Raw genomic sequence first — 57671 nt, forward strand, 5'->3', positions numbered from 1 at the left:
TTTTTCGGGAGTGGAGCTAAACCATTTCCTACTAGAACCCCATCGCTTTTTGTTTTCGGTAAATAAAAATAAACAATAATCGCTGACACGAGTGCTAAAATATAAACACCAAAAGCAACTCTCCAACTAATTGCCGCAAGTACTCCTGACATTAAAAATAAAGCAACACCGCCTAGGTTATTTGCCGCACTCACTTGCCCCATTGTAGCCGTCCGCTCTTCTCCATCAAAAAAATCAGATACAAGAGCCGTTGAGATGGGCATTATGAGACCTACACCAATACCAAGAATAGCTCGACAGAAGAGCAGTAATTCAATCGTTGAAACAAGTCCACCGCCAATACCACCAATTAAATAAAATACGATACCAGCAAAAAGAATACTTTTCTTTGAAAAGCGTGTTGTTAAATAACTAGATACAAAGATAAAGGGGATAATCATAACAGATGGTAACGTTAATATTAACTTTATCGTTGTTTCACTGGACTCAGGAAAAGCAAGTGCTATATCAGCTAAAGCAGGAGATATTGCTGCTCCAGCCATTACAGTAAGAAGCGAAACCGAAAGAATGGCCATTTTTAAAAGTTTCTTATTCATTTTTTCCCTTCTTTCAATCAATGAAATATGAAGTATTTTTTATCCCCTCTTTATTTCGCAACTTTGTATTTAGTATCTCACCATAAAAAGTCAGCAACTTATTTTACGAATACAGCCTCAATAAAAGTATAACTCAAGTTACTAAAACTTTCACGAAATTGGTTTTGTGCTCTTATTTTAAAGTCAAAAATCCTGGTACAATTTGGGGATAATTTATAGTTAAAATTTATTAAAGTTAATCGATTTATCCAGATACTTCAATTTACAGTGCGTCCTACAGGGATTAAGGAAAACTTAAAGCTTTACAACTGCGGCTTCCTATTACTGGAAATGAGAAGCTCTAATTTTTAGTTTAGATCCACTTCATTCCTTTTTATGGGAAATTTAAGCTCTAATTTCTGTTTTAAACTAATCCATTTCCTTTTAATCGAAATATTTATCTCTAAAATGTGTTTTAGTTTAAAATTTTTCCAGTAACTGGAGTTTAAGAGATCTAACTTCTACTTTTGCTCTTCCAATTTACATTTAATATTAATAACTACCTTTAATTGGTTTAACATTCCCATAGTTCCTATAAGAAAAACACCCCTACTTGGAATCCGAATAGGGATGTTTAAAAACTATATATTCATTTACTTACTGTTTCTGAATTACTTTTAGTGTTGATGATAGAACATTATTCTCAATTTTTTCCAAAACTCCACCCACCGATATCTCCCTCATCCTCCATATGACTTTATATTATTTACCCAATACTTTATAAATTTTTTCGATTGCCCAATCAAGATCTTCTTTATTGATCACAAGCGGCGGTGCAAAACGGATGACAGTTTCATGAGTTTCTTTACATAATAGACCTTCTTCTTTTAAAGCTTCACAATATTTTCTTGCAGGATCTGTAAGTTCAACCCCAATAAATAAACCTCTACCACGAATCTCTTTGATCATTGGATTATCGATTTGTTCTAATTTTTCTTTCAGATATTTACCAAGTTCAAATGAACGCTCAACAAGTTTTTCTTCTTCAATTACTTCTAATGCCGCAATTGAAACCGCACATGCTAATGGATTGCCACCAAATGTTGAACCGTGAGAACCTGGTTCAAATACTTCTAGTACGTCGCGGTTAGCCGCAACAACTGAGATAGGGAATACTCCACCGCCAAGAGCTTTACCTAAAATGTACATATCTGGCTTCACATTTTCCCAATCACATGCGAACAATTTACCTGAACGCCCTAATCCTGCTTGAATTTCATCTGCAATAAAGAGAACATTCTCTTGTTTACATAATTCATATGCTTCTTTCAAGAAACCTTCTTTAGGAATTCGAATTCCCGCTTCCCCTTGAATTGGCTCAAGCATAAATGCAGCTGTATTAGGTGTGATTGCAGCTTTTAATGCTTCTAAGTCACCATATGGAATTACTTTAATCCCTGGAAGCATCGGTCCAAAACCACGCTTATACTCTTCATTTGAGGATAGAGAAACAGCTGTCATTGTTCGTCCGTGGAAGTTCTCTTCACAAACGATGATTTCCGCTTGGTTATCGTTAACTCCTTTTTTATCATAAGCCCAACGACGAGCCGCTTTCACTGCTGTTTCAACAGCTTCAGCACCTGTATTCATCGGAAGAATCATATCTTTTCCAGTCATTTTTGCTATTTTTTCATAAAATGGACCCAATTGATCATTATGAAACGCACGAGATGTTAATGTAATCCGATCAGCTTGTTTCTTTAGTGCACCAATAATCTTTGGATGACAATGTCCTTGGTTTACTGCTGAATAAGCACTTAGCATATCAAGATATTTATTTCCTTCAGGGTCTTTCACCCATGCACCTTTTGCTTCTGATATTACAACTGGTAGCGGATGGTAGTTTCTCGCACCAAACTCTTCTGTTTTTTCAATGATTGTTTGTGTTTGTGTTTGTGACATAAACAACCCCTCCTTATATATACTTACTTTTCTAAGCAATTTCCGTGCCAACATTAAACGCTTTGAAAAAAAGGTTTTATTATTTTTTCGCTAAATTTATTCCTTTACTGTAGATTTTTTTCTTTTTACAAAAGTATTTTTCTTTCTTGTTCATTTTAAAAATTTTATTGCTTATTGCCCAAATTTAGTATTAGAACGATAAAAAGTTATCATTTTCATTCAATACCATATACAATTAATGTAAGAATTTTTTATTTAGGACATTGTCTTAAAGCAGAATATAGTGTAAGGATGGGCTTCAATGATTTACACAACAGCTTCTGAACATGCTCAACTATTGAAAAACTATGAAACATTAATCAATGAAATCACTGTTTGCGTCCATGTCATCGGTCGAGCAGGGAGAACGATCATTTATAATCAAAAAATGACAGGCTGTAAAACTTTCGATAGTTTAATTGAAGAAATATAGTCATGAAAGAAAGTAATTGAAGTTGCTAAACGAGCGACAAGGACACCTTCATCACAAAAAGTACTTGGAAAGCATAAGTTTTGAGAAGAACAAGCCACTAGTTAATTGATTTTAATTTATCCTTACCTGATTTAAGCACTTTCACATTTACGTTAACCACGTTTAAAGTTTCAGGTGTTAAAAATGAATTAGGACCTTGAGTATGTTTTCTGTAGAGTTCTGGATCTTTTTTATAAAGAGTATGTGCTAATTGAAATACATCTGCATTGATTTCTACTCCTTTTTCAAATGTATGGCGAATTTCTTTTTCTATAAGACGTGCGACCTCTTTCTCAACCTCAGGTATCGTTATCTCTTCAAAGACTTCGATTGGATTAGCAATAACCTCAACTTCTATGTTAAATGTAACTTGATCATTTTTAATAGTAGGAATAATCTTTGGCTTTGGATCACGAATGATAACAGATCCTCTAAGCTGTTCATTTATCTTGATAACTAATGCGCGTCTAACTGTACCCTCATTCATCCATGGGAATCCTTGAAGATCTTCTCCTAATAAATTCCCTATAAATTGACCTTCATTAAAAAATCCACCACCCACAATTTTTAGACTTTTGTTAGGTTTCTTTTCTTCTTCAAACCACTTTTCGTCTATTGTATCTAACACGGGGAAAGTCGCTGTATAACCTGGCTCATTCAGCAATGAAATAAATCGATGAAGCCGGAGTGGTTCTACTAACGAACTTTGTTGATGACTCTCCGTCGGCTCTCCTAAAAAAGAGAATATTGGACTCATATTGAGTAAAGTCGGTGTTGTTAGTAATTCAGCGGGGTCTGTTGTTGTCCCAAATACCCATATCGTGTGGCGATTTTCATCATACCTACTAAAGGAATCGTAAATTTTCTCAATACTATCTTTTTGCTGCAATATCTGTTCTGTAAATACTATTGAAGATAAATGTCCCCAAAAAATACGCCGATCGGTATGAGTAAACAATTCATGCAGCGCTTCTACAGGTGTGGTACCTTTTCCAACCCCAACAAAAGCCATTGAACCGCCATCTTGCGTCCCTTCGCCACCACCTGGCATCGCTTGGAAATTTAATATTTGTGCATACACTTCAAATTGACCATCTTTATAATCATAGCAAACGGTATGAGCAAAGTACATTAACTCCAAATTTCTGGCATCCCAGCATCCAGATAATACGACTAGTGAAATCAATAGAATGCAAAAACGTTGTCTCGTATTCATATTTACCCCTCAGACTTATCTTTATCCGTTATGTCAAGCATCGCTGGGCGCTGTGTATTCGCTTTAAAAGAAGGACGAATGATTGCTTTAATCAGTTCTCTCCACTGAATAGGAGCGAGTGGAGCGAGGTACGGCATACCGTACGAACGAAGTTGTGCTACGTATAATAAAATCGAAAATGAAGCAATGAATACACCAAACATTCCTAATGACGAAGCTAATAAAAGTACATATATTCTTAATATACTAATGGTACCCGCAAAAGATTGATTGCCAAGGCTAAACGTCGCGATTGCAGAAGTTGCAATAATGACTAACATCGCTGGATTCGTCAATCCTGCCCTTATTGCTGCATCTCCAATGATTAAACCACCAACAACCGAAATGATTTGCCCGATCGCCGCTGGAAGACGTAATCCTGCTTCACGAAATAATTCAAAAATGGTAACCATTATAATTGCTTCCACTGCTATAGGTAAGGGTACGCCTAAACGGACTTGAGCTAAACTCGACACTAATATAAAAGGAAGTTGACCTGGATGAAAGGAGACGAGCGCAACCCAAAATCCAGGTAAAACGATAGCAATGAGTAACCCAAAAATTCGTAACATCCGCTCTAGTGAATTATAAACAAAATATGACTCGTTATCTTCCGCCGCTTTTAATAATAAAGTTAAGTTGCAAGGAGCGATTAAAACAGTCGGCGCACCGTCAACTAATATGATAAAGCGCCCCCTAAGAAGGGAATCTGACGCAAAATCTGGGCGTCCAGTATAATGAAACATCGGAAAGATGCGCGTTTTCTTTGGAATTAATAACTCTTCTAATTGATTTGTGCTTATTAACCCGTCAATATTGATTTGTTGAAGTTGTTGTTTAATTTCATCTACCGCATGCTTCGGCGCAATATCATCAATATAAAACAACCCAACTTTTGTTTGACTTCGAGCGCCAATTATAAATTCCTCATATTTTAACGATTTTGATCGAACTCTTTTTCGAATTAACGCTGTATTTACGCGAATTTCTTCAATAAATCCATCTCTTGCTCCTCGTATCGATATTTCTGCAGTTGTTTCTTCAGGCGTTCGTTGAGGATGCTTTGATATATCAAACAAATAAGCAGTTTCTATGGATGGTATAAAGAAAAGTACTTGCCCATCGTAGACCGATGTAATTAATTGATCATAGTTTTTTTCAGGTTTTATAGCTTCTTTTTTCCAATTCATAACCGATTTCAAATGGTCAATATCTTTTTTGTTGGAACTACTAAAAATTTGTTCTAATTCGGGGATAATTTCTTTCGCCAACTTTTCCGTATCACAAAGTCCTTCACAATAAATCATGAAAGACCGAATAGGACCATCATTTGTATTAAAAAAAGTATCTTTACAAATAACATCGTCATTTCCTGTAAATGCCATTTTTATTTCTTGTTCATTTACTTTTTTATTGGACGTTCCATCTACATCTTTTACGGATATTTGTTCTACATATCTTTTTTTAAAATGAAGCCTAGATTTATTTCTCATATTCAATAGAACTCCTCTTTTGAATTAAACCAATGAAACCAATAACGCCAGTAAGGCATAAAACATAAATGAGAAGACCAGGTAAGAAATAGTTTGTTAATAGTTCTACAAATTGAATATCGCTTATTGGGATTAACATGATGGCTGCAATAAATAAACCAATGCCGAGTAGCCACTTTTTCTTATGATCTTGTTTCACTTGAAGTAAATCTATAATTATAAATAACGCAAGCGAGATTCGAACAAATCCTCCACTTAACCATTGAAAAATGGATAAAAAATCAACATGTTCAACAAAGCGGCCAATCGACAATAATGCCCACTGCTCAAAAGCAGGAAAACGTATTTGCCCAGATTTTTCGGGACCAAAAAGTGCAATTGCACCCATCGTTGGACCTATAGTAAGCCAAGTTAGGAGAAATCCAATAACTACGAGAGCTACATAATTAATTCGTGTTTTCACTCGATGTTGGATACATAAAATGATGAATACTTCAACTAATCCTGAACCAACGTAAACCATTCCTTGCAGAGCAGGTCCATATCCATGTTCAAACAGAGGAGTTAACAATGAATAATCTTTTTTTGCAAAATTGGCGGACATTACAATAAATCCTAACAAAATGACAATTGGGAGTAATATTCCATTTACAATCGCAATAGTCCGTATCGTTGTCGATGCCATAAATAAGCAAAGAACAAGAAAACTCAAAGCAATTACAATTTCAGGCGTTCTAGGTAAATATGTTATATTTGTCCAAAGTATCATATCTTTCAATGTAACAGCACTTATCGTTAGTAAATAAATACCAATCAAAATTAAAATAATGGAGGAAATTGGTTTCCCGTAATTTCCTTTTATCCAAACATATAAATTTTGCTGTTTCGTTTTCCGTATAATAAAATAAACGATCAAAATATAGAAAAAATATGTAACGAATGCAAACAAAATAGCAACCCATGCATCCCGTCCCGCAACCTCAATTAAAGAAGGAATAATGATTACATGGTTATGTAATCCTGTTGACATCATGAATAGTAGAATAACATGAAAAGCAGAAATCTCTTTATGCTGCATTAGGGTCTCCTTACTTACAATCTTTGGATTATTTTTCTTATGCTGTTCTTTCATAGCGTAAATTATGTGTATGAAAGACAAAAAACTCATAGCACCTGCTACTTCATCCCCTACTTAATGCTGAAAACAAACTAGCTTCTGATCGCTTTTATTTAGATGATACTAATCGAAAAAAAACCCCTTCTGTTGGAAATGAAGGGCGAGATTTAAATCAGGACACATAAAATGGAGACCACATATCTCTAAGAGGTAATAAAAAGTGGATAAAAAAGGGGAGAAATTCACAAAAAATAAATGTTGAATTCGGTGGCATGGAGTTATACGGCACTACTACTATGGAAATCCTTGGATATCAAGCTTCTGGCAACATTGAAGGTGCTGGACAACTTGATAAAGGGTTTAATTAGTTGCTTTAAATATGAATGCAACAAGCATCAGTAAAAAGTAAAACAGAAAGTGAATATGTTAAGAATCAAAAAATTCTGGTAATGATATTAATTCCTAATAAAAATGAGCTACCTTTGAAAAGTAGCTCATTTTTTATATAAAACGCTAATTAGGTAAATTATCTAACAATTTAGCCTATTTTCTCTAGGCTTCTTTCAAATGATTTTCATCAACTGCTATACTATTCTGTTCTCTAATATTGTAAAGGTGGTATTGATCCTTTTCAATTTGAAATAAATCATAAACAAGACCGTTTGAATTAATATATTGGTACACATCTTGTCGAATATCGTTTGCTAGAATATTATACGGTAGCTTTTGTGCAGCTTTTAATGAACGGATATTATCTTTGCGAATTCTCATAAATACCGTTTGAATGTCGAGCTCAAAAAAAAGCTCACTAAAAAAAGCGTCTTTTGCCAACTGATTATAACCCTTCCCAAAGTAAGGCTTACCGATCCAAGTACCAAGAAAACCTGTGCCATCTTGAACATCAAATAAATTGATGGTTCCTATTGGATTACCCCACTCATCAGTAATCGTACGTGAAATGAGTTCACCACGTTCCTCAGCCTCAATTGTTTGTTTCGTTAAAAATAAATACTCATCATATGAGTTGGCCTTCTGACGAACATATGGAAAAACAGCAGGATCGATCATCAAATCATATAACACATGACAGTCCGACAGTTCGCGTTTTCTTAGCATTTGAATCCCTCCTTAATATAGAGGGCAGTCTTGTAGTGCAGTCCACCCTCGAATTGTTTGATAAATTCGGGGTGGGAATCGAACCCACTAGAACCAGTATAAACTGGTGGCGCACCAATTGCCTTCCCATTCACTTATAATTAGTTAAATAACGCCGAATTTCTGTTTATTTCATTAATATTCCTTAATATGCTTGTGATATGATCGAAATACTTTTAAATAATAAGATTTCCTCACTCACTTTTAATATAATAATCGATTTATACCAAAAAGGGAACTCATTTTTTTATTTATTTTTTGTAAATAATTTCTCCATTAATGATCGTCAATTTTGGTAAAGCAAGATAGTGAAATGGATGTTCATTCCATAGAACTACATCTGCATCTTTACCAACTTCTAGACTTCCAACCTTGTGCTCAATCCCAAGGTTTCGTGCGGGATTGATCGTAATCCCTTCTAAAGCTTTTTGTTCCTCTAAACCTTCTCGAACAGCTAATGATGCACATATATTTAAATATTGAATCGGTGTGTATGGGTGATCTGTAGTAATCGAAACATGGATTCCATGATCCGTTAAAATCCGATACGTTTCCCACGTTTTATTTTTCAATTCAATCTTGGACCGTCTTGTCAATGTTGGACCTACCGTAACATGTAAGTTATGACTACTAAGTTCATCAGCAATGAGATGCCCCTCTGTACAATGTTCTATTCTTAAATCTAAGTTGAACTCTTCAGCCAAACGAACAGCAGACAAAATATCATCAGCACGGTGGGCGTGTATTCTAACAGGAATTTCTCGCTTTAATGCAGCTACTAGCGGTGCTACTCTTAGGTTGTTAGGTTCCTTACTAAATTTAGCCTGATTAAATGCTTCTCGTAACATCCCCATAATCCCCATTCTCGTCATTGAATCATTGTTCGTTGACCGACTATGAATACGTTTTGGATTTTCACCTAGAGCAATTTTTAACCCTGCATTTTCTTTAATCATCATTTTTTTTATACTTCTACCATGCGTTTTAATGACGGAAGTCGTCCCGCCAATCACATTAGCACTTCCAGGCATTACATGAACGGTTGTCACCCCGTATTTCACTGCATCTTTAAACCCAATATCTAGAGGATACACACCGTCTACTGCACGAATATGCGGTGTTGTAGCTTCAATTGTTTCGTTCGCATCGTTTCCTGCCCACCCAGTACCTTCATCATACAGTCCAAGATGTGTATGGGCATCTATAAAACCTGGTAAAAGATGCAACCCATGCCCCTGGATCACAGTCATTGAAGTCGTTTGCTCAATTTTTGGAGAGATGGCTGCAATTTTACCATTTTTTATCAATAGGTCTCCCTTGTTTAATTTGTTAGAAGTCACAGGATAAATGATTGCTCCTTTAATTAAAATCATCCTTACTCCCCCTTTTTACAGTATACTCATTACAAAAAATTGAAGTCACATAGAATTATATACCTGAATTATTCATACTTCCTAGTTAATACATGAATGAAGACAATACCAGATATTTTTCTGCTCTCTTGAAACTTATCAAGTTGATTTCGCTACTTAAGATGTGATTTTATATTAAATGCTTGAATATAATCAGTTTTTGGGCAGACTACTCCCTTGTTCTGACATTTAATTTTAAAAATAGGTATTAGGGTAGTTCACTCTAGCTTTAGCTTCTGAATCGCTGAAGTACTTTCCAAAAGAATTCTTGGTAGACGAAACTTGACGATAGTTTAAAGTAAAGGGACCGTCCTGACGTTACTAATTTACTAGCAACTTTAATAATTCGTGTTCGGATTGTATCAATTTGCATGTTCTTTTGTTCTTCTGGAAAACAAAGAGTACGTAGCCAATTGGTTAGATTATAGGCTAACAGGCTCAACATCATCTTTACCTCGTTTACTTGGAAAGAATGACTATTCATTTTATCAAAACTAAAACCATTCTTGGTTTCTTTAATGTAGTTCTCCATCGTTCCCCTTTTTTGATAAGAAAGAACGATATCCTTGGGAGAAAAGACATCTACTAAATTAGTGACAAAGAACGAATGGCTGAAAATTAATTCACCAGCCAAGCGGACTGATTTTATAATCACTTTTCTAGGCTTAGCCCAAGATTTGGCTTGATAAATAGTTTCTTCATAATAGCATTCTGCCTTCGTAACATCGGAAGGTAGAGATGATGGAAGGAGTTCATCCGCGATTCGTTGCAAATTTGCATTGGATTTGAGCCGAATCACGTAATAAACCGATTCTTTTTCGCACAAATCATACAAAGCAGGTACGGCAAACCCACTATCCCCGCGAATAAATGATGTAGTCTCTGGGAATTTTTCGTTGTAATGTTCAATGAGAGGTTGTATAAATTCCACAACACCATTAGAGGTATAGACATTCCCAGGTCGTAGCTTGGCTTTAAGGAAATCGCCTGTTACTCCGTCAAAGGCAACTAATGGATGGAAACCAACAGTTCCATAATGAGCATTGTAAGCTGCAGCTTCTTGATCTCCATAGGTATCTGAATGCGTTGAATCCAAGTCAAAAATGAGTGATTTAGACTCTCTAAATTGATGAACTTTGTCAATCAGTTCTTGGTTGGCTTGATTTAACTGTTCGATAGATTGGTTATCGAAACGTCTAAAGAAACGAGATAGGCTAGGCTGCGAAGCTAGCGCATCAGTACCGATGATTCGAGTAAATACAGGATCTTTCGTCAATTGATCCGCTGCATCATCTTCGGTATAACCCGCAATGATTTGATAAATCTTTTGACGAAGTAAGTTTTCATTCGAATGAACGTAGTAACGTCTGTTGTCTTTCAGGTTTAAAAACTGTGCCAATGTAGAAGAAAAACCTACCTTTTCATCGAATTCTCTAAAAAGGAATTCGCCAGTATCGGACGAGAGTTCTCCTCCGTCATTAGATAATTTAATTTGACGATTGAAATCTAGTGTTAATTGCGGTAAAGTAGCCATTATAAGAATCCTTTCTGGTGGTTATTAGTCGCATTTTAACCTTATCAGAAATGGGTTCTTTTTTCATTTTTCAAGTGAAAAACTATTTAACAAAAAAACTTATTAGATAGGCATTAATGGCCAATTAATGATTTTCTATGAATAATTCAGGATATAGGATATATTTTTTGTAGAAGTGAAAGGGAAGTTTAGAAAAAGAGAGGTTTACCTAACTCTATGAATTAACTATTTCAATACAATTTTTACCATTTATTTTATAAAATGCACTTCCTTAAATATGATTTTTGTAATTTCAAGAAAATCAAAAAGACGACCGTAAAGTTTAACAGTCGTCCTGAAGGCTTTTACATCTCGGAAAGTACAAATGACTTTCAACTAAACCAGTGGCAATGAATGTCTCGAATATCCATCTCCTTCGTAATTATACTTTTCACAAATTGTGTATTTTCTATTTCCTACAGAAGTTTTCAGCTTAGCTTTTTTAAAATATTGTGATACCTATTAACTTCAATCCCACAAAAAAACACTACTGTCCCTAGCGATCACTCGCTCAGTTGATGAGATTGACCTATCATAATAACATGATCATCTGGATCTAGTATCGTAAAAAATGAAACATCCTTATATCTCTTGATCTCTGTATAAACAGCAATTTTTTCACTTTGTACAAAGCAATACGCTTCATTGATATCCTCTGTCTCAAACATAAAGAGTACTTTATAAGTATCGCCTTTTATGTAGCGATTATTATTAAGTATTATATCCGCACCTTGTTCACTTTGGATTTCTACAATGGTTTCATTAGAGGAGAGTTTACATTGTTCAAGACCTAATAACTTCAAATGCCATTCAGCAGCCTTTTGTAAATCCCTCACATTAACAAATACAGCTGGTATACTATTATGTACTGGTGTTGCCACAACTTTTTCTAAAGGTGGAGAAGGGTCTTCTGCATTGCATACCATAAAAACATTTCCGTCTATGTCTTCGAAATTAAAAAAAGAAAGTCCTTCACGGGGCGTTTCAATCTTAAGAGTAATATTTATTCCTAGTTCTTTTAGGTTGTTATAAGCATGTGGAACACTATCTGCACAATACATGAATAACGGTGCATTTTCTTTACTCCATCCTCCGCTATTCATGTTTGCACAATGAACATCATCCAAGATCAATCCAGTATAATCTTCTAATTCCATCCAATATACAGGACCACCGTTAAAACGATCTTCCAATACCTCCAAACCAAGTAACTTACTGTACCATTCTGCCGAATACTTGAGATTACTCACATGAACAATTACACTGGTGACCTTGTTCTTTAAAATCCTTTCCATATAAATATAACTCCTCCAATTGCAGTTCTATATCTATCTATACTTCAACTTTTAATCTACTAATCCTTCTATTTTTTCTATTACTGTATCAATAATTTATTTTTTCTAACTTTCTCTTTTTTTTTTTTTTCGTTTGTCTATCTTTTCCCCATTCTTTTCTAAAAAAATAGCCAACATCCTTCCACATAAAAAGTAGAGAATGATTGGCTACATCAAATCAAAACCTCGGTATAAGGGTATATTGATTAGTCCCGTTCACTGGTACTAAATTAAATATAGTTTCTTTTCGTTCTGGAAACTTTACCGCATAAGTAATCGGTTGTGCAGCATGAGACTCTAATCCTCTAATGGTAATCACACCAGGAACTGGGACAGAATATGCCGCAACATTACTATTAAGCCGATGTACTTCCCTAATAACTTGCCCGTCAGCTAGAATTTGAATTTCATTTCCAGTGTCGCCACGATAATCCCAAATAAGCATTCTCGCTTCTCCTAGACCGTCAAAACCTGTAATTTCAAAGTCTCGTGCATCTATTTGAATTTCGGTATCAGTCTCTATTGTAAATCCCGATTCAACCGCATGGCTGACTCGATTTTGAATCACTTCTATTCCTTCCTCTTGTGACATTGTTGTTTCCGTAAAAAATAGCAGGATAATAAAGAAGATCGTTAGCCAACCAAGTCCTGTTCGGAATTTCTTCTCACCTATAAAAAGTTCACCATCTTCTTCAGTTTTTTTTGAGGTTAACTGTTCTTCTTGGTGATGATTTACAATAGAGTGATCCGTTTGTTCACTTTTCAAAAGCTTTTGCTTGTATTCTTTTTGTTTTTTCAAGCGAATCACCTCCTTTATTTAAACATTTTCACACTAATTGGATACTTTTTATACCAGTAGGACATGAACATTCGCACTAGAATTAAGCTAAAAATGGAAAGAAAAATGGCGATTCCTTTTGAAATAACTTCATTTTCAGCCCATAAATTCATAAACAATAACCCAAATGCTAGACCCATTGTGGTAATAAATAACATTGTTGATAAGGGCCAAAGAACAGGGATGAATTCATATATTTTATGAAACGATCGTACTCGTACTGACAAATATAATGTAAAACTAATGAGAAATAACGCGACAAAATAAATATTGTATTTAGGTACTCCATATTCAATCACGGATTTAATATCAAAAAATGCCATCAATGGGGCAAATAGTAAAAATAGAAAGATAAGAAAAAAGATTGGAAGAAAAAAAAGTGCTAACACTGCGCTTATTATTTGCTTTACCAATTCTTTCCCCCCTTTATCTTGACCATATCCTCAACATCAACTGTTGTTAATTCTTCCACAGAAGCATCCAGTTTTTTAGCATATCGGACGGCATGCTGGCGAATCGCTTCTTCACAAACGTTTCTCACAAGACGACCATTACCACTATCTTCTCTTCCTTCATATTCTTTAAACATTTCTAGTAACTCTTCTTCTGCAGGTTTCGATGCTTTATAGCCTTTACTATGGAACACAAGTCGACTAATTTTTAACATTTCAGTGGCTGAGTAGTCTGGGAATGTTATAATATTCGGAAAACGTGACCGTAAGCCAGGGTTAATCGCTAAAAATTGTTCCATATCCTCCTCATAACCTGCGACGATTACAACGAGTTCATCTTTATGGTCTTCCATCGCTTTTACTAGCGTATCAATCGCTTCTTTTCCAAAAGAATCCCTTGCAAGGCTATATGCTTCATCAATAAAAAGAACCCCGCCTAAAGCTCGGTCGATAACATCTTTCGTTTTTAAGGCAGTTTGCCCAACATAGCCTGCAACAAGGCCCGCACGATCGGTTTCGACTAGAGTATCTGACTTTATGACTGAGATTTCTTTTAACCTTTTAGCCACAACCCGGGCGATCGTCGTTTTTCCTATTCCTGGATTACCTTTAAAGACCATATGTAGGCTTTGATTTCCCATGTCTGGTAAACCAAGTGCTTTACGACGTTTATTCATTTCAATTTGCGCAAATAAACTTTCTACAAATTTCTTCACTTCATCTAATCCGATAATTTTTTCTAAATCTTCAAGAGCAGTTTGTTCCACTTCAATTTCTTCTAAACTAAAGTCATAAGGAATTAATAAAGTTAACTCGTCATTCGTTAATTCAATTTCATCTGAAATTCTTACTGCTTGTTTTCGAATCGCTTCCTCTAACGTATTTCGAACAAGTCGTCCATTACCAATATCTTTCCGCCCAGCAATTTGTTTCGTTTCATACCACTCTTTTAAAGGATTTGTAACACTTTCTGCTAATAAAAAGCCTCTGGATTGTGCCATCCATTCGGTCATTTGGACCATTTCCTCTGCTGAATAATCAGGAAAATCAACATTTAGTGGAAAACGAGAAGCAAGGCCAGGATTTACTTTTAAAAATTTTTCCATATCTTCCGTATATCCAGCAAGTATGACGACAAGATTACCTTTATGGATTTCAACTAAACGCACTAATTCGTTAATTGCTTCTTCACCAACGCCACCACTATTTGAATCTACAAGTGCATAAGCCTCATCAATAAAAAGTACTCCACCCAATGCAGATTCTACTACATCCTTTGTCTTCTCTGCGGTTTGTCCGACATATCCTGAAACAAGTTCTGTTCGACCAACTTCAACTAAATGGCCTTGTTTTATCACGCCAAGGTTTTTCAACATTTCTGCAACATAGCGGGCAATTGTAGTTTTCCCTGTCCCAGGATTACCTGTAAAGATCATATTTATATTTTGTTGTGTCTTTACCTTAATTCCAGCTTCTTTTCTTCTGCGATCCACAAGAATTTGCTTTTCGAGAGTTCGAAGGAATGTCTTGATATGGTCAAGTCCGATAATTTCACTTAATTTCTCTTCAAGTTGGAAAGGTTGTTCTTTTACAATTCCGAAGTCTTCTTTTATTAATAAATTTAAATCACGGTCTATCGTTTGTTCTGCTAGCCGAACCGACTGTTTTCGAATCGCTTCCTCAAGGGTATTCCGCACAAGACGACCATTACCGCTGTCATTTCGTCCAGGAACTTGTTTTTTGGCAAAAAGTGAAATTAATTCTAGCTTTGCTTGTTCTTCAATTACATAATCTCTTTGTTTAGCAAGGATGGTGCAGATTTCAAGCATTTCCTCTGGTCGATAGTCAGGAAATTCAACTTGAAAAGGGAAACGAGATGGTAGACCAGGATTTGATTTTAAAAAAGTCCCCATTTCATTTGTATAGCCAGCTAAAATGATCACTAAATTATCACGATGATCTTCCATTCCTTTCACGAGTGTATCAATTGCTTCTTGGCCAAATGGATCCTGTTTTGTTCGTGATAATGTATAAGCTTCATCAATAAATAAAACTCCGCCAATCGCTTCTTTGATTTTGGCATTCGTTTTCGGTGCAGTAGATCCTACATACTCTCCTACTAAATCTTGTCTCGCCGTTTCTACGAGTTGTCCGGTAGAAAGAATACCGATCGCCTTTAAAATTCTACCGATCAAACGCGCAACCGTTGTTTTCCCTGTCCCTGGGTTACCTGAAAAAATCATATGTAAGGTTAGAGAAACATCTTTTTGGCCCGTTTCCTTACGTAATTTTTGTACTTTTACGGTATCGATTAATTCCTTTACAAATAATTTCACTTCCTGCAACCCTGTTAAGTCATTCAACTCTTTAAGTAATAGCTCAAGAGGTTCCTCATTTTGATTCGAAAGTTGTAATACTGGGATATCGTCAGCACCAATCGTTGCTACAATTGACTTTTCTTGAATTGCTAAATCAATTTTATCGTCTTGCTTAATAATTTTAAGCGCACGTAATTCAATAAGCTTTGAAAAAATCTCATCTTCAATCCACCCTTGGAGACCAGTGACAAATGTTTTCTCATTTTGAGCAAGCCTGCATATGTATTCAATCACTTCTTGTGAATACGTGATCGAAAAATGTGCATTGTTGATCAGCCGACTATTTAAATGAGAAAAAAGGCGGTTTGTAATTTTTTCTAGAGACTTTCCTGAAAGCGGACGTGTAATGGCGATAGAATGAATTGCTGACCTTATCAACATCGGTAAAATATTTACTATATCTTCTTTATTAGATTGATCCGACTCTACCGAGAAAATGATGAAATAATCCTTCGCCTCAACTGTAAGACCCGTTTCTGTCCGGAAATACCCTTTACTAACAAGATGGGATACATAGTTGAGAATTTCTTGAGACGTTTTGTCGACACCTTTGAAACATACCGTACCTATACCGTACTCAAACGCTGCTGCACAATCCGATATAAAATTTGTATGTATTTCGCGATCACTATACGTAGATAAATCAATTTCCATTATTTTACGATATGGAATGAGACGGTGCTGATACAACTGTTCAACTAATATAGAAAGACCTAACATTTTCCCTGTGCCTTTAGGACCCGCTAGCAAAATCGATTGTTGAACAACACCCTTTTCCCCTTGAAGAAACGCTTTCTTATATGCTGCAACTAATTGCTCTATAAAAGGGTCTTGTTCGATAACTTGTTGCCTCAAAGTAAGCCTAATATTTTCAAAAACTTCATCAAGACGATCATAATTCGTATTCGTTCGTAATTGCTGTACTCCTTTTTTGGCATCGCGAGCCACATCTTTTACACTGCTAGAGCTTATTGGTGAATGTTGTTGACTAGGTCTTTGATGGATAGAAGGTGTTGATTTATGTGATGCATATGTATTTGAGTTAGTAGTACTTGTTGGAATTGAATTCATTCTTCCGTTCCGTTTTTTCTTTGTGATTAGTCCGTGTTGCTTCACGTAATCGAACAATTGAACTTCTGGTAAAATGATACGTAACCACTTTTGAAGTGAAGACATAATTACTCCTTTCAAAATTCTCATCAATAATATAAACTTGTGTCCATTATTAATAGTCTAGTTCCTTTATCGATTTATTATTTATATAGTGTAATACACTAGTGTTGCATTAAAAGAAACGAAATATTTAAAATACTATAAATCTTCAATTATTGATTGATTTGGATACAAAAAAATCCTTTACAATGGAAGTACAGGTGGTTCCTGTCCAAATCCAAAAGTAAAGGATATCAGCTATGGACAAGAATACACGATTATCTTCATTTGGTAAATGGGTTGCGCCCATAAATATAAAACTTTTTGATGAACAAGTTGAAAAGTATCAACTTGATAAGTACACAAAGAAGCTAAAAACACTCTCTTTTACTAAGCTTTTTCTTTATGCTCACTTAAATCAAATAGAAAGTCTCCATGATCTTAATACAGCACTGGCTGATGAGAAGTTACAGAAAGAACTTGGATTTAAATCAATCAGTGTCTCTCAGCTTTCTCGTAAGAATAGAGCGATAGACCCTGAGTTTTTATCAACTATCTTTCTTGAACTTGTACGTCTGATTCACCTCAAGACAGAAAAACGAAAAGCCATCCGACCGATTAAAATCATTGACTCTAGTACGATGCCACTCAATCTTACTCGTTGTCAGTGGGCCAAATTTCGAAAGACTAAAGCTGGCGTAAAACTTCACCTTAGGTTAGTTTACGTGGATCAGGAATTGGCATACCCAGAAAAAGCCATTATCACAGATGCTTCGGAACACGACCGAAACCAACTTGAAATACTCGTTGATGATAAAGACGCCATGTACGTGTTTGACCGCGGGTATGTTGATTATGAACGATTTGATCGTTATACAGATGATGGTATCTTTTTCCTATCCAGACTAAAGAAAAACGCAGTTATTCGAGAGATTGAAACGTTTAACATTCCAGAAGGTAGCCCAGTAACATCAGACAAAATGGCCTATATCGGCACAACACAAAAGCGATGTGAAAATGTGTTTCGTATTATTGAAACCGTTGATTCAAAAGGACAATTACTACGCTTGATTACCAATCGCTTCGATTTAACAGCTGAAGAAATTGGAGATCTATACCGTTCAAGGTGGGCAATTGAGCTCTTTTTCAAATGGTTAAAACAGCACGTGAAAATTAAAAACTTTTTTTGGTTATAGTGAAGAAGCAGTTCACAATCAACTGTTTTTAGGACTGATTACGTACTGCCTTAGTGTACTTATCCAACTAGAAATCAAAAGTAAGCAAACACTTTTACAGATCACTCGATGGTTGAAGAGAACTTTATGGCGGCCAGTCCATGTATGGTTCAGTTATATTAGTCCCAAAGGGATTCCGTAAGAACTTTACTAGCTGACCGTCACTTAAGAACTAAATGTATAATTTTACCAAATGGACAGTACCACTTTTCGCTTGGTGTTGTCTTTTTAGCTCATTTGCCACGAAGTGCAAAATACAGAATATTCTAACTTATAGAATGCAGTTTTATGCAACACTAGTAAGTGTAATACTAAGATGAATAATTTTCCAATTCACTTAATTCGACAATCTTCTTCAAATCCCCTGCAAATAAACACAAATATAAAAAGGCACTGATACACAGTGCACTTCTATATTCTAAACCTGGATAGAGCGCTATGAATAAAAACGGTGATTAATACAAAAAGGGCTCCAATAAAAAATTGAAAAGTTGGTATTAACGGTAGCAAACCTGCAATAAAAGAACCGAACATTACACCTAGTGAAAAACAAGCATAAAATAGGCCGAATGCTCTTCCCTTCTCATTTTCTTTGGAACACTCAATAACCGTTGCACTTGTTGATGGAAAGATGAGAGCAAAGCCAATACCATAAAGACCCATCGCTAAAAACATTTGCCATATAGTAAATGAAATTGATAACACGATAAGAGCGATTGATATTATGATTAAACCACTTTTCATAAACACTGTTTTTTCCCATTGATCAAACAGTTTATTAGTTGGAAGAATAAACAAGACGATAGCAACTAATCCAAAAACACTCATTAAGAGACCCGTGATTTCAGATTGGCCATGCAATGCTTCTACTTTTAAAGGCAATAAATAAGTTAACAATCCTAAAGTATAAAGCAACAAAAAGATAGACAAGTAAGCTTGCACTAACGGCTTTATATTCGGAAAAGTCATTGATTTTTTCATGCCGTCTACAGGTTTCGGTGTTGGGCTATTTTTTAAGCAAAAAGCAGCAAGCATACCGAAGACGATCATTAAACTCGAGACGAGATAAAATAAAGTGTCATACCCGTATCTTCCACTAACAATTGCCCCTAATGCTGGACCTGCTATCGCAGCGACACCTACACCCGCACCTGAAAAAGCCATTGTTTTCCCTTTTGCTTTCCGCTTTCCTCTTGTACCTAAATAAGTAAAAGCGGCTGGTACAATGAAGCCTCCTGCAATTCCGTGAAAAAAGCGAACGACTAACAACTGATACGGATTAGAAACGGTCGTATAAAATATAAGTACGATTCCTACCAAAAGCATTCCTAAGTATAAAATTCTTTTTGAACCTATACGATCGATCCAAATTCCTGACAATATATTTCCGATCATATTTGAAAAAGAATACGTCCCAATGATGATACCGACTAGGAGCGGGCTGCCCCGGTGCTCATCACAAATGGAGAAATGATCGGTAGTTGTGAAAATGTATCAATAAATGCAACGGCAATCACGATGTATACTAATACCATTTTAGTTTCACCTACGCAAAAGATTACTTGAAACTCAAATAAGAGAGGAAGCCTTGTTAACTTCCTCTCACCTTTCATTACTAGTTTCTCTAAATTTACTTATCTAACTCCCCAGCAGGACCAAAAAATTCAAAATGAATTTGTTCCTGTGGAACACCCAAATCTTTTAAAGACTGATTGATTACTTTCATAAATGGTACTGGACCACAGAAGTAAAACTCTGCATCTGTACTCTTCACAACAGACTTCAGCCAGTCTAAATCAATGTATCCTTCTTTTTGATAGATTGCAGCAGCACGATCTTCATCTGTTAGTTGCTCATAGGCAACGTAATAATTAACGTTGTTGCTATTAGAAACAGTAGTTGCAACTTCTTCCCCTAGAGCATGATATTTACCGTTAATCGCTGCGTGAATATACGTTACTTGTTTTTCAGGCACACGATTTATTAATGTTTTTAACATACTAATCATCGGTGTTTGTCCAACCCCTCCACTAATTAAGAAAACTGGGCGGTCATTTTCTGTGTTAAGGACAAAGTCACCAGCTGGAGCAGTGATTTCAAGGACGTCACCTTCATTGACATGGTTATGCAAATACGTTGAAACGACTCCAGCTGGAATGTCTTGACGAGCATCCTCTCGTTTCACACTAATACGATAATATCCTGTACCTGATACATCTGATAAACTATATTGTCTAATATGATTATATTCTTCCCCATCAATAACTATTTTTATTGAAATATATTGTCCAGGAAGGAAATCGGAAAGCGCACCTTCATCTTCAGGTTTTAAATAAAACGATGTAATGACATCACTTTCTTGGACTTTTTTAGCTACTGTAAACGGTCTAAACTCTTTCCATCCCCCTGCTTTTCTTTCCGCCTCTTCATACATTTCACGTTCGACTGAAATGAATACATCTGCAATCACTCCATATGCTTCAGACCATGCATTAATAATATCATCAGTAGCCGCATCCCCTAAAACGTCTTTGATCGCCAATAATAAATGTTTTCCAACGATCGGGTAATGTTCAGCTTTTACATTTAAGCTTCTGTGTTTATGTGCAATTTGTCTTACTACTGGAATAATCGCTTCTAAATTATCAATATGAGCCGCAGCTGCATATACAGAGTTCGCAAGAGCTCTAGGTTGTTTTCCTTGCTTTTGATTAGCATGGTTAAAGATATTTAACAATTCTGGATGATTTGTGAACATCATTTGATAAAAGCGCTTTGTAATCGCTTCTCCATGTTCAGCTAAAACAGGTACCGTTGATTTAATAATTTCAATTGTCTCTTGACTTAATGTTTTTGTAGTAGTCATTTAATCATCTCCCCATAATAATTAAAACATATATCTTGAATACATATTTAATTTAAACACGAGGTGAAAAATAAAGCAATATATCAAATACACCTTTTCACTAAATAGACAAAATTCAAATAAATTACTCTTTTTTAGTATTATGATAAAATATTATTAAACCAATTGCTTCCTGATCGGAGGGTGTCATATGCAGTTAACATCTTATACAGATTATTCACTTCGAGTTCTTCTCTATTTAGGGACTCAGCCCGAGAACCAGCTTTCAAGTATTAAAGAAATTTCCTCAGCTTATGGAATTTCAAATAATCATCTTAGTAAAATTGTATTTGAATTAGGGAAACTAGGTTTAATAGAGACAATAAGAGGACGAAATGGCGGAATAAAACTTGCAAAACAACCAAAATCAATTAATATTGGGGCAGTCGTTAGACAAACGGAAGACTTACAAATCGTTGAATGTTTTAACGAAGAAGGAAACCTTTGTATCATCAGTTCAGGATGTAGATTAAAACATGTGTTGAATGATGCCATGAAAGCATTCTTAAAAGTCCTTGATAGTTATACACTTGAGGATATATTAATTAACAAAGATTACTTGAGGACGCTATTACCAAAAGTTTAGTTCGGTCTGTCGTGTGCTTTCATTCTACTTTTTGCATAGCTGAATGAAGCATACTATTGATCCTTTACTTCGTTAAAGCAAGGTCGAAAAGAAATCTCCTACCTATTTAATCAAATTCGGTAGGAGATTTATATAATTATTATTTTAGTTTTTTGCTCTGTTTCGTTAAGAAGTTCTCACTTTTAACTTATTAGGATGATTATAAGCTAAACCTTTTTACACTATTTTGCAATTCTTCACCCATGGTGGCTAATGTATCAGCAACAGAAGTGATTTCTTCCATAGACGCATTTTGCTCCTCTGCTGAAGCAGCAACATTCTGAGCATAACCTGCCGCTTCTTTTGAAATGTGTTCCGTACCATCTACCATTCTTAATAAACTTTCTGAGCTTGTATTGATTTGTTGGATCGCAGCTGAAATATCTTGGAATTGATAACTAACATTTTCAACACCATCTGTAATTTCCTCAAACGCCTTTCCTGCTTGGTTTGCTAGTGTGATCCCCTCTTCTATTGCACGTCCATTTTCACCCATTGCATCTACTGTTTTACTTACTTCTTGTTGAATGTCTTTAATCAATTCATTTACTTGACTACCCGCTCTACTAGATTCTTCTGCTAGCTTTCTTACCTCATCTGCAACAACTGCAAACCCTTTACCATGTTCTCCTGCGCGAGCAGCTTCTATCGCTGCATTTAAGGCTAATAAATTCGTTTGATCAGATATACTAGTAATGATTGAAATGACATTTTCTATTTGCTCAGACTTTTGTCCTAAAGCTTGAATTACTTTTTCCATTTCTATACTTGAAGCATTAATTTGGTTCATTTGTTCCATCGATTGGAATACAACTTGTTTCCCTTTTTGAGCCGTATTCGCTGTTTCTTCTGAAGATTGATTGACCTCTTCTGCATTTTTGGAAATGGCTTCAATTCCAGTAGAAATTTGCGTTACAACATTAGACATCTCTTCGATACTTTCCATTTGTTTTTCAACACCGCTGGAAATTTCCTGTATCGCTTCTGTAATTTCTTCTGTTGCTTTACTAGTTTGCCCACTACTTGCAGATAGCTCTTCTGAAGTCGATGCTACTTGCTCAGAGCTAGAAGACACTTGACCAATGATTTCTTTTAAGTTTTTCGTCATTTTATTTACACTAGTCGCTAGTAAACCAATTTCATCTTTATTTTTAATGTTTAACTCACTAACTCTCAAGTTACCAGATGCCACTTCTTGCACCTGTTGAGATAATGCTTGGATTGGTTTTGATAAATGTCTTGAAAATAAGTATGTAATAACCGTTCCGATTAATAAAGATAACCCTAATGTAATGAGAAGAATATATAAAACTTGATTAGCACCACTGTTGTAATCTGACATATATGAACTTGGTACAATAACCCAGCCCCAATACGGGTCAATTTCAGAATATCCTATTTTCGTTTCATTTCGATCGGGATTACTTGGATGTGGGAAATCATAATAAACAAAACCTCCACCACTTTCAGCAACATTAATAAATTCTTGTACAAAATACGATCCATCACTTGCTTGAAACTCCCAAGCATTATCACCTTCAAGGGATGGATGGGTTTGAACATTTCCTTGGTTATCAATTACAAAAATATACCCATATTCTCCGAGATCTATATTGGTATTTACAGGTCTCGTTCCATCAGCCATTCTTTCCCCTAAAATAAAAGTTTTAACTGTCTCTTGTGCTTCTTCTAAAGACAAAGTTCCTTTATCCACTTCATTATTTAATGCACTAATCATATGTACGACTTGCTTTGTACTATTTTCCAACATGGTTCCACTTAATTGATTTAGACTACTTTTTGCAGAGTTAAAGCCAACAATACCAATAATTAAACTTGGAACCGCTAACAAAAGAAGAATTATAAAAAAGAGCTTTTTTTGAATTGTCAGTTGCATACCCTCAAACCACCTTTTATATTTAAATATCTTGTTAATATAGAAACACAAGTACACCAATGAATTGGCGGTTTTCACAAAATTTATCTATCAATAGACATAAGTTACGATTATATTTTCCCAGTGCCTACCCCCAATAACTGAATGGATCTAGTAGCTTAATATAAAATAAAAAAACATTCCCGTTAAAAAATGTTTCCATAAAACGGTAACTGGCTAGCATAACAAAAAATTTGTATTAGCCCCTAAAGCTTTGCGTCCCTTTGTTTCCAAAGGTTTGCCCTTAACAAATTATTCAATTTATTTGTATAGAGTTGATTAACTAGTTCTATTATCATTTAAAAATTATAAATTTTCAATGATTTTATGTAATTAGTCTCTCTTTTAATCAATGTATATCAAACTACCTTAGTTATAAAGTTACAAAGAGGCCCAAGTTTGCAAGATTACAAACTTGGGCCTCGAATAGGAAACTAGTATGTCAAATTTACGATTGGTATATTATTAGCTTCACAGTAATCAGTGTATTTCTTTAATCGAAGAAAAATATCATCTTGATCAGTCACATTATTATTGTCATCTAAATATTGAATGACCCCACCTAAGAAGAATAACGTAATCATTTCACCTTTGTCTTTATCCACTACTAACGTATGGATATCTCCTGGCGGCTCATAAACAAATGTTCCTGGTCTAGCAACCCAATCTCTTTCTAAATAATACCATTCTCCATGAAGCGGATAAGCGAGAACAGGCCCACCTGTATGTCTATGGCGTCTAATCATCGCACCACTTGACATCTTTGTTAAATGAACCCAATTACCAGTAGTTAAATCAAATCGTAGCGGTTTAAACCATACTCCTTCACTATGTGGAACCCACGGAATACTTTCAATATCAATTGCTCTGTCAGGTAATGCTACTTTTTCAGTGAAAAAATCTAACTCTAAATTTTTAACCATTTGTATCACTCCATTTGTTTTGTAATTAAGGTATACAACTATATTGCAACTTTCATGCCAACAGTAAAAACCCCATGAAACACAGTATGATCAGTAAAAATGCAACCAAATCTGTGCAACAATGCACAACATTTGCAATTTTGCACTTAATTTATATGTCACAATAGTTTATGATGATTGTAGATCAAAGGAAAGAGGGTGTTACTATGGAAAATAAAATGCAAACACAGACAACGGTTAAAGATCTCATAAGTCAAACAAAAATAACAAGATTTTTAGAAATGACAGAACAACCTTCCCTACTTTTTAAAAGCAATGGAGACTTAATCTTTGCCAATAAATTAGCTTATCAATTATTTAAAGTATCCCGCATTAATTCCATGTTTACCAATTTCAAACATTCATTTTTAAGCCAGGAATTATTTGCATTAGGAAATCAGGATCGTATCGAACGTACAAGGTTCATAGATGAAATCGAATATAATTGCAGTGCGCAAACCATACATTTTGGTCCTAAAACATTTTTTATAGAAAGTTATGAACCCCGAGTGAAAGAAGTAAGAACTAGTAAGTCCGTTTTTGAATTAGAGAGAATGATTGATTTTTTGCGAGATGGAATTTACATAACGGACGCAAAAGGGATTACGCTTCATATCAACAAAAAATATTCTGAATTAACAGGCATTAACAAACATGAAGTAATTGGTCGACATGTGTCAGAGTTAATTTATAAAGGTTTTTTCGATGACTCGATTACATTAAAAGTGTTGGAGCAAAAAAAACCTGTTACTATTTTGCAAAAAACAAAAGAGGGTAATCAAATTTGGTTAGTCACAGGAAATCCTATTCTTGATAGTAATGGTAGGATTATTCAAATTTTTAATACTGTTTATGATATGACTGAACTTAACCAATTACGTGAGTCTCTTAAAAATAAAGAAATGATGAACCAAATTCAAAAAGCAGAAATCCAAAAACTTCGAGATCAAATATCTCATATACCAGATCTGATCGGCACTAGCGAGTCGTTAAAAAAAGTGAAGAAAGTTATACATAAAGTTGCTAAAATAAATTCTTCTATTTTAATTTTAGGAGAAACAGGAAGTGGAAAAAATGTGGTTGCTAAGGCAATACACGATTTAAGCGATAGATCTGCTAACCCTTTTATAGAAGTAAATTGTGGTGCTCTACCCGAACATTTAATAGAAACAGAGTTATTCGGTTACGTTTCTGGGGCTTTTACTGGAGCTAATAAACAAGGGAAGAAAGGACTTCTTGAAGTAGCTCATCAAGGCACTCTATTCCTAGATGAAATAGGGGAAATGCCTCAACATCTACAAGTTAAACTACTTACTTTTTTACAAGATCAGAAGGTTCGTCGTGTAGGAGGGTCTGAGTATGTTCAAGTGGATGTGCGAATTATTGCCGCGACAAATAAGGACTTGGAACAATTAATAATAGAGGAAAAGTTTAGAGAAGACTTATACTATCGAATTTCAGTAGTTCCGATTAAATTGCCGCCCTTAAGGGAACACAAAGAAGACATTTATATTTTAGTTAATTCCTTTTTAGAAAAATTTAACACAAAACACAACTGTAATGTTAAACTGACCAAAGCGACTTACCTTGCTTTAGAAAAATATCATTGGCCAGGTAATGTAAGAGAGTTGAAACACTTAATGGAACAACTCGTCGTTCTTGCTGATGAGGATTTGATCTCGATTAGCGATTTACCAGATCGAATTTCTACTCCTATTTTTTTTGAAGCGGACCACGACTCGAAAACATTAGATGACATTATGAATAGATTTGAGCTCCAAATTATAAAAGAAACCTGGGAAGAATTAAGAGATGTCAAACAAGTTTCTGACCGATTAGGTATACACCGTACGACCTTAATCCGTAAGACGAACAAGCTTGGGTTAGCTTTGGATAAAAACCGTTGATTAACGATGAAAAAATTAATAGATTGTGAATTTAAGAAAAAACAGCAGCATTTTATCAAACTAATACTGCTGTTTCTTTATTGTACACAGTAACAAAAAATATCCGTTTTGTTGATTGTACTAGTAGAGTATTTGATTTATTAATCTAACTCCAAAACTTCCTACTGTTATCTTGGTATGATGGGTAAAACGATATGCGATGGATATTGATCACTATGGAAAATTTTTTGTGTCGCTTGGTTTATTCGGCTGCTATCACGACCCGCTTCTCCAGTGTTGAGATTAAGATCAAATCGCGGAAAATTGCTACTAGATATTTCCACTCTTATTTGATGTCCTTCTTTAAATAGATTACTAGTAGCTAATAAGTCTATTTCATAGCAATACACTTTATTAGGCTCTATTAGTGAAGGTGCTGACTCATTTTGATTTCTATGGCTAGCACGAATAATACCATCGGCAATATTGTATGCTTTCCCATCTGGATGAACATCTACTAGCTTTGCCGTAAAATCAGTATCACGAGCAGTGCTTGCTGCATATAGAACTACCTTTACAGGACCTGTAACTTCTAGGCTTTCTTTTAGTATTTCACTTGTGTAAACTAATACATCTTTACGAGATTCAACACTCTCTTGATTTACTGGGCCCCTTTGATAATACATTGGTAATAGATGATTACCACCAACCGTTGGAACAGGATTGTTAGGATCATATACATAACTGTCATAGAAATCTTTAGATGGTTGAGTTGTACATAACGTACCATCACCGTCTTTTGTATTCGCTTTTCCTTGACTATGAAAATAATAAGGCGTATAATTTGTTCGTTTTAGTGGCCATTCGTTTTCATTTCGCCATTTATTCTCTCCCATAATAAATAGTTTGACAGGTGCTTCTTCCATAATGTCAGTCTTGAGTCCCTTTAACCAATGATCAAACCATTTTAGTTGAAGGCTTGTTAAATCTGTTTTTAACTCTAGCAGCATGCTAGATGTACTCAAGCCAAAATGGAGCTCCCCGACTGTTGGTAAAAAACTACCATGGGCCCATGGACCGATCATTAATTTTGTCTTCTTTTTATGTTTCAAGCTTTCATAATGGTCTAAATTTCCACCTAATAAACAGTCATACCAACCAGCAATACAATAAGCCGGAACCTCTACTTGATCTTCCTTGCCTCTTACACTAATCTTTTGATGGAATTCATCATATGTGTCGTGCTCTAATATGTCTTCAACAAATTTCGCATAACCATCTCCTAGTTTGAGCCACTCACTATCTTTTATAGGTAATTGATTAAACGCCGAATCTTCTATATGATCTATCGCATTTATTAGTGTCATAAACTCTTCAATAAAGTCTTCTTTCCCTCGTTTGGCTTTCACAACCGCATTCGGCCCTATCGTTGCTAAGCTCCAGGACTGTAATAATCCCAGTTCAAGAGCACCTCCCCGATACATAAAGACATCTGTTCCCCATGTAATCGGAAAAATTGCTTTTAAATGCGGTGGGCGTGTGACAGCTGCCTGAAATTGAGTCATCCCCATATAGGACAGCCCGTACATTCCAACGTTGCCATTAGAATATGGTAACGTTGCTGCCCATTCAACTGAGTCATATCCATCATTAAATTCATTTTTATAAATATAAAATGGATCGCCCTCGGATTGAAATCTCCCACGCACATCTTGGATAATGACAACATAACCTTTATGAGCAGCTGCTACTGGGTCTAATACTAGCGTAGCAAGCGCTAGAAATTCTTTGTTATATGGAATCCTTTGTAATAATACTGGAAACTTACCTTCTCCATCAGGTCGGTACACGTCTGCATACAATGTAGTCCCATCACGCATAATGGCACCCACATTTCTTTCATGAATGATTTTGCTCATCTTTTTTCTCCTCTCTTCTATTGATTACTAATAAAAAACAAAACTGAGAACGTCAAAAATATAAAAATCACTTTCTTTCGTTTACCTTCTAAAGAGTAAAAGAAATATCCTCACTAACAATATATGTTTACGTGAGGATAATCTTGTCCTATTTCATTTTTAATTCATCTCGCATTTTACGTTTTAAAATTTTTCCCGAAGCAGTTCTGGGAAATTGTTCTACTAATTGTAAATGATGTAAACGCATATATTTTGCTGCGACTCTTTCGTTTACCCAACTTATTAATTTTGTATCTAAAACTTGCTTATTTTCTTTTAAGATAACCATAGCGATTGGGACTTCTCCCCATTTTTCATGCGGCATACCGAACACTGCACACTCTGAAACAGCTTCATGTTTAGCTATAGTCTCTTCAATGTCACGTGGATAGACATTTACACCACCAGATATGATCATATCTTTCTTTCGATCAACCAGATAGATAAACCCGTCCTCATCAGAATAGCCTAGATCTCCTGTTTTGACCCAATTACCATCCACGATTGTATTCTTAGTAACTTCTATATTATTATAGTAACCTTGCATAACCGTCGGACCTCTGGCAATAATTTCACCAACTTCTCCACATATGACAGACTCCATTTGTTCATCAACAATTTTATATTCGTTAAACATCAATGGTGGACCTACAGACCCTAGTTTTCTTAATGTATCTTGCGGTCTAATTGTGGTCATAAAACCTTCTGTTAGCCCATATTGTTCATATAATATTCCAGGCAACAACTCCATGACTTGCTTTTTTCTTTCGGTTGGTAAAGGAGCACCTAACGTTAACAGAACACGAAGTGATCTTAATTTTTCTTGATTAAACATTGGGGAATCAAGAAAAGTTATCGTTTGTGTAGGTACGAGCATTGTGTGGGTTACTAGTTCTTCTTCAATCACCTGAAGGGCTACTTCTGGTTGGTATTTTGGTAAAACAACGTATGTCCCTCCCGCACAAATCGTCGGGAACATTAAAGCTAATGATCCATTAAATACAAGGCTCCCTGCAGCCATTACCCGACTATCAAAAGTAATACCATACTCCATGCCAAATAAAAACGCATACATAATTCTAGTACGATGTGAATGCATAATTCCTTTTGGCAACCCTGTTGTACCAGAAGAATACATAATATTGTATAGATCATCTTCTTTTACATCATCATTTGGTTCAGACATAGCTGAATTTCTTTTTAGGTCATTGTAATTTTGATAACCTGAATTGGGGAGTTTTCCGACTATAAGGTACGTTTTTATTGATTCTATGTCCTTCTTTATAGGTTCTACTTCAGAAATATATTGTTCCGCTACTACGAGCACTTTAGGACTGCAATTGTTAATAATAAAAGCGTTATCTTTTCCTTTTACCATCGGATTTAGTGGCACTACTACTGCCCCAATTTTTGCAACTGCCCAAAATAGTTCGAGAATTTCTATTGAATTAGGTAATAACATCGCAACTTTATCACCTTTTTTTACCCCAATATCGACTAAACCATTAGCAACCTTGTTTACTCTATTGTTAAACTCTCGATACGTTAATCTTTCATCACCGATAATAACTGCTAATTTTTCAGGATAATGTACTGCGTTTCTCCTTAACATTAATCCTAAATTCATAAAATCAATTTTGATCTCTTCCATGTGAACCTCCATTCCTCCGTAGTAAACTACGGAAATACTAAAAATCTATTTTATGGAGTAACCACCATCGATTACAAAGGTTTGTCCTGTTACATAATTGGAATGTTCAGATGCTAAATATAACGAAATGCTTGATAAATCGCTAGGTTCGCCTAATCTTTTTAATGGAATTCCTTTGATCGATTTTTCCACCCATGTTGTATTTTGGAAATCTTCGGCATTAATATCCGTTGGAATTAACCCTGGAGCAATCGCATTTACATAAATTTGATGTCTACTCCATTCTAACGCTAAACCTTTCGTTAAATGAATAACAGCTGCTTTACTTGACATATACGGTGCTACTACTTGTAATGGTTTAATTCCACCAGTGGAAGAAATGTTAATGATTTTCCCCTTTTTCTGTTTCATCATCATCTTTGCTGCTCGTTGACAACAAAAAAACAAACCTTTTAAATTAATATCAAGAATATAATCCCATTCATTCTCAGTCACATCTACTGCAGGCTTAGTTACATTAACACCTGCTCCATTAATTAACACATCTACCTTGCCAAATTCATTTTCTACTATATTAAATAGCTGTTCGATATCTTCTAACTTCGATACATCAGCTGACACGGGTAAATACCTGCCACCAAATTGTCTTAATTGTTGCACTACCTCTTCAGCTTTTTCTATGTTTCTACCAACGATTACGACATCTGCACCACTTTGAGCAAAATCATGTGCAAGCTGAGCACCAATCCCTTTACTTCCACCCGTAATAACAACGGTCTGTCCACTAAAATCACAAATAGTCATTTTAAAACTCTCCCCATCAATTATATTTGATAAATAAACATTTTTACCTCTTACTCGAATACCACTAATTTCAATTCAGCGTTAAGGTGTTAATCAAACGTGATGACAATACGAGTTGGATTCTCAATCTTATGATGCAAATAATGAAGTGCAGTGTTCACCTCATCAATTGAAAATGTATGGGTTATGGAGTCTTCCAGATTCATTCTTCCGTTGGCTGCTAAATCTGCCAATTGTTCGACAGTTCGTTTTGTTAAGCCAAATGATCCATGGAGTGAAAGCTGTTTGCGGACAAATTTTTCTGTAGACATTAATTGAATAGGTTCCGGTCCTATTCCAGATACAACGATTCGTCCGCCAATACTAGCAGATGCAACGGCCTGTTTCACCGTTTCTTGTAATCCTATAAATTCTGCTGCTACATCTACTCCTAAACCATCAGTCCGCTTTTTGATCACTTCAACGGGAGATTCATATTTAGAGTTAATCGTTACGTCAGCACCTAATTGTTTAGCTCTTTCTAATTGTTCATCTTTAATATCTACCACAAATATCTGTTTGGCCCCAGCCATTCTTGCAATTTGAACTGCATGTAATCCAAGCCCTCCTGCACCATAAATGGCTACAGATTCACCAGTACGTAACTGGGCACGGTCAATTAACGCATGAAAAGGGGTTGCGACGGCATCTGTAATAATTGCACCGACAGTAAATGGAAGATTACTAGGTAGCTTTATTAAGTTCTTTGCTGGAATGGCCATATATTCAGCAAGTGCTCCGTCCAGGTGAACCCCGAGCACTTGGAGGTTATAACAAATCTCACTATGACCCTTGATGCAATTTGAACAAGAACCACAATAAATGATCGGAAAAATAGAGACTCTTGTACCCGTTTCCCAACCTTGAACATTACTGCCAACTTGAGCAATCACACCACAGGGTTCATGACCTAATATTATCGGTTGGAAATCAGTCTTCGTAACGCCTTCATTTACGATATGAATATCAGAACCACATAAACCTACAGCTTTCATTCTAACCAACACTTCATCTTCCTTAATTTCCGGTACAGGTACCTCTTCCACTTGTAACGGTTCATTAACTGCCATAAAACGAGCCGCTTTCATTTTTACTGGAATTTCCATAGAACCACCCTTTCATAACTCAAAATTTTTTCAGAAAACAAATGAGCGTTCCCTATAAAGTGAAACTTCCATCAGTGAGAGTTTTCCTTTTCCCCCACTCATGGTCGATGGTCAGTTGAGGCCCAAACGTCTGTGTTCATTTAGTTGTTACTGGCAGTTTATCCCCCACTTATCCTTCTTTGATTCCTCGAAGTAATGAAGTGGGGAGCATTACTTCCAGTTGTTGCGGGATAAAATCATAGAAAGAATTTATGAAGTATTAAAAAATAGAATTAAAAATTAGAGAAAAAAGAGGGAATTGATCCCTCTATGTTCTATATGTCATTCCCTATTTCAGCAAGATAGGTTGTAATATTCTTTTGCAAGATCACCCCGCCTATTCACTAACTTGCATGCTTTTTCGAAGTAAAAAGCGCTGAATCTTTCCACTTTGCGTCTTAGGAAGACTTTCCACAAATTCTACTTCTCTAGGATATTGGTGTTTTGATAATTTTGCCTTTACAAATGCACTTAGCTCTTGGCCTAATTGCTCTGATGATGTATATGATGGATGTAACACAACATATGCCACAACTATTTCCCCTTTTGCAGCATCTGGTTTTCCTACAACTGCAGCTTCAGCTACTGCTGGATGTTCAATAAGGCAACTTTCTACTTCAAATGGTCCAATTCTGTATCCTGCACTCGAAATAATATCATCCGATCGACCTTGGAACCAAAAATATCCATCTTCATCTTCCAATGCTAAATCACCTGACCAAAACCAGCCTTCTTTAATTTTTTCTGCTGTTTTCTTCGGATCTTGCCAATACCCTAAGAAAAAGTATGGGAATGCAGTTGTATCTATTACAATTTCGCCAACTTCCCCTTTTTCCACTGGTTTACCTTCTTCATTTACTAGTGCTATATTATATCCTGGTGTTGGTAATCCCATTGAACCTGGTTTTACTTCCATATCAGTAACATTAAAGTTATTTACAATCATTCCTGTTTCAGTCGCTCCATAATGATCATAAATTTCTTTTCCAAAATTATCCTTAAAGAAACGTACGACTTCTGCATTTAAAGGTTCACCTGCACTACTAAACTTTTTCACTTTTAATGAATGATTCTTCACTAATTCAGGACCTGCGGCCATCATCATTCGATAAGCCGTTGGTGCGTATGCAAAATTTGTAATCTCGTAATTTTCTAAAAGTTGATAAGTTTTCTCAACGTTAAAAGGCCCTTTATAAACCAATATCTTTGTCCCAAAACTTAATGGAACAAATGTACAGTTTACAAGTCCATAAGCCCAACCTAGATCAGCTCCTCCAAAAAATGTATCTTCTTTTTCTACACCAATTGCGAAACCAACGTATGGGTAAGAACTAATAAGAAGCTTATGAGCCCACAGAGCTCCTTTTGGCATACCCGTTGAACCAGACGTATATTGGATAACACATGGATCCATTACTTTTGTCGGCTCCGTGACATGTTCAGCTGAAAACGTTTGCAAATAATCCCAAAATGTTAACCCGTTACTTATTAATTCATCGGTTAAGATCACTTGACTTTGAACTTCTAGTCCTTCGATTTTGGCAGCTTGTTCTTTATTAGTCACTAACACTTTACAACCAGCATTATGTAATCGATACGTAATTGCTTCAGGACCAAAAGCTGTAAACAATGGAACATAAACTGCACCGACCTTCCAAGCCGCAAGTACAGAAATAATTAACTCCATATCTTTTCCCAACAACCCTGCAACACGATCTCCTTTTTCTACGCCAAATGAACGTAGAACATTTGCCATACGATTGGATTGTTCTTTTAATCGTTTATATGTCCACGTGTCTTTATTACCTGCTTCATCTTCCCAATGTATAGCAATCCGATTTTCATCATCAGCCCAACGATCACAACATTCATGAGCTAAATTAAATTTTTCGTTCATGTCCCAGTCAAATGTCTTAACTACCTTTTCCCATGAAAAGTTTTCTTTAAGTTCTTGGTATTTCATCTTTACCCACCCCTAGAATAAAATATAATAATAAATTCTGAAACATATTTCTTGTTATTAATAGAGTGACTACTATTACATCTTTTATCATTTGTTCCTTATTATTTAGTATTGCAAATTCCATACCAAGTTTTTTTCTGTTATTCTATCAACATTTCTAAATACTTTTCCTATTTTGCTAGTAGAAAATTGTTATGAAATAGGTCATAATCAAATAAAAAGTTGTATATATTTCAAACACATTTATTCAATGTTTACAGTTTAAAACGACCATACACACTCTTTCCTTACCATACTTACTATAGAAGATTAGGCATTATCAATATATTCCTTGATAATGCCTAATCACTTTTAAACTTTCTATGCTAGTATGAAACGTGTAGTATGCTCTCTAAGTGTTATGTGTGTTTACTAATAGTTAATTTCTTTGGTTTCAGGATCATAATAAATTGCTCCAGTTACAGGAACGAGTTCACCATCTTGGGCCTGAATGATATATAGTGTTGTAATTCCATAACGATGCTCTGGAGTGTACGTTACTTCTGCATTAAGTGAACCATCCCATTTATCAAATGATTCCATTTGTGCAATAAAGTTTTCCCATGTTAAATTGTCGCCAGCACGTCTAAACGTTTCGACTAGCACTTGTCCATGAGCCCAAGATTGTTGTGTTAAGGCACCAATTGCTGCCTCTCCAAAATCTTTTGTAATATATTCATAATATTCCTCAATCTCCGGTAATCCTTCTAACGATGCATATTTCGATGTACTGATTGTTCCTTCCCAAATATCTTTTCCAGCAATATTAAATTGGTTTTCATCTCCCCCACCAGTATTAGTTACTATATACGGGATATCAGAAGCGCCAATTTTATTCATTTCTATTCGTAAAGAAGCTGCTGGCATAGGCGTAGATACCATAAAAATTACATCGGCATCAGAGTTAGCTAAATGTTGGGCTTGGGAACTAAAGTCATTGTCCGAAGCCAAAAACGTTACTTCTCGAACAATTTCAGCATCATAGTTTTCAATTTCTTCTCTTATCGTTCCAGTACCTTGTAGTCCAAAATCATCATTTTGATAAGCAATTGCAATTTTCTTAGCACCTAACTCATTAACCGCATAGTCTAATAGAATTTTCGCTTCAATAACATAGTTAAATGTATCTCCAAAAAAGTTCTTAATCGGTGGATTTACAAATTTGTCAGCACCTGTCTGAATTCCTGTTACAGGAATTCCTGTACTAACTAATAGTTCTTGCACTGCACCTACATTTGCTGTACCTAGTGGTAAGGAAACCGCAAATACTTTGTCCTGTTCAACTAAACGTTGTGTAGCTTGAACCGTTTTAGCTGGCTGATACTGGTCATCATATGCTATTAATTTAAACGTTCTTCCATTAACTCCACCATTATCATTTATATAGTTAAAATAAGCTTGCAAACCTTGACGAATTTTATCATATTCCGCTACAGGACCTGTCTGCGGCCCAGTAAGACCAATTAAAATCTCATCATCAGTAATTCCTTGTGCATAAGCGGCTTCATCTGTTTCCTCTTGATTTTGGTTTTCGTTTTGACCTTCATTACTAGGTGCAGGGGAACTCGATGGTTCTTGACAAGCTCCTAATAAAAGCATAAAGAATAAAACAAAACAAAAAACGCCTAATTTCTTCAAAGTATTTACCCTCCTTATTTACGATCCACTAACCATTTAAAACTCGATAAACTCTATTGAATAATTTTACTAACCCTACTCCCCCTCACCTAACACATTTTATTTTGTAAGCGTTTTCTAAACTCTCAAAAAAAAAGTAAGTTACTAGTCTTATCAGCTTACCAACTGTCATTCTAATAACTTACTTTACCAAAATTATGCAAAAACTGTGCCAAAGTTCGATTGTCTGTACACGTAATACGTTATTATTTATATGTAGAGCCCTTTACAAAAAAACTCGTTTATTTTAAACAAAAAGTGGCCCCTAAAAGTGTCTGAATTACTAACACCTAGAATATTAACATTGCCTTTTTATCCTACATTTTCTTATTTTTTTACTAAACCTAACATCTCTATCTCTAACACTAGCTGTTGATCTTGATTAAATGTTTTTAACAATGTCGTTACCAAACCCCGATCTGTGTACTTAGGATGCTCCTTTTTCTCCACAAACTTCACCTCTACTGTGAGACGATCTTCAGGATACACTGGATTTGCAAACTTTACATAATTCATACCTGCTCCACCGATAATATCATCGCCAATGATATTCATATCGACCCATAATTTCCAAGTAATACTCAACGTATGTAGCCCAGAGGCAATGATTCCACCAAACATACTTTGATTTGCTTTTTCTTCGTCAACATGCATGTATTGTGGATCATATTCATGAGCAAATTTAAAAATATCTTCTTTCGTCACTTCATAGGTATTCGTTTGATAAGATATACCAGTCGTTATTTCATCAAATTTCATTATCAATCATTCCTTTTTCATTTAATTTTAATTGGGAATAACTAAATAACTCAACTTTCGCACACTGATATAGGCAGGTAGACTTTGATGTAATTAGGTAAGGCCGCAATCCAGTGTTGTAGTTGACTTTTGATTAACTTTTGTATTTTTTTGTTACTTTCTTTCAAGACATCTTGAAGAAGCTCGAGTAGCTGCCCCAGTGCGACAGCCCAATCGAGGTCACTGATTTCATCGCAAAGATCATAAAATAGACCACCTAATGTCCGTTGGTCTGTACTGCAACGGTTTTGCCAAGAGAGTACAATGTATCTAGTAAAGACGATTGTGGTATGACAAATCAAGGAGTCATACGAACGACCTTGAAACTCCTTTTGTAGCTTTAATAATGACTTTGTTGTTTTAAAAAAGACTTCGATGTCCCAGCGAATACCGTAAATACGAATGATTTCTTGTTCACTTAGTGTACAATCTGTACTTAGAATAGCTAACCATTCGCTCTTTTTATTACGGTTACGGACAAATACAATCTTAACTGGAATGCCATTAGCTTGTGTCGTTTGAATCGACCGAAGAATCCCTTTCTTCCCTTGGATAGGCTTGGCTAATTGATACAGTTCCTTTAGGCTTACTCGTTTATCATTCATGATATATCGTTGCTTCAAGTTTTTCACCATGCCAATCACATCAAGACCTTGATCTTTGATCTCTTTAATAAGCGGTTGATGTGTAAACCACGTATCCATCAGCACATAAGAGGCTTCGATTCCAGTGTTCAATGCACGTTGTATCATTGTAGGAATTTGGTCAGGTGCAGATTGTAAAGCTTCTAGGCGTCGCTTGTAACCCGAACTGCGCTTGTCAATTTTATCTGATATTCCATTGATGACACTGTTTTTAGAGCTCAATAAAGAAAAGTCTACAGGCATAAACGTTGTACCATCAGACCATCCAAGAGTAAGCATACGAAACCCTTTGTAAAAGCGTATTTTTTGAGAAGCATGATCAAAGCATCGCGCTAGGAGTTCAACCGATTTACTTCGATTTTTGTCATAGGAAGAATCGTCTACAATCAATACTTTAACACGCTCATGATTCGTAAGTTTACTTACTTTTTCAATTGAGTGTGCGCTTAATAAAAGTAGAAATCTTCTCCATGAATAAGTAGAACGGTTTAAGAAACGGTAGATCGCATCTTTAGCTAGAATATCTGTAGATTTCTTGCTTTCGAGTGTACGAAACCAGTTTTTGTTTTCAATGATCAAACAGAAAATGAGCTGAAATAAATAAGCACAGGTAAAGCCAAACGACTTAGTAATTCCAGCTTTTCTAAGATGTTTCAATACTTTTAGTTCTATAAATGTAGATTTTATTTCATTTGGTAGTTGCTTAGGTTGGTCATTATTCGCTATCATATAGAGGACACCTCTTCTGTATGGTATTTGATTCTAGGCAAATCAACTATACCAAAAGAATGGGTGTTTTTTCATGCAATTTTTTCGTGTCAATGAAAGCATTTCAATGACCTCAGCAACTACTGCTGGTTGAACTTATTGAACTTTTATTGGTGCGAAAGTTGAGTAAATAAGCTTAAAAAAAAAATTAACTGAATAAACATATTCAGTTAATTTTGTAGGATATACTTTTTACCGCAATCCTTTTTCCCGATAACAATTATCCACCCAAGTAGAGTTTACGAACCTCATCATTTGTTTTTAACTCTTTCGATTCACCTTCTAAGGCTACACGACCGTTTTCCAAAATGTAGGAATAATCTGATATTTCCATAGCCATATGGGCATTTTGTTCAACAAGTAGAATTGCTGTTCCTTCCTTATTAATTTCTTTAATTATTTTAAATATCTCTCTAACTAAAATCGGCGCAATTCCTAAAGAAGGCTCATCAAGTAGTAACACTTTTGGCTTTCCCATTAAGGATCTTCCTATGGCCAACATTTGTTGCTCACCACCACTTAATGTACCAGCCTTTTGCTGAACACGTTCTTTCAGCCTTGGAAAATAGCTGAATACTTTTTCCATATCCGATTTTATATTCTTATCCTTGCGTTGAAAAGCGCCAATCTTTAAATTTTCTTCTACAGTCAACAATGGAAAAACTCTTCTGTTTTCGGGGCATTGAATTACTCCCTGCTTTACCATTTCACTAGCTGATTTTTTAATCATCGATTGACCTTGAAGTTCAAAATTACCTTCCTTGGGTTGGACTAAACGTGAGATCACATTAAGAGTTGTAGATTTTCCAGCACCATTACCACCAAGCAAAGAAATTATTTTTCCTTCTGGTACTTCTAACGAAACTCCACGTAATGCATGAACATAACCATAAAATGCATGAACGTTAGTTAGCTGCAACATCTTCTTCCACCTCCCCAAGATAAGCTTCAATTACGACTGGGTCATTTTGTACTTCTGCTGGGGTACCTTCAGATATTTTCTTTCCGAAGTTCATGACTGTTACGGCATCAGATACTTTCATAACTAATGACATATCATGTTCAATTAATAATACAGTGTAATTCATCTCGTTTTTTAAGCGCAAAATGAGTTCACTAATTCGCTCTGTTTCTACAGGGTTCATACCTGCTACAGGTTCATCCAGTAAAATTAATTTCGGATTTGCGATCATAGCTCGGCCAATGTCAACCATTTTTTGATAACCAAATGATAAATTAGAAACTTTTTCATGGGCTAGATGACTAATATTCAACAATTTCATCACTTCAAAAGCCTTTTCATTGGCTTCTTTTTCTGTCCTTCTTACGGATGGAAGATTTAAGGCAATGGCAAAAATATTCTTTTTTAACTGAGGGTGTAAACCCGTCAGTAAATTTTCTAGTACAGTCATTTTAGAAAATAACTCTACGTTTTGGAAACTTCTTGCTATTCCTTTTTTGATAATTTCATGTGGTTTATACTTCGTTATATCTTCTCCATTGAACGTAATATTTCCTTTCGTCGGTGTATAAAAACGACTAATGCAATTAAAAACAGTCGTTTTTCCTGCGCCGTTAGGTCCGATAATAGAGTAGATTGATCCTTCTGGTACTTCAAATGATAAATTATTTACAGCTGTGAGTCCTCCAAATTGTACAGTTATTTCCTTAAACGTTAACATTGCTCTTCTCACCCCTTTGATCTACTTCTGTATCTGTATCTGTCGGTTTGTTTCTTTTGAAGTTATCAAAAATGGACACAATTCCTTCAGGTTTAAATAAAATAATTACAACAACAGCTAACCCAATAACAATATTCGTAATTCCAATATAGCTATCTGTAAAATGCGGAAGAACTGAGAAAAGTACTGCTCCTACTACTGCTCCAGGAATAGATGCTAACCCTCCAACTACAATCATTGCTAATACTAGGAAGGATGTTACCATTGTAAAGTCATTCGGGCTAATAAATCCTACCCAATAACCGTAAATTCCCCCTGCGATTCCAGTAAAAAAAGCACTAATAACAAACATTACCGTCTTATAAAAAGAAATATTGATACCGATCGATTGAGAAGCTACTTCACTATCACGGATGGCGATAAAGGCACGACCGAGTCTACTTTTTACAATGTTATACATTAACCAAGTAATTAAAATCGTGATGGCAACAACGACGTAAAACATTTGAAAATTTGATGAAAATAAACTTGGCTTTACGACTGCAATTCCAGAATATCCACCCGTTAAGCTTCCCCAATTCAATGCGATTTGTGGAATGGATAATCCAAACCCTAGTGTCGCGACAGCTAGAAAGTGCCCCTTCAAACGAACAGCTGGAAGACCGATGAGAAGTCCGATTAAACCTGTAATAACACCAGCTAATGGTAAAACAAGTAAAAACGGTAATCCTAATTTAGTAGATAAGATCGCTACTGAATAACCACCTATACTTAGGAAACCAGCATGCCCAACAGAAATTTGCCCCCCATATCCAATTAGAAGATTTAAAGACATTGACGTAATAATATAAATACACGTTATTACGAATAATGTCATGAAATAGTTTGACTTTCCAACTAGAAATGGATAAATGAGCATGAAAATAACGAGTAACCCTAAAGTTAATTTTTTATTATATAATAGCTTCAAGTTCATCACACCTTTTTAACAGTTTGAGTACCTCCAAAAATTCCTTGTGGGCGAATATAAAGTACGATAATAATTAATAGAAACGTGTAAACCAATTTCATTTCGGGTGCTATATAATAGCTAATTAAATTTCCAAAGATCCCAATAATTATTCCGCCAAGAAGAGCTCCTGGTAAACTAACAAATCCCCCTAATACTGCAGCAGCAAACGCCATAATAAGAACGTCAGACATCATATGTGTGTCTAGAAATGTTATAGGTGCTGTCATCATTCCAGCTACCCCACCAAGAATTGCTCCAACTGCCCAAGTTGCTGTAAAAATAGTCGTAACTTTTATACCCATTAACTGTGATGCTTTGATGTCCTGTGCAGATGCCCTCATCGCTAAACCGATTTTCGTAAATCTGAATAGGACGAAAAAGATTAACATTAATACGAGAGTAAGGACAATTACAAAAATTTCATTTGGTGTAATGAATACACTTCCAAATTTAATAGAATCACCTTGAATCGCTTGAGGATAACCAGTCGGTTTATGCCCCCAAATTAACCCCGCCATCCCATTAAATATCATGAATAAGCCAAGCGTAACAACGATCTGGTTCAAGTGTGGTGCTGATTGTACTCGTTTCATGATTCCTTGATGAACTATTGTTCCAAATAAAGCAGCAAACAATAGTGCTAGTATAAATGAGATGGAATAGCTCAATCCAAATTGTGATAAAAACACAAAACTAACAAAAGTAGTAACCATTGCCATTTCACCTTGTGCAAAGTTAACAATATCGGTCGTTTTATAAATCAAGACTAATCCTAGTGCTGCTAACCCATATATACAACCAAAGATTAATCCACTTACAAGAATTTGCATTGATTATCCCTACCTTTCCTACAATACTATCAATGTAGTAATTTTTTAGTAGAGGAATAATGGATTGGAGTCCATATTCCTCTACATGTTTATTTAGTCTTCGTAGGTAATTTCACCTGTAGCTGGGTCAAATGTAATTGCACCAGAGATTGGGACAATTTGGCCACCTTTAGCTTCCGTTAAGATCATCGTTGTTAATCCATAATGGTTTTCGTCTGAGAATGTTACACCTTCATAAATAGAATCTGCCCAATTGTCAAATGAATACATTGACTCGAAGAAGCTATCCCAAGTTAATTCAGGACCTGTTCTTTCTAATGCTTCTACAAATACTTCTGCTATTGCCCAACCAACTGGCGCAAACCCATCAAGTGGATCGCTCGGATAATCCTTGCTATAACGCTCTACATATAGTGCCATACTAGGGTCATCACTCAAATCTGGCATTGGGAAAGTAGCAGCACTAATTGTTCCTTCCCAAATATCTTCACCAGCTAAATTGAATAGATTTCGATCATTCGCTCCAACTGAAGATACAATATACGGGATATCGCTCAATCCAATTCGATGCATATCTCTCTTTAGGTTTGCAGCTGGGTTAGGTGTTGCTAACATAATAACTGCATCAGGAGAAGCTTGACTTAAATGCTGTGCCTGCGTACTAAAATCAGTATCACCTGAAACATATGGAATTTCTGCTACGATTTCAACTCCATCATATGAAGCAACCGCATCTTGAAGTGCTACAAGACCTTCTTTACCATAGTCATCATTTTGAAAAACAATACCGATATTCTTAGCGTTTAATTCATTTACTGCATAATCTAAAAAGACTCTAGATTCAATTCGGTAGTTTAAGATACTTGATCCAAAATAGTTTTTGATCGGTGGATTTACAAATTCTTCTGCACCTGTACTAACCATTACCATAGGAACGCCAGAATTTTCAAAGGTATTTCTTGCAGCTGTATTACACGGTGTACAAACATTTCCAAGAGTAGCGAAAACTTTATCTTCCTCAACAATACGAGAAGCTAATTGTACTGTTCGTGATGGTTGATATTGATCATCATAAGCAACTAGTTTAAGTTGTCTGCCATGAACTCCACCATTTTCATTTACATAGTTGAAATGGGATTCAATTCCTTTTCTAATATAGTCATAGACAGCAACTGGTCCTGTTTGCGGGCCTAAATGACCAACTAAAATCTCAGAATCTGTTACACCTTGAGCTAGTTCAACACTCCCTGTATCAGTTTGTTCACCTTGGTCTCCATCATTTGTTGAATTATTAGACCCTGCAGGTTCATCACTACAAGCAGCTAAAGCTATAATAGCTACCATACTAATGACAAACAAGAAAAGAATTTGCTTTTTACTTTTTACCATTTTTTGTTCCTCCTTTTGTTTTTAATTACCCCCACATAAATATAAAAACCAATGCGTTCTCTACTTTTATTACCGCCCCCTTTCAATAAAGTTAAACGCAAACGAGTACCATACTCGGAGCAAACTTCTGCAAACATACATATAGCTATAAAAGCGCTTTTATAATCAGAAGTTGACTTATATATTTCTATGTAGAATAGGCTTTCGCTCTTTCATTTCACATTTGAATAGGGACCTTATTCCAATCAAGTAATAAGCGTTTCTTGAAAACCCGAGAAGAATAACTTAAGATCCCTATTTCCCAAATGATTACATTATGAATATTGCTTTAATTCTAATCTAGCAATATCCCTTCTATGAACTTCATCAGGACCATCCACTAATCGAAGTGTACGAGAGTTAGCCCAATGGGAAGCTAATGGGAAATCCTCACTAATGCCTCCAGCACCAAACGCTTGAATCGCTCGGTCGATTACATTTAATGCAACTTCTGGTACAGCAACTTTAATCATCGCAATTTCTTTCCTAGCCGCTTTATTTCCTTCTTTATCCATTTTATAAGCCGCTTGTAATGTCAAAAGTCGTGCTTGATCAATTTCAATTCTTGATTTTGCAATCCACTCTTGAATAACACCTTGTTCTGCTAATTTTTTTCCAAAGGTAACACGCTCATTTACCCGCTTACACATTAATTCAAGTGCCCTTTCAGCAGCTCCAATGGCACGCATACAGTGGTGAACTCTACCAGGACCAAGTCTCCCTTGTGCAATTGCAAATCCTTTTCCTTCTCCAACTAGAATATTAGAGACAGGAACTCTCACATTTTCAAATATTATTTCCGTATGACCTGTAGGACCATGATCGTACCCAAATACGGATAACGTACGTTTAACCGTAACACCAGGTGTGTCCATCGGAACTAAGACCATTGATTGTTGTTCATGTCTAGCAGCCGTCGGATCTGTTTTTCCCATAAAGATTAGTATCTTCGTACGTTTATCTCCCCCATTCGTAATCCACCATTTTCTACCATTAATGACGTAATGGTCACCTTCTCGCTCTATTCTACTTTGGATATTGGTCGCATCTGATGACGCGACATTCGGTTCAGTCATCGTAAAGCAAGATCTAATTTCTCCATTTAATAACGGAACTAACCATTTGTCTTTTTGTTCTTGATTACCATAATGCAATAGTGTCTCCATATTTCCCGTGTCAGGAGCGTTACAATTGAAAACTTCTGGTCCAATTAATGAGCGACCCATAATTTCACATAACGGCGCATATTCTACATTGGTCATACCTTCCCCATATTCACTTTTTGGTAGGAAGAAATTCCATAAACCTTCTTTTTTTGCTTTGGCCTTTAATTCTTCCATAATCGGTGAAATTTCCCATCTTCCAATTTCGTTTAGTTCTTCTTCATATTTGTGTTCATTAGGAATTACATATTCCTCCATAAAAGCTTTAACTTTTGCTTGAAGTTCCTTTGTTTTTTCACTATGTTCAAAGTACATATATTTCCTCCTTCTTTCTTTACAGAAAATTAAATTTTATTTTTATTATTATGATAATTATTACTAGAAACCTTTTACACTAAATATAGTTTCTGAGATTAGATACTTCATCCGCATGATGGATAAGGTTTCTAGCATTAGTATTATGATTTTTAAATCGTTCATCTTGCGTTTGCCCCATTTTCCACCTGTAATGCATTTGTTGTAACACGACTGCTAACCGGAAATAAGCTAAAACTAGATAGAAATGGATTGAAGATACATCTTTGCCAGTTGTAGTAGCATACAATTCAATAATCTCACGGCGGTTTAAAAATCCAGGATGATGTGTTACTGTAGGCTGAACTTTTTTAATATAATCAGGATCATCTTCTTGAACCCAGTAGCCTAAAGCAACACTTAAATCGAAAATAGGATCGGCGATTGTTGCCATCTCCCAATCTAATAATGCTTCTACTTCATTTAAATCTGGGGAGAATAACATATTATTTATTTTGTAATCATTATGAATAATAGAAATTTCTTTAGATTTTGGTATATTTTGTATTAACCAGTTAGATAACCGATCAACAACGCCTATCTCTTCGGTTTTTGTTAGTTGATAACGTTTAATCCAACCATGAACTTGCCTTTCTGCAAATCCATCTGGTTTCCCGAAGTCTTCCAAATTCGCCTCTTTATAATCGATGTTATGTAGTTCGACAAGTGTCTTAACAAATACGTTAGTAAGGTTATGGCATTTCTTTTCAGTAACCGAAACACTCGGTGGAAAATGACTATCAATAACTACACCATGTTTTCTTTCCATTATATAAAACGGTACTCCCAATATTGATTCGTCTTCACTAAAAACATAAGGTTTTGGTATATGCTTAAAGTGAGGGTATATTTTCATTAATAGATTAGCTTCACGCTTCATATCATGTGCTTTTGGCGGCAACTTACCAAAAGGGGGCCTTCTCATTACACCTTCCCATTCACCACAGCGAATAGCATAGGTTAAATTTGAAGATCCAGATGGAAACTGTTTAACTTCTAACGGTTCATTCGGTATAAATTTTTGTTGCAACAAAAATTGTCTTAAGCTTTCTTGATCAAAACCTTCTCCTGATCGAACAGCAATTAATTGCTCATCAAGTTCTTTATTCATTCGTTTCACCACAACCTTTCATCATTAAATGACTAAACTCTTATTCTTATTAATAGTAATTTTTATGAGCTTTTTAGTTTTCTTTTCATCAATTTCCCTGTCGGTGTTTTCGGGATTTCTTTAATAAATTCTACTTCTCTGATTTGTTTGTAACTGGCCAATTTCTCTAAACAAAACTTTATAATTTCCTCTTGTGATACCTCAGCACCTTCCTTTAAAGCTATATAAGCTTTCGGAATTTCCCCGAGACGTTCGTCTGGTTGCCCGATTACAGCTGCTTCAAGCACAGCAGGATGTGTATAGAGAACATTTTCTATCTCGACTGGATACACATTATATCCACCAACGATGATTAGATCCTTTTTACGGTCTAATAAATAAACGTAACCTTCTTCATCCAATTTACCGATATCGCCCGTATGTAACCACCCGTTCATTATGGTCTTAGCTGTTTGTTCAGGATTATTCCAATATCCTTTCATTACGCAGTGCCCACGCACGACGATTTCGCCTGGTTCACCTGGTGCTACTACATTGTTATCGTTATCTACAATTGCAACTTCTAGGTGTGGAAGCGGGTACCCAACACTATTAAATCGACGCTCCCGTTTTAACGTGTCTACCGTAATAACAGGGGAGCTTTCTGTTTGCCCATAAGCTTGAATCGTTAATGTATGATAACGAGATTCAAACTGATTTCGAACTTCTAAAGGCATATGGCCCCCACTCGTAATACAAATTTCTAAGGATGATAGGTCATAACGTGGCTCATCAGGCAAAGTAAGTAACATGTAGTACATCGCTGGTACACCAATAAAGAAATTGATTTTTTCTTGTTGAATCGTTGTCGCTACTGTTTCGGTACTATACTTTTCAAAAAGATAGAATTTACCACCTTTCATTAGAACCAATATGAGTCCTGCCATTAAAACAAGCAAATGAGATAATGGAGTAACGATACTTCCATAATGATGTTCATTTAGATTAATACTATCTGCATAAAACTCAGCATTTGTATTGAGATTATAATGAGAAAGTTCAACCCCTTTTGGGTCCCCCGTTGTTCCAGACGTATACAAAATGCAAGCTCCAGCATCAGGTGATACATCTTTTGACTCGTATCGAACCTCTTCATTAAAACTTTCCGTTTTTAACTCTTCAAAAATAGCAGAATTAACTTTACATTCATCTATGATAAATACTTTATGTAAGCTCGTATTACTTGTGTAATTTTCTATTAGCGGTATTTTTTCTGCTTTTGTAAATAGCACGGTTGCTTCTGAATGATTTAGTATGTATTCAGATTCAATAGATTTAAACAAATAGTTGATGGGGACTGAAATAGCTCCTATTTTTAACGTTGCATAAAAGGCATAAATAAATTCCATACCGTTAGGCAACCAAATCGCTACCCTATCCCCTTGTTTTACGCCATAAGAATTCAATAAGTTAGCAAACGAATCTACTTTTTGATTAAGTTGTTCATAAGTATATAAATCTTCTTGAAATTTAACAGCCGTGCGGTTTCCATTTAATAAAGCGTGTCTTTCAAGAGACTGAGCTAAATTCATCATCTTCATCCTTTCCTTTAATAAGCTAATACACTACAAAGTTAAGACTATTGCATACTTTGTTTTCCTTTCATCTCAACTTTATAAGCACTTTCATTTTTTATCCTGTTAATTTTTTAACGGTCTAATTTCTCAATAATTGTAACGTTAGCCATTCCGTAACCCTCACCTATTCCTAACAAACCATACCTTCCTCCTTTTCGTTCTAATTCATGGATTAAAGTTGTGAGTAATCGAGCACCGTTAGCGCTAAGTGGATGACCTAATGCTATTGCTCCTCCATTAAGATTTAACTTATTAGGATCTGCTCCGGTTTCTTGTAACCAAATGAGAGGAACCGAAGCATAGACTTCACTGATTTCGAAAACATCAATATCATTTATTTTTAGTCCCACCTTTGCAAGAGCTTTATTTGTTGCAATAATAAGCCCTGTAAAAATGATATTTGGATCTGAGCCTACCACAGTACGGTTTACAATTCGAAACCGAGGTTTTAACCCTAGTTCTTTCGCTTTCGTATTAGACATAATTAAGATGGCGGCTGATCCGTCACTCAGGAAACTGGAGTTCCCTCCATGTATTTTTGTATTTTCATTAATTGTCGGCTTAATTTGTTTCAATTCTTTTGAGGTTATATTATTTCTTGGACCTTCATCTTTTTGAATTATTTTTGCTTCCCCAGCAGGTAATTCAACTTTTACTGGAACGATTTCCCTTTCAAACCGTTTTTGTTTTATTGCTCTAATTGCCTTTTCATGACTTTCAATTGCATATTCATCTAATTGCACTCGACTTAATCCCCAAATATCTGCAATTAGTTCAGCCGCTCTTTCTTGATGTCGTAACGTATGCTCTCTTGGAAGATTGGTATTAAAACCTTCTTTATTACATTTTGTAGTGGGAGAAGTTGACGCTTCTACTCCTGCAGCGATAATAATGTCCATATCACCGCTAATAATGGCCTGAGCAGCAAAGTGGATTGCTTGCTGACTAGATCCACATTGTCTTTCTACAGTTGTACTCGGAACACTATTAGGAAAACTAGAGTTTAACAATGCCAATCGAACAAATTCTACTGCTGGCTCACTTAACTTAGAAGGACACCCCATGATTATATCGTCAACTAATTCTGCAGGAATTGAAGTCCGCTTAATAATCTCTTTAAGAGCCACGGAAACGATTTCGTCAGGTCGCAGTTTACTAAAGTACCCATTTTTTCTAATCATTGAGGTACGTACTGATTCTACAATTACAGCTTCACGCATACCTACCTCCCTAATATTATTTAAGGCTATTTTTACAACAAAGGTAAACGTTTACATTTTAATACTGTATTCAATTTTTTAATTGCAATTGCTGTGCCAATTTTAAAACAGTTTTTGTTAAAACAAGTAATGAGAGGTTAACAACGGCAAAAAATATTTTTCGGTTTATTAAAAATTTATTTGAAATTCAGAATAGTTTGTGTTTTAATGTAAACAGTACTGTACAAGTTTACATTTTATTGTAAACAACTGTTTACATGTTAACAGTTACATTCAGTAATAGTAGATCTTTTTATAAAGGAGAGAAAATATGAAAGCTCAAGATATCATGACCACCTCATTTCAATGCTGTCATGTTCATACTTTATTGATTGATGCTTTTAAGATTTTTTCAAAGTTTAACTCGAATATCATACCTATTGTAAATGATAAGAACGTATTGGCTGGGATTATTACTAAAAACCGAATCATATGTGCTGTATCCAAAGGGTATCCCTTAACAAATACTATAGCTCCTTTAATCCATGATCATCCCATTTACATCTTTCCAGAAACAGACATATTAAAAACGCGAGAAAAGCTTTTACACCATATGATTGGTCATGCACCAGTCGTTAATGAAAAAAAGGAACCTATCGGAATTATTTCAACTTCTCAAATTTTATATGGGTACGATAAGGCTTTAAATATGATGCAATCACAGCTTCAACTGCTGTTTAATAGTTTACAGTTTGGTTTGTTATCTGTAGATTGTCATATGAACATTAACGCTATTAACCCATTAGCAAAAGAAATGCTTCAGTTAAGTATGGAAGAAGATTCTCACACATTATTAAATAAAAACAAAGTAATAAAAGAAATGATTGAATACGTCCTTGTAAATAATGAAAAACCATCGAAACAGAAATTAAATGTAAATGGTTACACCTTTGTCGTAGACTGTTACCCTTTATTTGAAAATAAAAAATTAACAGGTGTAATGACCATCATTGATGACCTTACAAATATTGAAGAAATAATAAAAGAATTACAAATGACAAAAGAGTGGGAGCAAAAACTACGAACCTTAGTTGAATCTGCCTATGATGCGATTGTTCTGGTTGATGATACGGGCTTAATTACGATGGCAAACCAAGGATTTTGCAACCTTTTCTCAGCGTCTGAAAAAGAAATCATTGGACAGTCCATTTTGAGGACCTTTCCAGATTTAGGTATTAAGGATGTTATTGATATGAAAATCCCTATTAGTGGAATTTCGAAAATGATCAAATCAAAACAATGCTTAATTACAAATTTGCCCATTAAAATTAATGGAGAAATCGTCGGCGTGGTCTCGAAAATAACGTTTCGTGGTTTAAAACAACTTCGAGAAGCATTGAATAAAGCGAACAACCTCGAAAACTCGTTTATACATAATGTTCAAAAAATGGATTTAGGAACTAGATATTCGATAGCAGATATAGTCGGAACTTCAAACCTAACCAAAAAAGCGAAGATAGAGGCACTTGCCGCATCTCAAAGTAAATCGACTGTATTATTAATCGGTGAAAGCGGTACTGGCAAAGAACTATTTGCTCATGGCATCCATACGGCGTCTTCACTTCCAGGTTCTTTTATTAAAGTCAATTGTGCGGCTATTCCAGCAGATTTACTAGAATCAGAGTTTTTTGGATATGCTGAAGGTGCATTTACAGGTGCGAAAAAAGGTGGAAAAAAAGGTAAGTTTGAACTCGCACAAAATGGTACTTTATTTTTAGACGAAATCGGTGATATGCCATTAAACCTACAATCTAAATTATTGAGGGTATTGCAAGAAAAAGAATTTGAACCAGTCGGAAGTAACCAAACAATAAAATTAAATATAAGAATTATTGCAGCAACAAATAAAAACCTTGAAGAAATGATCAAACATGGGGAATTCCGTGAAGATTTATATTATCGGCTTAATATTTTGAGGATTAATATTCCTTCATTAAGAAAGCGTAAAGAAGATATCCCTGATATTACGAACACGATTATCGATCGATTACATCAGTCGGGATTTTATATTAAAGGTATTACACCTTCAGCCTTAGATGTAATGATGAAATACAATTGGCCAGGGAACATAAGGGAATTACAAAATGCACTCGAGCGTGCAGCTAACTTAACGGTCAATGGTTACATCGATATACTAGAATTACCTGACTATATATTAGAGCACCAAGAGAAAACTGATGATGATTATATGATAAATACGCAAAAGAGTGAGGATACTGAAATCGCTACCCTCCCCAATGTTTATAAAAAGAATGCAAACCTAATGGAAAAAAAATTAATTATTGAAGCACTAAAAAAAACGAAAGGAAATAAATCAAAAGCCAGTAAGAAATTAGGAATCAGCCGTACTTGGCTTTATTCTAGGATGAAAAAATATAATATTGATGTTTAGATATTTTCTCTAGTATAAATTTTAGTATAGTAAAAACATACATTTACCCTTAAAGTAAAAAAATCTTAGCGACAAACTATATTCGCTAAGATTTTTTTGATTCCTTAATATAGTTGATTATTTACATTCTGAGAAATTTCTAAAACTTGTAGTTAATAATTGACTTGCCTCATTTGACATTTGTTTAACAATGGTTTCTGCACTTTCTAATTCATCGATTAAGCTTGCTACTTGACCACAGCTCATAAAACCACTCTGAATATCTCCATCAAACATCGCAAGTTTATTATAGGTTCCACGGACCATAGGTAAAATATGCTCTACTGTTGGATTCTTTTTCTCCATTTCCTGCACTTTATTTGCGTATTCATTTTTTAATACACGCAAAGGTCCCTTTAACATCCGTGTCATGATAGTAGTAGAGTCGTTATCAGCCTCTAAAATTGCTGCTTTAAAGTGATCATGAGCCTCACATTCTTTTGTAGCTACAAACCTCGTCCCCAATTGAACGCCATCAGCACCCAAGATCATCGCTGCAGCCATACTTCTACCATCCACAATTCCTCCTGCTGCAACTACTGGGATCGAAACTACTCGTTTCACTTGTGGAACAAGAGTAAACGTAGTTAATTCAGAAGGCCCATTACTCCCGCCTGCTTCATAGCCTTCGCAAACTATAATATCTGCACCAAGCGCTTCCGCTTTCGCTGAATGAAAGGCGGTTGAAGTTAACACTAATACCTTCAATCCATGCTCTTTAATAAACGGGATTAAATTCTTTGGGTTTCCTGCACCTAAACTAACAGCTGTAATCAAATCCTTATGCTTCTTAATAATTTCTAAATATGGGGTGAAATCTGTATGCTGACTAATAGGAATGTTTACTCCAAATGGCTTAGTTGTTGCTTCTCTCGCTAAAAGAATTTCATTTTCAAAATTTTCAGGAGATCGACCTGCTGAACCAACTTGCCCAAAACCACCACCATTTGAAACCGCAGCCGCAAGTAACCCGTTTCCAACATAAGCGAGTCCACCTTCAATAATCGGCACTTCTATTTGTAACATTTCACAAATTCGATTCACGTATCGTTACCACCTTTTCATTTTTTGGGGAATTCTTTACCAAGCAACTTCTAATAAAGCTGTTATTTCTTTTTGTAAATCTTGTGTATCTATTACTAAAGCATTTTTTTCTCCTTGGATATCCATCAAAATATCTTTTACGACAGTAGGGATACTTTCTTTTGATACATTAAAATCTCTTAAACGATGTGGGATTTCTAATTCTTCGATCAAACCTTTGATAAGGGAAGGTGCGATACTAGCTTTGTCTTCTATACTTCGATTAATCTCCGTTTTTCCTAGTACTTCAGGAATTTGGCTCTGCTCCTCAAATGTACGTGGGAGGAGAAATTTCATGACATGTGGAAGCATAATCGCCGATGTCATTCCATGTGGGATGTTGTAATTCGCCCCTAATTGATGGCCAATACTATGAGATAAACCTAGCTTAATGTTGACGACAGAAAATAACGACAACCAAGCACCGACTTGACATTCAAGACGATAATCTAAATTCGTAGGATTGTTTTTACTTAGTGGTAGATGATAATAAAGTTTCTTTAATGCTTGTAAAGCTAGGCCTGTATTCACAGGGTTAGGATTGGGTGAGTAAAGAGTTTCTACCGCATGATCGACAGCACGTATTCCAGTTGAAATCCAGAGCCAATCAGGGGTTTCTACCGTAAAAATAGGATCTAAAAAAACGAGTTTAGGTGTCATATTTAGATGAGAGAATTTGTATTTGGCATGATTAACACTATTCGTAACTCCAGCTATACTTGTATATTCACCTGCTGATAACGTCGTTGGAATTGCTATATGGGGAATATAAGTTGTCATTTTGATTTCCTTTTCTCCAACATTAACAGAATAAGGAAACAACTCCTCTTCTGATTCAATTCCTTCAGATAATACAAAAGAAAGAATTTTAGCTGAATCAATAGGGCTTCCGCCTCCACAACTTATAATAATGTCTGGATTAAACTCCCTGATTTCCTTTACATCTTCCATTAAAATATTTCCTGGAACATGTTGTTTCGAACATGTCTCAAAAGTTTTTAAATGGTTGTCATGTAAAGTAACTACCATATTTTTATATGCTTTCGTTGATAACATACTATTTGTCGTCACAATTAACACTTTTGTTCCATTTAACTTTTGTATTTCATCAATGAGTTGATCGGTAACAACATGAACTCCGTAATGAATACGTTCGACAGGTAAGTATTGATAAATCATTTCAAAACCCCTTTCTACGCTTTCTTTATTTTTTTTCACTGTATTAAAGCAAATTGTTAATAATGTTGATGTTGAAATTCAACACTATGCATTAACAGATCATTATACAGTAAACCTCCATCAGTGAGGGGTTTCCTCTTCCCCACTGATGGTTAGTTGAGGCCTACACGATGTGGGTCACATAGACGTGGCCACAGGACGTGCGCATTTATTCTGTGTTCATTTAGTTGTTACTAGCAGTTTATCCCCTACTTACCCTTCATTGATTCCTTGGAGTCTTGAGTTGAGGGTATAACTACCAGTTGATGCGGAAAAAATTTTTATACGGATGTTTTTAATTTTATTATGTATTTTTAAAAAATTCAATTAATTTTTATCGAAGCAACTAAACAATGCTAGAAACAAAAATAGCAACCATTGGATCACCAGAAAAAGTGAACCTTCCATCAGTGAGGGGTTTTCCTCTTCCCCCACAGATGGTTAGTTGAGGCCACACGATGTGGGTCACACAGACGTTGCCACAGGAAGTGGCGCATTTATTCTGTGTTTATTAAGTTTTTACTGGCAGTTTATCCCCCACTTATCCTTCATTGTTTCCTCGTAGTCAGAAAGTGGAGGTACTACTGCCAGTTGTTGCGGGATAAACTAAAGATTAAAGGAGGCTGACAGGTTTATACCTTCATGTCAGCCTTTTAAATGTTTTTTAATTTCCTAACTCTTCAAGCGCACGATTATACATTTCTTCCCCGATTAGATTAATATTATTGTCAATCGCTGGTACGACTGCTTCTCTAAATTGTTCAATTTGTTCTGGAGTTAACTCGTGCAGTTCGACACCCTCTGCTAACATATTTTCAAGAGCTTTCGTTTCTTGTTCTACAACTAATTCTCTAGCAAATTGAATCATTTCATCAGCAGCTTCCAAAACAACGTCTTGCAAGTCAGCTGGTAAACTTTCAAAGAAGTCATTATTAATGAATAAAATATATGGGAATAACACGTGTTGAGTTAATGTGAGATATTCACTAACTTCATAGAATTGAGCATCATACATTAAAGGAACCGTTGTCGTTAATCCATCAATTGTTCCTTGCTGTAACGAAGTGTATACTTCCGCAAATGTAATCGGTGTTGGATTTCCTCCCATTACTGAGATCGTATCCATCAATACAGAAGCTTGTGGTGTTCTTATATTAAGACCATTTAAATCACCTGGTTCCGTAATCGGATGACTACTATTAAGGATTGATAATGAACCGATATCGTAATAGCCTAAAATTTTTGCGCCTGTTGATTCTTCCAGTTCAATTCTCATTTCTTCTCCAACAGGTCCCTCCATAAACTCAAATAGTTGATCACGATCTTCAAATAAGAATGGAAAATCATAAATGTTGTATCCGTCTATTCCAGCGATTTGAGCAGGAATAAATGGTCCTTGTCCGATGACTTGAGCTGTACCTTCTCTTAATAGTTGGAAGTTCTCTTCATCAGATGAAGACAATGTTCCACCTAAGTAAATTTCAACATCAATTCTTCCATCACTTTTTTCTTCTACTAATTCTTTGAATTTCTGAAAACCAATCGCAACAAAGTTGTCAGCATTTACAACAGTAGGTAATTTAATAGAATACGTTTGCCCATCGTCTGTTGCTGGTGCCTCATCAGTTGTTTCTGTTGAGGTATCCCCTTCTTCCTGTTGACTAGACCCGGATTCTGTTGAACCACCACATGCTGTTAAAACAAGTAAAAACGTGACTAGTGACATGAGCCCAAACCAAGTGAATGTCTTTTTCATTTCTTTTCCTCTCCTATATAAACTATTTAATATATAACACTCTTTGTAAGTAAACGCTTACATTTTATATAGTAGGATAATGTTATAATTATTGATCATATATTGTTCGTGGAAATGGCCCGATTATGTTCTCGAATGGAACTACAATCAAGCCTTTCCACATCATTTTATAGTTAACAAAGAGGATATTACTCAACTCAGTATCTTTACTCAGACAGTGTTCCGCCATCAATAAAGAAGGTTTGACCTGTTACATAATTGGCTGCATCAGATGCAAGGTATAGAGCGATTGAAGATATATCTTTTGGCTCACCAAGTCTTCTCAGAGGGATAGCCTTGATAGCACCTTCTAACCACTTTTTATTTTCCATTTCCGACTTGTTTATTTCTGTACTAATTAATCCTGGTGCAATGGAATTTACTAATATGCCATTTCTAGCCCATTCTGCTGCAAGAGATTTCGTCAAATGAATGACAGCAGCCTTACTTGCGGTATAAGGTGCGATTCGTTTATATGGCTTTACACCACCAACAGAAGAAATATTAATGATTTTACCTTGATTTTGTTTAATCATTATCTTGGCAGCTTCTTGTGAGCAAAAGAATAACCCTTTAATATTCACATCATAAATCATATCCCAGTCTTCTTCTGTAACTTCTGTTGCAGGCTTTGTTACATTCGCCCCAGCATTATTAATTAAAACATCTATTCTACCAAATTGCTGTAATGTCTTCTCAAACAACTGACGAATATCATTCAGATTACCAACATCACAAGCAATTGGCAAAGCATTAACTCCATTCTCTCTAATTTCATGAGCCAAATCCTGACACACCTCTTGATTTCGACTCGAAATCACTACATTGGCACCTTTAGAAGCAAAATCGCGCACCATTTGTGCTCCTAAGCCACGGCTACCACCTGTTACAACGATAACTTTTTCCTTAAAGTTCTCCATGCAGTTTCACCCCTTTCCCTAGCAAGTTCCTAATTAAACGAGAACATCGTTGTTACGATTTTGATATTCTTTTAAATAACGTTTAGCTACAACCATACGGTGAACTTCGTCTGGACCATCATAAATGTGCGCAGCTCTCGCTTCACGGTAAAATCCTTCTAACGGAGTATCTTTCGAATATCCTAAGGAACCATGAACTTGAATTGCTCGACTTATGACATCATTTAAGATCTTCGCTCCGTAAAACTTAATTAATGCTATTTCTTTTCTCGCATCCCCACCTTGGTCCATCATCCAAGCAGCGTTAAGAGTCATTAACCGACAAGCGGAAATCTCTGCAGCTGAGTCAGCAATAAAATTTTGAATTGTTTGGAATTCAGCTAACGGCTTACCTCTTGTTTTTCTCTTTAGGGCATAATCGAGCATTAAGTCAAAACTACGATTCATTACCCCTAACCAACGCATCGCATGTGTGATACGACCAGGTCCTAATCGCATTTGTGCGAGTTTAAATCCTTCTCCTTCTTTTCCTAGGATGTTTTCTTTTGGAATTCTACAATTGTTAAATTTAATTTCCCAGTGCCCGCCTTCACTAAAGTCACCCATCGTTCCAATATCTCGAATCATTTCAAAACCAGGTGTTCCTTCATCCACTAAAAACATTGTTGCACGTTCGTGTGGAGGTGCATCTGGGTTTGTCACAGCCATCACAATTGTAAACGATGCCAACCCAGCATTACTAATAAACCATTTTTCCCCATTAATTACCCATTCATCACCGTCTCTTACAGCAGTCGTTTGGATTCCTGTTGGATCTGCTCCCGATACATCTCGTTCTGTCATCGCAAAACACGAACGAATTTCATCAGCAATGACTGGTTTTAAGTATTTTTCAATTTGTTCAGGCGTTCCTGCTTTTAATAAAATTTCAGTATTCCCTGTATCAGGAGCCGCTGTACCAAATACACGTGGACCAAGGACACTACTCCCTAAAACTTCATTTAATAGACCTAAAAACACATTTCCTAACCCTAAACCACCAATACTTTTTGGTAGATGAGCTGCCCACAAATTTTGGTCTTTTACTTTTTGTTGTAATGGTTTAAGAATTTCGTTTGGTAGACCCACGCCAGGAATAATATCTTTTTCAGCAGGATAAACATCCTCAATCATGATTTTTTTAGCTCTTGCTAACAATTCTTCCTGTTCAGGTGTTGGACTAAAATTGTACATATTATCTCTCCTTTTTAATATTAAAATTTGATATTGAAACTTCCATCAGTGAGGGGGTTTCCTTTTCCCCACTGATTGTTAGTTGAGGCTCACACGATGTAGTTACACAGACGTTGCCACAGGACGTGGTGCATTTAGTCTGTGTTCATTTAGTTGTTACTGGCAGTTTATACCTCACTTATCCTTCTTTGATTCCTGGTAGTCTTGATGTGGGGCTATTACTGCCAGTTGTTGCGGGATAAATTCAAAAGTGAACTGAAACACTCAAAATTAATTAGTAGAATAATCGGATGT

At 35.6% G+C, this 57671-nt stretch carries 42 protein-coding genes, 1 pseudogene and 1 riboswitch (1 of these 44 running past the window's edge); of the genes and pseudogenes, 5 read left to right on the forward strand and 38 right to left on the reverse strand.

The window, feature by feature from the left end:
* Both BK574_RS07920 and BK574_RS07925 read right to left on the reverse strand, forming a co-directional pair.
* Positions 1–596: the 5' end (the start) of an MFS transporter gene (locus BK574_RS07920; protein WP_078428209.1), read on the reverse strand. The gene continues 610 nt to the left of window position 1, outside the view; only the first 596 of its 1206 coding nucleotides appear in the window; it begins with the start codon at positions 594–596; its stop codon lies off the left edge, out of view.
* Positions 597–1337: 741 nt separating this feature from the next.
* The gene (locus BK574_RS07925) at positions 1338–2537 is read right to left on the reverse strand and encodes an ornithine--oxo-acid transaminase (RefSeq protein ID WP_078428210.1); all 1200 of its coding nucleotides are present in this window, start codon (positions 2535–2537) and stop codon (positions 1338–1340) included.
* Positions 2538–2838: 301 nt separating this feature from the next.
* Here BK574_RS07925 and BK574_RS27425 point away from each other — a divergent pair, with 301 nt between their 5' ends.
* Positions 2839–3009 carry a hypothetical protein gene (locus BK574_RS27425; RefSeq protein ID WP_158211588.1) on the forward strand — a complete coding sequence of 57 codons (171 nt, stop codon included), beginning with the start codon at positions 2839–2841 and terminating at the stop codon, positions 3007–3009.
* A 97-nt stretch (positions 3010–3106) separates the two neighbouring features.
* Here the strand turns inward: BK574_RS27425 and BK574_RS07930 are convergent, their stop codons facing one another.
* The 10 genes from BK574_RS07930 to BK574_RS07975 all read right to left on the reverse strand — a co-directional run bounded on the left by BK574_RS07930 (position 3107) and on the right by BK574_RS07975 (position 17231).
* A complete protein-coding gene (locus BK574_RS07930) occupies positions 3107–4264 on the reverse strand; it encodes a Ger(x)C family spore germination protein (protein ID WP_078428211.1) in 1158 nt (385 codons plus the stop codon).
* 2 nt (positions 4265–4266) lie between these two features.
* A complete protein-coding gene (locus BK574_RS07935) occupies positions 4267–5796 on the reverse strand; it encodes a spore germination protein (protein WP_078428212.1) in 1530 nt (509 codons plus the stop codon).
* Positions 5786–6874, reverse strand: coding sequence for a GerAB/ArcD/ProY family transporter (locus BK574_RS07940; protein ID WP_158211589.1), 1089 nt, complete (start codon positions 6872–6874; stop codon positions 5786–5788). Before BK574_RS07940 ends, BK574_RS07935 begins: the two co-directional genes overlap by 11 nt.
* A gap of 591 nt (positions 6875–7465) precedes the next feature.
* The gene (locus BK574_RS07945; protein ID WP_078428214.1) at positions 7466–8029 is read right to left on the reverse strand and encodes a GNAT family N-acetyltransferase; all 564 of its coding nucleotides are present in this window, start codon (positions 8027–8029) and stop codon (positions 7466–7468) included.
* 290 nt (positions 8030–8319) lie between these two features.
* Positions 8320–9441, reverse strand: a complete 1122-nt coding sequence (locus tag BK574_RS07950) for an amidohydrolase (protein WP_078428215.1) — start codon at positions 9439–9441, stop codon at positions 8320–8322.
* A 268-nt stretch (positions 9442–9709) separates the two neighbouring features.
* Positions 9710–11014, reverse strand: a complete 1305-nt coding sequence (locus BK574_RS07955) for an IS1380 family transposase (protein WP_078428216.1) — start codon at positions 11012–11014, stop codon at positions 9710–9712.
* Positions 11015–11556: 542 nt separating this feature from the next.
* The gene (locus BK574_RS07960) at positions 11557–12348 is read right to left on the reverse strand and encodes a VOC family protein (protein ID WP_078428217.1); all 792 of its coding nucleotides are present in this window, start codon (positions 12346–12348) and stop codon (positions 11557–11559) included.
* 217 nt (positions 12349–12565) lie between these two features.
* Positions 12566–13186 carry a hypothetical protein gene (locus tag BK574_RS07965; protein WP_078428218.1) on the reverse strand — a complete coding sequence of 207 codons (621 nt, stop codon included), beginning with the start codon at positions 13184–13186 and terminating at the stop codon, positions 12566–12568.
* A 14-nt stretch (positions 13187–13200) separates the two neighbouring features.
* The gene (locus tag BK574_RS07970; RefSeq protein WP_078428219.1) at positions 13201–13638 is read right to left on the reverse strand and encodes a hypothetical protein; all 438 of its coding nucleotides are present in this window, start codon (positions 13636–13638) and stop codon (positions 13201–13203) included.
* Positions 13632–17231: an AAA family ATPase gene (locus BK574_RS07975; protein WP_238457980.1), complete on the reverse strand. Its 3600-nt coding sequence runs from the start codon at positions 17229–17231 to the stop codon at positions 13632–13634. Before BK574_RS07975 ends, BK574_RS07970 begins: the two co-directional genes overlap by 7 nt.
* Positions 17232–17467: 236 nt before the next feature.
* Here BK574_RS07975 and BK574_RS07980 point away from each other — a divergent pair.
* Positions 17468–18584, forward strand: a pseudogene (locus BK574_RS07980) (IS4 family transposase).
* A gap of 269 nt (positions 18585–18853) precedes the next feature.
* Here BK574_RS07980 and BK574_RS07985 read toward each other — a convergent pair.
* Positions 18854–19837, reverse strand: coding sequence for an MFS transporter (locus tag BK574_RS07985; protein ID WP_238457981.1), 984 nt, complete (start codon positions 19835–19837; stop codon positions 18854–18856).
* Positions 19838–20072: 235 nt separating this feature from the next.
* Positions 20073–21308, reverse strand: a complete 1236-nt coding sequence (gene hmpA, locus BK574_RS07990) for an NO-inducible flavohemoprotein (protein ID WP_078428221.1) — start codon at positions 21306–21308, stop codon at positions 20073–20075.
* Between the two features lie 190 nt (positions 21309–21498).
* Between hmpA and BK574_RS07995 the strand changes: the two genes are divergently transcribed.
* Positions 21499–21933, forward strand: a complete 435-nt coding sequence (locus BK574_RS07995; RefSeq protein WP_078428222.1) for an Rrf2 family transcriptional regulator — start codon at positions 21499–21501, stop codon at positions 21931–21933.
* Positions 21934–22132: 199 nt separating this feature from the next.
* On the opposite strand, the gene BK574_RS08000 is transcribed toward BK574_RS07995, so the two are convergent.
* Complete coding sequence (locus BK574_RS08000; protein WP_078428223.1) at positions 22133–23869, reverse strand: methyl-accepting chemotaxis protein; 1737 nt, start codon at positions 23867–23869, stop codon at positions 22133–22135.
* A gap of 204 nt (positions 23870–24073) precedes the next feature.
* Positions 24074–24161, reverse strand: a riboswitch (cyclic di-GMP riboswitch).
* A 181-nt stretch (positions 24162–24342) separates the two neighbouring features.
* Entirely contained in the window at positions 24343–24831 is a 489-nt protein-coding gene (locus BK574_RS08005; RefSeq protein ID WP_078428224.1) for a 2,4'-dihydroxyacetophenone dioxygenase family protein, read from the reverse strand.
* Between the two features lie 206 nt (positions 24832–25037).
* Between BK574_RS08005 and BK574_RS08010 the strand changes: the two genes are divergently transcribed.
* Positions 25038–26777 (forward strand): sigma-54 interaction domain-containing protein, encoded by a 1740-nt coding sequence (locus tag BK574_RS08010; protein WP_158211591.1) that lies wholly within the window; start codon positions 25038–25040, stop codon positions 26775–26777.
* 167 nt (positions 26778–26944) lie between these two features.
* Here the strand turns inward: BK574_RS08010 and BK574_RS08015 are convergent, their stop codons facing one another.
* The 17 genes from BK574_RS08015 to BK574_RS08095 all read right to left on the reverse strand — a co-directional run bounded on the left by BK574_RS08015 (position 26945) and on the right by BK574_RS08095 (position 48658).
* A complete protein-coding gene (locus BK574_RS08015) occupies positions 26945–28675 on the reverse strand; it encodes a CocE/NonD family hydrolase (RefSeq protein WP_078428226.1) in 1731 nt (576 codons plus the stop codon).
* 148 nt (positions 28676–28823) lie between these two features.
* Entirely contained in the window at positions 28824–30365 is a 1542-nt protein-coding gene (locus BK574_RS08020) for a class I adenylate-forming enzyme family protein (protein ID WP_158211592.1), read from the reverse strand.
* A 45-nt stretch (positions 30366–30410) separates the two neighbouring features.
* Entirely contained in the window at positions 30411–31169 is a 759-nt protein-coding gene (locus BK574_RS08025) for an SDR family NAD(P)-dependent oxidoreductase (RefSeq protein ID WP_078428228.1), read from the reverse strand.
* A gap of 89 nt (positions 31170–31258) precedes the next feature.
* Entirely contained in the window at positions 31259–32314 is a 1056-nt protein-coding gene (locus tag BK574_RS08030; protein ID WP_078428229.1) for a zinc-dependent alcohol dehydrogenase, read from the reverse strand.
* Between the two features lie 376 nt (positions 32315–32690).
* Positions 32691–34316: an acetate--CoA ligase gene (locus BK574_RS08035; RefSeq protein ID WP_078428230.1), complete on the reverse strand. Its 1626-nt coding sequence runs from the start codon at positions 34314–34316 to the stop codon at positions 32691–32693.
* Positions 34317–34727: 411 nt separating this feature from the next.
* Positions 34728–35993, reverse strand: a complete 1266-nt coding sequence (locus BK574_RS08040) for an ABC transporter substrate-binding protein (protein WP_078428231.1) — start codon at positions 35991–35993, stop codon at positions 34728–34730.
* A 366-nt stretch (positions 35994–36359) separates the two neighbouring features.
* Positions 36360–36791, reverse strand: a complete 432-nt coding sequence (locus tag BK574_RS08045; protein ID WP_078428232.1) for a MaoC/PaaZ C-terminal domain-containing protein — start codon at positions 36789–36791, stop codon at positions 36360–36362.
* Positions 36792–36841: 50 nt separating this feature from the next.
* Positions 36842–38203, reverse strand: coding sequence for an IS4 family transposase (locus BK574_RS08050; protein WP_078428233.1), 1362 nt, complete (start codon positions 38201–38203; stop codon positions 36842–36844).
* A gap of 259 nt (positions 38204–38462) precedes the next feature.
* Positions 38463–39164, reverse strand: a complete 702-nt coding sequence (locus BK574_RS08055) for an ABC transporter ATP-binding protein (protein WP_078428234.1) — start codon at positions 39162–39164, stop codon at positions 38463–38465.
* Positions 39148–39924: an ABC transporter ATP-binding protein gene (locus BK574_RS08060; RefSeq protein WP_078428235.1), complete on the reverse strand. Its 777-nt coding sequence runs from the start codon at positions 39922–39924 to the stop codon at positions 39148–39150. Before BK574_RS08060 ends, BK574_RS08055 begins: the two co-directional genes overlap by 17 nt.
* Entirely contained in the window at positions 39911–40894 is a 984-nt protein-coding gene (locus tag BK574_RS08065) for a branched-chain amino acid ABC transporter permease (protein WP_238457982.1), read from the reverse strand. The genes BK574_RS08060 and BK574_RS08065 overlap by 14 nt, the downstream gene beginning before the upstream one ends.
* A gap of 5 nt (positions 40895–40899) precedes the next feature.
* Positions 40900–41766 carry a branched-chain amino acid ABC transporter permease gene (locus tag BK574_RS08070; RefSeq protein WP_078428237.1) on the reverse strand — a complete coding sequence of 289 codons (867 nt, stop codon included), beginning with the start codon at positions 41764–41766 and terminating at the stop codon, positions 40900–40902.
* Positions 41767–41859: 93 nt separating this feature from the next.
* The gene (locus BK574_RS08075) at positions 41860–43155 is read right to left on the reverse strand and encodes an ABC transporter substrate-binding protein (RefSeq protein WP_078428238.1); all 1296 of its coding nucleotides are present in this window, start codon (positions 43153–43155) and stop codon (positions 41860–41862) included.
* A 314-nt stretch (positions 43156–43469) separates the two neighbouring features.
* Positions 43470–44672, reverse strand: a complete 1203-nt coding sequence (locus BK574_RS08080) for an acyl-CoA dehydrogenase family protein (RefSeq protein WP_078428239.1) — start codon at positions 44670–44672, stop codon at positions 43470–43472.
* 79 nt (positions 44673–44751) lie between these two features.
* Positions 44752–45822, reverse strand: a complete 1071-nt coding sequence (locus BK574_RS08085) for a phosphotransferase family protein (protein WP_078428240.1) — start codon at positions 45820–45822, stop codon at positions 44752–44754.
* Between the two features lie 62 nt (positions 45823–45884).
* Complete coding sequence (locus tag BK574_RS08090) at positions 45885–47393, reverse strand: class I adenylate-forming enzyme family protein (RefSeq protein WP_218970557.1); 1509 nt, start codon at positions 47391–47393, stop codon at positions 45885–45887.
* A 116-nt stretch (positions 47394–47509) separates the two neighbouring features.
* Positions 47510–48658: a thiolase family protein gene (locus BK574_RS08095; protein WP_078428242.1), complete on the reverse strand. Its 1149-nt coding sequence runs from the start codon at positions 48656–48658 to the stop codon at positions 47510–47512.
* Between the two features lie 310 nt (positions 48659–48968).
* Between BK574_RS08095 and BK574_RS08100 the strand changes: the two genes are divergently transcribed.
* The gene (locus BK574_RS08100; RefSeq protein WP_078428243.1) at positions 48969–51089 is read left to right on the forward strand and encodes a sigma 54-interacting transcriptional regulator; all 2121 of its coding nucleotides are present in this window, start codon (positions 48969–48971) and stop codon (positions 51087–51089) included.
* Positions 51090–51206: 117 nt separating this feature from the next.
* On the opposite strand, the gene BK574_RS08105 is transcribed toward BK574_RS08100, so the two are convergent.
* The 5 genes from BK574_RS08105 to BK574_RS08125 form a co-directional block, all read right to left on the reverse strand.
* Positions 51207–52172, reverse strand: a complete 966-nt coding sequence (locus BK574_RS08105; RefSeq protein ID WP_238457983.1) for an NAD(P)H-dependent flavin oxidoreductase — start codon at positions 52170–52172, stop codon at positions 51207–51209.
* A 36-nt stretch (positions 52173–52208) separates the two neighbouring features.
* On the reverse strand, positions 52209–53390 hold the full coding sequence (locus BK574_RS08110; protein ID WP_078428244.1) for an iron-containing alcohol dehydrogenase: 1182 nt from the start codon (positions 53388–53390) through the stop codon (positions 52209–52211).
* A gap of 703 nt (positions 53391–54093) precedes the next feature.
* Positions 54094–55185: a TRAP transporter substrate-binding protein gene (locus tag BK574_RS08115; protein WP_078428245.1), complete on the reverse strand. Its 1092-nt coding sequence runs from the start codon at positions 55183–55185 to the stop codon at positions 54094–54096.
* A gap of 206 nt (positions 55186–55391) precedes the next feature.
* The gene (locus tag BK574_RS08120; protein ID WP_078428246.1) at positions 55392–56144 is read right to left on the reverse strand and encodes an SDR family NAD(P)-dependent oxidoreductase; all 753 of its coding nucleotides are present in this window, start codon (positions 56142–56144) and stop codon (positions 55392–55394) included.
* A gap of 33 nt (positions 56145–56177) precedes the next feature.
* On the reverse strand, positions 56178–57377 hold the full coding sequence (locus BK574_RS08125; protein ID WP_078428247.1) for an acyl-CoA dehydrogenase family protein: 1200 nt from the start codon (positions 57375–57377) through the stop codon (positions 56178–56180).
* Positions 57378–57671: the final 294 nt, after the last annotated feature.

This window comes from Alkalihalobacterium alkalinitrilicum (assembly GCF_002019605.1).
Taxonomy (GTDB): Bacteria; Bacillota; Bacilli; order Bacillales; family Bacillaceae_F; genus Alkalihalobacterium; species Alkalihalobacterium alkalinitrilicum.

Excerpts from the sequence above, each read along its gene's own strand:
- BK574_RS07995 (WP_078428222.1), top strand. The coding sequence starts at position 21,499 with ATGCAGTTAACATCTTATACAGATTATTCACTTCGAGTTCTTCTCTAT.
- BK574_RS07935 (WP_078428212.1), bottom strand. The coding sequence starts at position 5,796 with ATGAGAAATAAATCTAGGCTTCATTTTAAAAAAAGATATGTAGAACAA.
- BK574_RS08110 (WP_078428244.1), bottom strand. The coding sequence starts at position 53,390 with ATGATTTATCAATACTTACCTGTCGAACGTATTCATTACGGAGTTCAT.
- BK574_RS08085 (WP_078428240.1), bottom strand. The coding sequence starts at position 45,822 with ATGAATAAAGAACTTGATGAGCAATTAATTGCTGTTCGATCAGGAGAA.
- BK574_RS07950 (WP_078428215.1), bottom strand. The coding sequence starts at position 9,441 with ATGATTTTAATTAAAGGAGCAATCATTTATCCTGTGACTTCTAACAAA.
- BK574_RS08025 (WP_078428228.1), bottom strand. The coding sequence starts at position 31,169 with ATGACTATTTGTGATTTTAGTGGACAGACCGTTGTTATTACGGGTGGA.
- BK574_RS08000 (WP_078428223.1), bottom strand. The coding sequence starts at position 23,869 with ATGCAACTGACAATTCAAAAAAAGCTCTTTTTTATAATTCTTCTTTTG.
- BK574_RS08005 (WP_078428224.1), bottom strand. The coding sequence starts at position 24,831 with ATGGTTAAAAATTTAGAGTTAGATTTTTTCACTGAAAAAGTAGCATTA.
- BK574_RS08100 (WP_078428243.1), top strand. The coding sequence starts at position 48,969 with ATGAAAGCTCAAGATATCATGACCACCTCATTTCAATGCTGTCATGTT.
- BK574_RS08045 (WP_078428232.1), bottom strand. The coding sequence starts at position 36,791 with ATGAAATTTGATGAAATAACGACTGGTATATCTTATCAAACGAATACC.
- BK574_RS08020 (WP_158211592.1), bottom strand. The coding sequence starts at position 30,365 with ATGGAAGAGATCAAAATTGATTTTATGAATTTAGGATTAATGTTAAGG.
- BK574_RS08125 (WP_078428247.1), bottom strand. The coding sequence starts at position 57,377 with ATGTACAATTTTAGTCCAACACCTGAACAGGAAGAATTGTTAGCAAGA.
- BK574_RS27425 (WP_158211588.1), top strand. The coding sequence starts at position 2,839 with ATGATTTACACAACAGCTTCTGAACATGCTCAACTATTGAAAAACTAT.
- BK574_RS07955 (WP_078428216.1), bottom strand. The coding sequence starts at position 11,014 with ATGGCTACTTTACCGCAATTAACACTAGATTTCAATCGTCAAATTAAA.
- BK574_RS08035 (WP_078428230.1), bottom strand. The coding sequence starts at position 34,316 with ATGAAATACCAAGAACTTAAAGAAAACTTTTCATGGGAAAAGGTAGTT.
- BK574_RS08070 (WP_078428237.1), bottom strand. The coding sequence starts at position 41,766 with ATGCAAATTCTTGTAAGTGGATTAATCTTTGGTTGTATATATGGGTTA.
- BK574_RS07985 (WP_238457981.1), bottom strand. The coding sequence starts at position 19,837 with ATGATCGGAAATATATTGTCAGGAATTTGGATCGATCGTATAGGTTCA.
- BK574_RS08075 (WP_078428238.1), bottom strand. The coding sequence starts at position 43,155 with ATGGTAAAAAGTAAAAAGCAAATTCTTTTCTTGTTTGTCATTAGTATG.
- BK574_RS08115 (WP_078428245.1), bottom strand. The coding sequence starts at position 55,185 with ATGAAAAAGACATTCACTTGGTTTGGGCTCATGTCACTAGTCACGTTT.
- BK574_RS07975 (WP_238457980.1), bottom strand. The coding sequence starts at position 17,231 with ATGTCTTCACTTCAAAAGTGGTTACGTATCATTTTACCAGAAGTTCAA.
- BK574_RS08060 (WP_078428235.1), bottom strand. The coding sequence starts at position 39,924 with ATGTTAACGTTTAAGGAAATAACTGTACAATTTGGAGGACTCACAGCT.
- BK574_RS07925 (WP_078428210.1), bottom strand. The coding sequence starts at position 2,537 with ATGTCACAAACACAAACACAAACAATCATTGAAAAAACAGAAGAGTTT.
- BK574_RS08050 (WP_078428233.1), bottom strand. The coding sequence starts at position 38,203 with ATGATAGCGAATAATGACCAACCTAAGCAACTACCAAATGAAATAAAA.
- BK574_RS08030 (WP_078428229.1), bottom strand. The coding sequence starts at position 32,314 with ATGGAAATTCCAGTAAAAATGAAAGCGGCTCGTTTTATGGCAGTTAAT.
- BK574_RS07940 (WP_158211589.1), bottom strand. The coding sequence starts at position 6,874 with ATGCAGCATAAAGAGATTTCTGCTTTTCATGTTATTCTACTATTCATG.
- BK574_RS07945 (WP_078428214.1), bottom strand. The coding sequence starts at position 8,029 with ATGCTAAGAAAACGCGAACTGTCGGACTGTCATGTGTTATATGATTTG.
- BK574_RS07930 (WP_078428211.1), bottom strand. The coding sequence starts at position 4,264 with ATGAATACGAGACAACGTTTTTGCATTCTATTGATTTCACTAGTCGTA.
- BK574_RS07960 (WP_078428217.1), bottom strand. The coding sequence starts at position 12,348 with ATGGAAAGGATTTTAAAGAACAAGGTCACCAGTGTAATTGTTCATGTG.
- hmpA (WP_078428221.1), bottom strand. The coding sequence starts at position 21,308 with ATGACTACTACAAAAACATTAAGTCAAGAGACAATTGAAATTATTAAA.
- BK574_RS08080 (WP_078428239.1), bottom strand. The coding sequence starts at position 44,672 with ATGTACTTTGAACATAGTGAAAAAACAAAGGAACTTCAAGCAAAAGTT.
- BK574_RS08120 (WP_078428246.1), bottom strand. The coding sequence starts at position 56,144 with ATGGAGAACTTTAAGGAAAAAGTTATCGTTGTAACAGGTGGTAGCCGT.
- BK574_RS08015 (WP_078428226.1), bottom strand. The coding sequence starts at position 28,675 with ATGAGCAAAATCATTCATGAAAGAAATGTGGGTGCCATTATGCGTGAT.
- BK574_RS08010 (WP_158211591.1), top strand. The coding sequence starts at position 25,038 with ATGGAAAATAAAATGCAAACACAGACAACGGTTAAAGATCTCATAAGT.
- BK574_RS08095 (WP_078428242.1), bottom strand. The coding sequence starts at position 48,658 with ATGCGTGAAGCTGTAATTGTAGAATCAGTACGTACCTCAATGATTAGA.
- BK574_RS08090 (WP_218970557.1), bottom strand. The coding sequence starts at position 47,393 with ATGAATTTAGCTCAGTCTCTTGAAAGACACGCTTTATTAAATGGAAAC.
- BK574_RS08055 (WP_078428234.1), bottom strand. The coding sequence starts at position 39,164 with ATGTTGCAGCTAACTAACGTTCATGCATTTTATGGTTATGTTCATGCA.